Origin of the sequence: Dietzia sp. MNB45, assembly GCF_051994785.1 — a bacterium.
Classification (GTDB): Bacteria; Actinomycetota; Actinomycetes; order Mycobacteriales; family Mycobacteriaceae; genus Dietzia; species Dietzia kunjamensis.
Map to the genome: position 1 here is coordinate 1,607,501 of NZ_CP163397.1, position 57,671 is coordinate 1,665,171.

General features: G+C 70.0%; 54 protein-coding genes, 1 tRNA gene, 2 rRNA genes and 1 riboswitch (2 of these 58 running past the window's edge). Of the genes, 42 read left to right on the top strand and 15 right to left on the bottom strand.

The genetic code is table 11. The annotated features are described in order from the left end of the window. The 36 genes from AB5G72_RS07740 to AB5G72_RS07915 all read left to right on the top strand — a co-directional run. Positions 1–2,292, top strand: a 23S ribosomal RNA gene (locus tag AB5G72_RS07740); it begins 804 nt to the left of the window's first position. 88 nt (positions 2,293–2,380) lie between these two features. After that, positions 2,381–2,497, top strand: a 5S ribosomal RNA gene (gene rrf, locus AB5G72_RS07745). A 108-nt stretch (positions 2,498–2,605) separates the two neighbouring features. Next, complete coding sequence (locus AB5G72_RS07750; protein ID WP_440221363.1) at positions 2,606–3,691, top strand: hypothetical protein; 1,086 nt, start codon at positions 2,606–2,608, stop codon at positions 3,689–3,691. Positions 3,692–3,696: 5 nt separating this feature from the next. Continuing rightward, the gene (locus AB5G72_RS07755) at positions 3,697–4,695 is read left to right on the top strand and encodes an HAD-IIA family hydrolase (protein WP_185950577.1); all 999 of its coding nucleotides are present in this window, start codon (positions 3,697–3,699) and stop codon (positions 4,693–4,695) included. A 10-nt stretch (positions 4,696–4,705) separates the two neighbouring features. Then, positions 4,706–4,918, top strand: coding sequence for a hypothetical protein (locus tag AB5G72_RS07760; RefSeq protein WP_119191625.1), 213 nt, complete (start codon positions 4,706–4,708; stop codon positions 4,916–4,918). After that, complete coding sequence (locus tag AB5G72_RS07765; protein ID WP_067715729.1) at positions 4,918–5,739, top strand: TlyA family RNA methyltransferase; 822 nt, start codon at positions 4,918–4,920, stop codon at positions 5,737–5,739. Before AB5G72_RS07760 ends, AB5G72_RS07765 begins: the two co-directional genes overlap by 1 nt. Then, positions 5,736–6,665 carry an NAD kinase gene (locus AB5G72_RS07770; protein WP_185950576.1) on the top strand — a complete coding sequence of 310 codons (930 nt, stop codon included), beginning with the start codon at positions 5,736–5,738 and terminating at the stop codon, positions 6,663–6,665. Before AB5G72_RS07765 ends, AB5G72_RS07770 begins: the two co-directional genes overlap by 4 nt. A 9-nt stretch (positions 6,666–6,674) precedes the next feature. Continuing rightward, positions 6,675–8,420, top strand: coding sequence for a DNA repair protein RecN (recN, locus tag AB5G72_RS07775; RefSeq protein WP_440221364.1), 1,746 nt, complete (start codon positions 6,675–6,677; stop codon positions 8,418–8,420). 58 nt (positions 8,421–8,478) lie between these two features. Then, a complete protein-coding gene (steA, locus tag AB5G72_RS07780; RefSeq protein ID WP_440221365.1) occupies positions 8,479–9,651 on the top strand; it encodes a putative cytokinetic ring protein SteA in 1,173 nt (390 codons plus the stop codon). Then, on the top strand, positions 9,648–10,580 hold the full coding sequence (locus AB5G72_RS07785) for a copper transporter (protein ID WP_440221366.1): 933 nt from the start codon (positions 9,648–9,650) through the stop codon (positions 10,578–10,580). Before steA ends, AB5G72_RS07785 begins: the two co-directional genes overlap by 4 nt. 58 nt (positions 10,581–10,638) lie before the next feature. Next, positions 10,639–12,468, top strand: coding sequence for a CTP synthase (locus tag AB5G72_RS07790; protein WP_120283077.1), 1,830 nt, complete (start codon positions 10,639–10,641; stop codon positions 12,466–12,468). Positions 12,469–12,473: 5 nt separating this feature from the next. Next, positions 12,474–13,043 (top strand): NUDIX domain-containing protein, encoded by a 570-nt coding sequence (locus AB5G72_RS07795; protein ID WP_120283079.1) that lies wholly within the window; start codon positions 12,474–12,476, stop codon positions 13,041–13,043. 16 nt (positions 13,044–13,059) lie between these two features. Next, positions 13,060–14,010: a site-specific tyrosine recombinase XerD gene (locus AB5G72_RS07800; RefSeq protein ID WP_253003551.1), complete on the top strand. Its 951-nt coding sequence runs from the start codon at positions 13,060–13,062 to the stop codon at positions 14,008–14,010. 102 nt (positions 14,011–14,112) lie between these two features. Beyond that, positions 14,113–14,988 carry a ParA family protein gene (locus AB5G72_RS07805; protein ID WP_185950627.1) on the top strand — a complete coding sequence of 292 codons (876 nt, stop codon included), beginning with the start codon at positions 14,113–14,115 and terminating at the stop codon, positions 14,986–14,988. Between the two features lie 7 nt (positions 14,989–14,995). Further along, positions 14,996–15,841, top strand: a complete 846-nt coding sequence (locus tag AB5G72_RS07810; RefSeq protein ID WP_067715751.1) for a segregation and condensation protein A — start codon at positions 14,996–14,998, stop codon at positions 15,839–15,841. After that, positions 15,832–16,545: an SMC-Scp complex subunit ScpB gene (scpB, locus tag AB5G72_RS07815; RefSeq protein ID WP_440221367.1), complete on the top strand. Its 714-nt coding sequence runs from the start codon at positions 15,832–15,834 to the stop codon at positions 16,543–16,545. Before AB5G72_RS07810 ends, scpB begins: the two co-directional genes overlap by 10 nt. Then, positions 16,469–17,311: a pseudouridine synthase gene (locus AB5G72_RS07820; protein ID WP_244294358.1), complete on the top strand. Its 843-nt coding sequence runs from the start codon at positions 16,469–16,471 to the stop codon at positions 17,309–17,311. Before scpB ends, AB5G72_RS07820 begins: the two co-directional genes overlap by 77 nt. Next, complete coding sequence (gene cmk / locus AB5G72_RS07825) at positions 17,308–18,033, top strand: (d)CMP kinase (RefSeq protein ID WP_440221368.1); 726 nt, start codon at positions 17,308–17,310, stop codon at positions 18,031–18,033. Before AB5G72_RS07820 ends, cmk begins: the two co-directional genes overlap by 4 nt. Continuing rightward, the gene (gene der / locus AB5G72_RS07830; protein ID WP_407336090.1) at positions 18,033–19,499 is read left to right on the top strand and encodes a ribosome biogenesis GTPase Der; all 1,467 of its coding nucleotides are present in this window, start codon (positions 18,033–18,035) and stop codon (positions 19,497–19,499) included. Before cmk ends, der begins: the two co-directional genes overlap by 1 nt. Before the next feature lie 71 nt (positions 19,500–19,570). Next, positions 19,571–19,644 (top strand) — tRNA-Pro (locus tag AB5G72_RS07835). Between the two features lie 185 nt (positions 19,645–19,829). Then, on the top strand, positions 19,830–20,456 hold the full coding sequence (locus AB5G72_RS07840) for a DUF4178 domain-containing protein (RefSeq protein WP_407335949.1): 627 nt from the start codon (positions 19,830–19,832) through the stop codon (positions 20,454–20,456). Continuing rightward, on the top strand, positions 20,453–21,043 hold the full coding sequence (locus AB5G72_RS07845) for a DUF2617 family protein (protein ID WP_440221369.1): 591 nt from the start codon (positions 20,453–20,455) through the stop codon (positions 21,041–21,043). Before AB5G72_RS07840 ends, AB5G72_RS07845 begins: the two co-directional genes overlap by 4 nt. Next, positions 21,040–21,459, top strand: a complete 420-nt coding sequence (locus AB5G72_RS07850; RefSeq protein WP_185950568.1) for a DUF4247 domain-containing protein — start codon at positions 21,040–21,042, stop codon at positions 21,457–21,459. The genes AB5G72_RS07845 and AB5G72_RS07850 overlap by 4 nt, the downstream gene beginning before the upstream one ends. Before the next feature lie 43 nt (positions 21,460–21,502). Then, positions 21,503–21,955, top strand: a complete 453-nt coding sequence (locus AB5G72_RS07855) for a DUF350 domain-containing protein (protein WP_271800054.1) — start codon at positions 21,503–21,505, stop codon at positions 21,953–21,955. Between the two features lie 22 nt (positions 21,956–21,977). Beyond that, a complete protein-coding gene (locus AB5G72_RS07860) occupies positions 21,978–23,579 on the top strand; it encodes a polyamine aminopropyltransferase (RefSeq protein ID WP_440221370.1) in 1,602 nt (533 codons plus the stop codon). A 115-nt stretch (positions 23,580–23,694) separates the two neighbouring features. Beyond that, positions 23,695–24,834 carry a hypothetical protein gene (locus AB5G72_RS07865; RefSeq protein ID WP_440221371.1) on the top strand — a complete coding sequence of 380 codons (1,140 nt, stop codon included), beginning with the start codon at positions 23,695–23,697 and terminating at the stop codon, positions 24,832–24,834. Between the two features lie 87 nt (positions 24,835–24,921). Further along, positions 24,922–27,219 carry an accessory Sec system translocase SecA2 gene (secA2, locus tag AB5G72_RS07870; protein WP_120283091.1) on the top strand — a complete coding sequence of 766 codons (2,298 nt, stop codon included), beginning with the start codon at positions 24,922–24,924 and terminating at the stop codon, positions 27,217–27,219. Next, a complete protein-coding gene (locus AB5G72_RS07875) occupies positions 27,216–27,980 on the top strand; it encodes a CDP-alcohol phosphatidyltransferase family protein (protein WP_440221372.1) in 765 nt (254 codons plus the stop codon). Before secA2 ends, AB5G72_RS07875 begins: the two co-directional genes overlap by 4 nt. Before the next feature lie 47 nt (positions 27,981–28,027). After that, complete coding sequence (gene gcvH, locus AB5G72_RS07880; protein WP_067715784.1) at positions 28,028–28,432, top strand: glycine cleavage system protein GcvH; 405 nt, start codon at positions 28,028–28,030, stop codon at positions 28,430–28,432. Positions 28,433–28,553: 121 nt separating this feature from the next. Further along, the gene (gene odhI, locus AB5G72_RS07885) at positions 28,554–28,973 is read left to right on the top strand and encodes an oxoglutarate dehydrogenase inhibitor Odhl (protein ID WP_182645982.1); all 420 of its coding nucleotides are present in this window, start codon (positions 28,554–28,556) and stop codon (positions 28,971–28,973) included. Beyond that, a complete protein-coding gene (gene ftsR, locus AB5G72_RS07890; protein WP_096905539.1) occupies positions 28,970–29,704 on the top strand; it encodes a transcriptional regulator FtsR in 735 nt (244 codons plus the stop codon). The genes odhI and ftsR overlap by 4 nt, the downstream gene beginning before the upstream one ends. A gap of 80 nt (positions 29,705–29,784) precedes the next feature. Next, the gene (locus AB5G72_RS07895; protein WP_096907250.1) at positions 29,785–30,285 is read left to right on the top strand and encodes a bifunctional nuclease family protein; all 501 of its coding nucleotides are present in this window, start codon (positions 29,785–29,787) and stop codon (positions 30,283–30,285) included. Between the two features lie 248 nt (positions 30,286–30,533). Next, a complete protein-coding gene (locus AB5G72_RS07900; RefSeq protein ID WP_069390214.1) occupies positions 30,534–31,175 on the top strand; it encodes a MerR family transcriptional regulator in 642 nt (213 codons plus the stop codon). A gap of 34 nt (positions 31,176–31,209) precedes the next feature. Beyond that, a riboswitch (glycine riboswitch) is annotated at positions 31,210–31,309 on the top strand. Positions 31,310–31,486: 177 nt separating this feature from the next. Beyond that, entirely contained in the window at positions 31,487–34,366 is a 2,880-nt protein-coding gene (gene gcvP / locus AB5G72_RS07905; protein WP_440221373.1) for an aminomethyl-transferring glycine dehydrogenase, read from the top strand. 50 nt (positions 34,367–34,416) lie between these two features. Further along, complete coding sequence (locus tag AB5G72_RS07910) at positions 34,417–35,244, top strand: 8-oxoguanine DNA glycosylase OGG fold protein (protein ID WP_120283099.1); 828 nt, start codon at positions 34,417–34,419, stop codon at positions 35,242–35,244. Positions 35,245–35,270: 26 nt separating this feature from the next. Then, complete coding sequence (locus AB5G72_RS07915) at positions 35,271–36,119, top strand: alpha/beta fold hydrolase (RefSeq protein ID WP_167457801.1); 849 nt, start codon at positions 35,271–35,273, stop codon at positions 36,117–36,119. 15 nt (positions 36,120–36,134) lie between these two features. Here the strand turns inward: AB5G72_RS07915 and AB5G72_RS07920 are convergent, their stop codons facing one another. Both AB5G72_RS07920 and AB5G72_RS07925 read right to left on the bottom strand, forming a co-directional pair. After that, complete coding sequence (locus AB5G72_RS07920; protein ID WP_120283103.1) at positions 36,135–37,691, bottom strand: fatty acyl-CoA synthetase; 1,557 nt, start codon at positions 37,689–37,691, stop codon at positions 36,135–36,137. Between the two features lie 42 nt (positions 37,692–37,733). Further along, entirely contained in the window at positions 37,734–37,982 is a 249-nt protein-coding gene (locus tag AB5G72_RS07925; RefSeq protein WP_206471979.1) for a hypothetical protein, read from the bottom strand. Positions 37,983–38,122: 140 nt separating this feature from the next. On the opposite strand from AB5G72_RS07925, the gene AB5G72_RS07930 reads away from it, so the two are divergent. Continuing rightward, positions 38,123–38,506 (top strand): YchJ family protein, encoded by a 384-nt coding sequence (locus tag AB5G72_RS07930; RefSeq protein WP_440221374.1) that lies wholly within the window; start codon positions 38,123–38,125, stop codon positions 38,504–38,506. On the opposite strand, the gene AB5G72_RS07935 is transcribed toward AB5G72_RS07930, so the two are convergent. The 7 genes from AB5G72_RS07935 to AB5G72_RS07965 form a co-directional block, all read right to left on the bottom strand. Next, complete coding sequence (locus AB5G72_RS07935; RefSeq protein WP_132063274.1) at positions 38,503–39,042, bottom strand: hypothetical protein; 540 nt, start codon at positions 39,040–39,042, stop codon at positions 38,503–38,505. The genes AB5G72_RS07930 and AB5G72_RS07935 overlap by 4 nt on opposite strands. 55 nt (positions 39,043–39,097) lie before the next feature. Then, positions 39,098–40,087, bottom strand: coding sequence for a TY-Chap domain-containing protein (locus tag AB5G72_RS07940; RefSeq protein WP_440221375.1), 990 nt, complete (start codon positions 40,085–40,087; stop codon positions 39,098–39,100). Positions 40,088–40,166: 79 nt separating this feature from the next. Then, complete coding sequence (locus tag AB5G72_RS07945; RefSeq protein ID WP_067715878.1) at positions 40,167–40,982, bottom strand: NUDIX hydrolase; 816 nt, start codon at positions 40,980–40,982, stop codon at positions 40,167–40,169. A 52-nt stretch (positions 40,983–41,034) separates the two neighbouring features. Next, positions 41,035–41,655, bottom strand: a complete 621-nt coding sequence (locus AB5G72_RS07950; RefSeq protein WP_067715815.1) for a TetR/AcrR family transcriptional regulator — start codon at positions 41,653–41,655, stop codon at positions 41,035–41,037. Further along, positions 41,652–42,110 (bottom strand): DUF3817 domain-containing protein, encoded by a 459-nt coding sequence (locus AB5G72_RS07955; RefSeq protein WP_096905531.1) that lies wholly within the window; start codon positions 42,108–42,110, stop codon positions 41,652–41,654. Before AB5G72_RS07955 ends, AB5G72_RS07950 begins: the two co-directional genes overlap by 4 nt. Positions 42,111–42,195: 85 nt before the next feature. After that, a complete protein-coding gene (locus tag AB5G72_RS07960; protein ID WP_120283113.1) occupies positions 42,196–44,742 on the bottom strand; it encodes a DEAD/DEAH box helicase in 2,547 nt (848 codons plus the stop codon). A gap of 27 nt (positions 44,743–44,769) precedes the next feature. After that, entirely contained in the window at positions 44,770–45,720 is a 951-nt protein-coding gene (locus AB5G72_RS07965) for a proteasome assembly chaperone family protein (RefSeq protein WP_069390205.1), read from the bottom strand. A 286-nt stretch (positions 45,721–46,006) separates the two neighbouring features. Between AB5G72_RS07965 and AB5G72_RS07970 the strand changes: the two genes are divergently transcribed. After that, positions 46,007–47,164, top strand: coding sequence for a DUF4192 family protein (locus tag AB5G72_RS07970; protein WP_440221376.1), 1,158 nt, complete (start codon positions 46,007–46,009; stop codon positions 47,162–47,164). An 11-nt stretch (positions 47,165–47,175) separates the two neighbouring features. Here AB5G72_RS07970 and galE read toward each other — a convergent pair whose 3' ends face one another. After that, complete coding sequence (galE, locus tag AB5G72_RS07975) at positions 47,176–48,156, bottom strand: UDP-glucose 4-epimerase GalE (protein ID WP_440221377.1); 981 nt, start codon at positions 48,154–48,156, stop codon at positions 47,176–47,178. Then, positions 48,153–48,842, bottom strand: coding sequence for a metal-dependent transcriptional regulator (locus tag AB5G72_RS07980; protein ID WP_069390229.1), 690 nt, complete (start codon positions 48,840–48,842; stop codon positions 48,153–48,155). The genes galE and AB5G72_RS07980 overlap by 4 nt, the downstream gene beginning before the upstream one ends. 229 nt (positions 48,843–49,071) lie before the next feature. Between AB5G72_RS07980 and AB5G72_RS07985 the strand changes: the two genes are divergently transcribed. Both AB5G72_RS07985 and AB5G72_RS07990 read left to right on the top strand, forming a co-directional pair. Beyond that, complete coding sequence (locus AB5G72_RS07985; protein ID WP_096905527.1) at positions 49,072–50,304, top strand: acetoin utilization protein AcuC; 1,233 nt, start codon at positions 49,072–49,074, stop codon at positions 50,302–50,304. Positions 50,305–50,361: 57 nt separating this feature from the next. Then, complete coding sequence (locus AB5G72_RS07990; protein WP_440221378.1) at positions 50,362–53,112, top strand: bifunctional acetate--CoA ligase family protein/GNAT family N-acetyltransferase; 2,751 nt, start codon at positions 50,362–50,364, stop codon at positions 53,110–53,112. 178 nt (positions 53,113–53,290) lie between these two features. Here the strand turns inward: AB5G72_RS07990 and AB5G72_RS07995 are convergent, their stop codons facing one another. The 4 genes from AB5G72_RS07995 to AB5G72_RS08010 all read right to left on the bottom strand — a co-directional run bounded on the left by AB5G72_RS07995 (position 53,291) and on the right by AB5G72_RS08010 (position 56,888). Continuing rightward, on the bottom strand, positions 53,291–54,259 hold the full coding sequence (locus AB5G72_RS07995; protein WP_096905525.1) for a sigma-70 family RNA polymerase sigma factor: 969 nt from the start codon (positions 54,257–54,259) through the stop codon (positions 53,291–53,293). A gap of 162 nt (positions 54,260–54,421) precedes the next feature. Beyond that, positions 54,422–54,859 (bottom strand): D-aminoacyl-tRNA deacylase, encoded by a 438-nt coding sequence (gene dtd / locus AB5G72_RS08000; protein ID WP_067715834.1) that lies wholly within the window; start codon positions 54,857–54,859, stop codon positions 54,422–54,424. After that, positions 54,856–56,451, bottom strand: a complete 1,596-nt coding sequence (locus AB5G72_RS08005; protein WP_440221379.1) for a DUF7782 domain-containing protein — start codon at positions 56,449–56,451, stop codon at positions 54,856–54,858. The genes dtd and AB5G72_RS08005 overlap by 4 nt, the downstream gene beginning before the upstream one ends. Continuing rightward, entirely contained in the window at positions 56,448–56,888 is a 441-nt protein-coding gene (locus tag AB5G72_RS08010) for a DUF3099 domain-containing protein (protein WP_119191647.1), read from the bottom strand. The genes AB5G72_RS08005 and AB5G72_RS08010 overlap by 4 nt, the downstream gene beginning before the upstream one ends. 58 nt (positions 56,889–56,946) lie before the next feature. On the opposite strand from AB5G72_RS08010, the gene AB5G72_RS08015 reads away from it, so the two are divergent. Beyond that, the gene (locus tag AB5G72_RS08015) at positions 56,947–57,192 is read left to right on the top strand and encodes a DUF3039 domain-containing protein (RefSeq protein ID WP_017837712.1); all 246 of its coding nucleotides are present in this window, start codon (positions 56,947–56,949) and stop codon (positions 57,190–57,192) included. Beyond that, positions 57,185–57,671, top strand: the 5' portion of a protein-coding gene (locus AB5G72_RS08020) for a DEAD/DEAH box helicase (protein WP_067715840.1). 1,352 nt of this gene lie beyond the right edge of the window; only the first 487 of its 1,839 coding nucleotides appear in the window; the start codon lies at positions 57,185–57,187; its stop codon lies beyond the right edge, outside the window. The genes AB5G72_RS08015 and AB5G72_RS08020 overlap by 8 nt, the downstream gene beginning before the upstream one ends.

The window sequence follows — 57,671 nt, forward strand, 5'->3', positions numbered from 1 at the left end:
GTGGAGGCGCGAACCCACTTAGGTTGAAAACTGAGGGGATGAGTTGTGGGTAGGGGTGAAAGGCCAATCAAACTCCGTGATAGCTGGTTCTCCCCGAAATGCATTTAGGTGCAGCGTCGCATGTTTCACCTCGGAGGTAGAGCTACTGGATGGCCGATGGGCCCTACAAGGTTACTGACGTCAGCCAAACTCCGAATGCCGAGGTGTGAGAGTGCGGCAGTGAGACTGTGGGGGATAAGCTTCATAGTCGAGAGGGAAACAGCCCAGATCGCCGGCTAAGGCCCCTAAGCGTGTACTAAGTGGAAAAGGATGTGGGATCGCTGAGACAGCCAGGAGGTTGGCTTAGAAGCAGCCACCCTTGAAAGAGTGCGTAATAGCTCACTGGTCAAGTGGTCCTGCGCCGACAATTTAGCGGGGCTCAAGTACACCGCCGAAGCCGCGGCATTCATACAATAACCTCCTCCGGGCAGGTGTATGGATGGGTAGGGGAGCGTCGTGTGGCCATAGAAGCGCCGGAGTGATCCAGGCGTGGAGGCCACACGAGTGAGAATGCAGGCATGAGTAGCGAATGACGAGTGAGAAACTCGTCCGCCGAATGATCAAGGGTTCCTGGGTCAAGCTAATCTGCCCAGGGTGAGTCGGGACCTAAGGCGAGGCCGACAGGCGTAGTCGATGGACAACGGGTTGATATTCCCGTACCCGTGTATGCGCGCCCATGGTGAATCAGTGATACTAACCGCCCTGAACGTCCTAGAGCATCCTTCGGGATGACGTGGACCGGATGCGCGGGACCTGAACTGGTAGTAGCCAAGCGATGGGGTGACGCAGGAAGGTAGCTGGGCCAGTCAGTGGTTGTACTGGTGTAAGAGTGTAGGCCGTGACATAGGCAAATCCGTGTCACATCAAGGCTGAGACTTGATGCATACCCGTTGTGGGGAATTCAGTGATCCTATGCTGCCGAGAAAAGCCTCTAGTGAGTTCATACACGGCCCGTACCCCAAACCGACACAGGTGATCAGGTAGAGAATACCAAGGCGATCGAGAGAACTGTGGTTAAGGAACTCGGCAAAATGCCCCCGTAACTTCGGGAGAAGGGGGACCACGCCCGGTGACGATCCTTGCGATCTGAGCTGGGGGTGGTCGCAGAGACCAGAGAGAAGCGACTGTTTACTAAAAACACAGGTCCGTGCGAAGACGTAAGTCGATGTATACGGACTGACGCCTGCCCGGTGCTGGAAGGTTAAGAGGACCGGTTAGCCGCAAGGCGAAGCTGAGAATTTAAGCCCCAGTAAACGGCGGTGGTAACTATAACCATCCTAAGGTAGCGAAATTCCTTGTCGGGTAAGTTCCGACCTGCACGAATGGCGTAACGACTTCTCTGCTGTCTCGACCACAGACTCGGCGAAATTGCACTACGAGTAAAGATGCTCGTTACGCGCGGCAGGACGAAAAGACCCCGGGACCTTTACTATAGCTTGGTATTGGCGTTCGATTCGGTTTGTGTAGGATAGGTGGGAGACTGTGAAGCATGCACGCCAGTGTGTGTGGAGTCGTTGTTGAAATACCACTCTGATCGTATTGGACGTCTAACCTCGGCCCATGATCTGGGTTAGGGACAGTGCCTGGTGGGTAGTTTAACTGGGGCGGTTGCCTCCTAAAGAGTAACGGAGGCGCCCAAAGGTTCCCTCAGCCTGGATGGCAATCAGGTGTTGAGTGCAAGTGCACAAGGGAGCTTGACTGTGAGACTGACACGTCGAGCAGGGACGAAAGTCGGGACTAGTGATCCGGCACCGGCAAGTGGAAGCGGTGTCGCTCAACGGATAAAAGGTACCCCGGGGATAACAGGCTGATCTTCCCCAAGAGTCCATATCGACGGGATGGTTTGGCACCTCGATGTCGGCTCGTCGCATCCTGGGGCTGGAGTAGGTCCCAAGGGTTGGGCTGTTCGCCCATTAAAGCGGCACGCGAGCTGGGTTTAGAACGTCGTGAGACAGTTCGGTCTCTATCCGCCGCGCGCGTAAGAAACTTGAGGAAGGCTGTCCCTAGTACGAGAGGACCGGGACGGACGAACCTCTGGTGTGCCAGTTGTTCCACCAGGAGCATCGCTGGTTAGCTACGTTCGGAAGGGATAACCGCTGAAAGCATCTAAGCGGGAAGCCTGTTCCAAGATGAGGTTTCTCACCACCTTCGCGTGGTTAAGGCCCCCCACAGACCATGGGGTTGATAGGCCGGAACTGGAAGCGCAGCAATGCGTGCAGGTGACCGGTACTAATCGGCCGAGGGCTTACACACAAACAGCCCAAAAAGTTTGAACGCGTCCACTGTGCAGTATCTGAAACAACACACCCACGCCCAAAGCGTGGGCCTTGTTTCACAGAGTTACGGCGGCCATAGCGGCAGGGAAACGCCCGGTCCCATTCCGAACCCGGAAGCTAAGCCTGCCAGCGCCGATGGTACTGCACTCGTGAGGGTGTGGGAGAGTAGGTCACCGCCGAACACAACTTAAAGACCAGCGGGAGGGACTATATGTTCCTCCCGCTGGTCGCATTTGTACCCTTCTACCCACTCCAGTGCCGGTCCGTCCGGTGCACGTAAGGTGAACGACGTGAACGAACCTCGGCCCGAGAACACCGACCGCTCGCCCCGACGCGGCGACCGCGACGTACCCCGCCGGGGAGATCGGGCTCCACAGGAGCGTCGTAGAGACAACAGCTCGTACGGCGAGCGCCGCGGAAAGCGCTACGACGGCTCGGAGACAGGCCGGTCGGACGGTGCGAAGCAGGCCGATCGACAGGATGCACGTCCGCGTTCCGCCGGCGACGGCACCGCACGTCGCGGTGCCGGCTCCGACGGCGGAGGCGGTCCGCGACGGGCCCCCGTCGGCGGTCGCGGCGGCGGAAACCGACGCGACAGCGGAGACCGACGCGGATCCGGCGCCCCGGGCGGGGCCCGGCGAGGTGGCCGGCCCGGCGACGACCGTAGATCGGAGGGGCGTCCCGGTCAGGAGGCACGCCAAGCGGCCAGGGCCGACGAGCCGCAGCTGCCCGATGACATCGAGGCAGGCGACCTCGACCCAGAGATCCGCCGCGACCTGCGCAGTCTGGACAAGTCCAACGCCGAGTCCGTCGCCAAGCACATGGTGGCGGCCATGTACCTGGTCGACGAGGATCCGCAGCTCGCGCTCGCCCACGGTCGCGCGGCCAAGAACAGGGCCGGGCGCATCGGTGTCGTTCGGGAGACTCTCGGCGTGCTGGCGTACCGCGCCGGCGAATGGTCGGAAGCGCTGAGCGAACTCCGGGCGGCCCGCCGGATCTCCGGCGGGCCGGGCCTGCTGGCGATGATGGCCGATTGCGAACGAGGCCTGGAGAGGCCCCAACGTGCCATCGAACTGGCCCGTGGGGAGGAATCGAGGATGCTCGAGGGGGACGAGCTCATCGAACTCCGCATCGTGGAGGCCGGTGCCCGGGTGGACATGGGCCAGTTGGACGCTGCCCTGGTGACCCTCCAGGACGCCGGCCTCGACAAGGACGCCCGCGGTGAGTCCGCGGCGCGTCTCGACTACGCCTACGCCGAGGTGCTGCTCGTCGCCGATCGCAAGAAGGAGGCGGCCGACTGGTTCGGTCACGCCGTCACCGCGGACCCCGAGCAGACCACCGACGCGGAGGCTCGTCTCGCGGAGCTCGAGGCGTAGGTCAGTTGAGCTCCCTTTCGCTGGCCGCACGGCACGACGCCCTACTCGTCGATCTCGACGGCACTCTCATCCGCGGTAGCCAGCCGATCCCGGGGGCCGCGGAGGCGCTCGCGAACGCGGGGCTCCCCGTGGTCTACGTGACGAACAACGCGAGCCGCTCGCCCAGGGACACCGCCGACCATCTTCGGTCGCTCGGCTTCTCCGCCGGTGCCGACGACGTCATGACCAGCGCGCAGGCCGCGGTGGTGATGGCTGCGGACCATGTCGATCCCGGTGCCAGGGTCCTGGTGGTGGGACACGACAGTTTCCGCGACCTCGCCCGGCAGGCCGGGTACGAGGTCGTCCTGTCCGCCGACGACGATCCGGAGGTCGTCCTGCAGGGACTGTCCCGGGAACTGACCTGGTCGGATCTGGCCGAGGGATGTCTGGCGATCCGTCGGGGTGTGCCCTGGGTCGCGTCCAACGTGGACGCCACGTTGCCCACCGAACGAGGCCTGCTCCCCGGGAACGGGTCCCTGGTCGCCGCCCTCCGTGCGGCGACCGATCGCGAGCCCCTGGTCGCGGGCAAACCGGCCGCCGGCGTGTTGACCGCCGCCGCGGATCTGGTCGGTTCCACCCGCCCGCTGGTTATCGGTGACCGCCTCGATACGGACATCCAGGGTGCGGTCGCCGCCGGGATGCCGTCGCTCATGGTGCTGACCGGCGTCCACGGCGTCGACGATCTCCTGGTCGCGGATCCCGACAGCCGGGCCACCTACCTGGCGGACGATCTCTCCGCACTGTCTGCCTCGGCGGAGGCCAGCCGGATAGACGCCGCAGTGGAGTTGGACGGAACGGTCGAGAACGGTGCCCTGCACCTGACCAGCGCGCCGGAGGCGCTCGATCGGCTCGATCTCGCCCGTGCGGTGGTCAGACTGGCGTGGCGTCACGAGTCGAAGGCATTCCGGGCGGCCGACGAGGGTCTGCGATCCCGGCTGGCGGGTGCAGGCCTCGGCGTCGGCTAGCGTGTAGGCCGTGACGACCCCCGGACCACAGCCACGCCCCGGGCCCGCGGGCCCCGACACCGACGAACTCCGCTCGACGTTCGACGATCTGCTCGCCGATTCCGTCGGGGGCCAGGGCGCTGGACCGGACGGCTCATCTGTCCGGGACGACCAGGTGGCCGCCCTCGACGCCGCCCACGAGCTCCTCGCGCAGGCGCTGACGGCGCTGGACAGTCGGCGCTGATGGTCGCGAAGCGGATGCGGCTGGACGCTGAACTGGTTCGCCGCAAGATCTGTGACAGTCGGGAACGCGCCCGTGATCTCATCGATTCCGGGCGCGTGATCGTCAACGGGGTGGCAGCCACCAAGCCCGCGACCCAGGTCGAGCCGACCACATCGATCGCGCTCACCGCCTCCGATGAACCGGACTGGGCATCCCGCGGAGCCCACAAACTGGTCGGAGCCCTCGAGGCGTTCTCCGACGTGCCGGTCTCCGGAGCTCGGTGTCTCGACGCAGGCGCGTCGACCGGCGGGTTCACCGATGTCCTGCTCTCGCGTGGCGCCACCCGCGTCGAGGCGGTGGACGTGGGGTACGGACAGTTGGTGTGGCGCCTGCGCAGCGACGAGCGCGTGGGCGTGCACGACAAGACCAACGTCCGCTCCCTGACCCCGGACGACATCGGTGGCCCGGTGGACCTCGTGGTCTCCGACCTGTCGTTCATCTCGCTCGCACTCGTCCTGCCCGCGCTCGCAGCGTGCGTGCGCCCGGGAGGCGACCTGTTGCCGATGGTCAAGCCCCAGTTCGAGGTGGGCCGCGAGCGTGTCGGCCAGGGCGGTGTGGTGCGCGACCCGGCACTGCGGATCGAGGCGGTCACCGGTGTCGCCCGGGCTGCCGCGGCACTCGGACTGGAGCCGCTGGGATGCGTCGCCAGCCCGCTCCCCGGCCCGTCCGGGAACGTCGAGTACTTCCTCCACCTCCGTAAGGTCGGCGCGGGAGAGCGACTCGAGATGAGCGCCGAGGCGCAGCAGGCCATACGGACGGCAGTAGAGGAGGGCCCGCAATGAACGGCACGCCCGGACCGGTGCACTCGCGCAGGATCCTGCTCGTCCCCAACGTCGCCCGGCAGGACATCGTCGCCACCGTCGCCCAGGTGGTCGACGCGTGCGCGACCAGGGGCATCGCGGTACGGATGGTGGAGGGCACCAGCGAGAGCGTCGCCACGGGGGCGGGCGTGGAGACGGTCCCTGACATCCCCGAGGCCGCCGAAGGGTGTGAACTCGTCCTGGTCCTCGGTGGTGACGGCACGTTCCTGCGCGCCTGCCAGTACGCCAACGCCGCGGACGTGCCGATCCTGGGGGTCAATCTCGGACACATCGGCTTCCTCGCCGAGTCGGAGGTCTCCTCGCTCAGTGGCGTCGTCGAGCAGATCGCGGCGAAGGACTACAGGGTGGTCGAACGGATGACGGTGGAGGCCACCGTCATCCACGGGGACACCGTCCTGGCCCGGGACTGGGCACTCAACGAAGTCAGCATCGAGAAGGTCTCCCGGCAGGGCGTCCTCGAGGCGTCCGTGGAGATCGACGGCCGACCGGTCAGTGACTACGGCTGTGACGGCATGTTGGTCTCCACGCCGACCGGGTCGACCGCCTACGCGTTCTCGGCCGGCGGGCCGATCGTCTGGCCCGAACTCGACGCCATCCTCGTGGTCCCCAACAACGCCCACGCGCTGTTCGCCCGTCCGATGGTCGTGGCACCCTCCTCCAGGGTCGCGGTGGAGACCGGGGTGCATTCCGGCCCGGCAGTGGTGGTGGTGGACGGACGACGCCTCGTCGACGTCCCGCCGGGCAGCCGGGTCGAGGTGGTGCGGGGCGCGCGCCCGGTCAAGTGGGTCCGACTGGACGACTCGCCGTTCACCGACAGACTGGTCACGAAGTTCGAACTGCCCGTCACCGGGTGGCGTGGGCGGTCCGCTGTCCGGCCCCTCACCTAGGGTGGGTGCGTGCTCACGGAACTTCGGATCAGCGGCCTCGGCGTCATCGACGAGGCCGTGGCCGATTTCTCGCCCGGGCTGTCGGTGCTCACCGGCGAGACCGGCGCGGGCAAGACGATGGTGGTCACGGGACTGAGGCTCCTGGCCGGAGGGCGCGCGGACCCCGGGCGTGTCCGGCGCGGTGCGGAGAAGGCACTCGTCGAAGGGCGCTTCGACCTGGCCGCGACGGCCACCATGGACGCCGCCGACCGACGCGACCTCGACGAGTTGCTCGAGGACACCGACGTCGAACTCGACGAGGACGGCAGTGTCATCGCCGCACGCCGGGTGGGTGCGGACGGCCGTTCGCGTGCCCGGCTCGGGGGGAGGTCTGTCCCCGCCGGGACCCTCGCCCGCTTCTGCGCGCCGGTGCTGGCCGTGCACGGCCAGAACGATCAGCTGCGTCTGCTCCGTCCGGACAGGCAGCGAGACGCCGTCGACGCCCACGGTGGGGACGAGGCGCGGGCGGCCCTCGACGCCTACCGCGACACCTATCGGCTGTGGCGGGACGCCGAGCGTTCACTGGCGGAGCGCACCGGTCGGGCTCGTGAGCTGGCCCGGGAAGCCGACCTGCTGCGGATGGGACTCGAGGAGATCGATGCCCTGGGGCCCGAGCCCGGGGAGGAGGCCGAACTCGACGCCCGCATCCGCCGACTCACCGATTCCGAGGAACTGCGAGAGGTCGCGGGGCAGGCCCACGACGTCCTCGCCGGTGACGGCGAGACCAGCGAGCCGGTGGTGGGCGTCCTCGACCAGTTGAGGCACCGTCTGGCCGCTGCCGGTGACCCCGCGCTCGACCCGATCGCAACCAGCATCGGCCAGGCCGTCGCGGCGCTCGGAGATGCCGCGACCGAGCTCGGCCTGTACCTGGCCGAGCTGCCGGTCGACGCGGCGGACCTCGACTCGGCAATGGAACGACGCCACGATCTCAGGGCGTTGACCCGGAAGTACGGCACCGATGTCGACGACGTGCTCGCGTGGGCGGACAGGGCCCGTACGCGGCTCGGTGAGGTCGACACCTCCGACTCCGCCGTCGCCGAACTCCGTTCCACCGTGGAGCGCCTCGCTGCCGAACTCGACGAGCGCGGAGCCACACTGACGCGCATCCGACGCGCCGCCGGGGACGATCTCGCGGAGAGGGTGTCCGCCGAGCTGGCAGAGCTGTCGATGGGCGGGGCCCGGCTCGTGGTCCGGGTCACCCGATCAGGCGAAGGCCTCGACGGCGCCTCGGAGTCGGGTCTCGACGACGTCGAGCTGGCGCTCGACGGGCCGTCGGGCATCGTCCCGCTCGGCCGAGGCGCGTCGGGAGGCGAGCTGTCGAGGGTGATGCTCGCGCTCGAGGTGGTGCTGGCCGAGAGATCCGGGGGAGGGACCCTGGTGTTCGACGAGGTCGACGCGGGAGTGGGCGGCCGGGCGGCGTTGAGCATCGGTAAGCGGCTGGCCAGACTGGCCAGAACCCACCAGGTCATCGCGGTGACCCACCTCGCCCAGGTCGCGGCGTACGCCGACACGCACCTGGTCGTGCACAAGGACACCGGCGCCGGGGGATCGGACGGGGTCGTCTCCGGGGTCACGGCGGTCGCCGACTCCGATCGGGTGACCGAACTCGCCCGGATGCTCGCCGGTATGGAGGACACCGACACAGGTCTGGCACATGCGCGGGAGTTGCTGGAGAAGGCACAACGGGAAAAGTCTCAAGCTCAAGTCGACCGTTAATCCGACACGCCGGGCAGACCTCCCTGGTCACGTGAATCACACGCGTGATACTCGGCGCATGAAGATGTCGGGTCTGCTCAGCCGTCGTTCCACTGACCTCGCCGGTGTCGTGGGCACCGTCCGCCAGATCGGGGTGGGGTCACAGGTCCCCAGGAAGCTCGGCGCCAAGGACGTCGCCGTGCTCGATCTCAACCGCGCGCCCGCCGACACCGCCCGCGCTCTCGTCGACGCCGGGGTGGCGGCAGTGGTGCACGTGCCCCGTCAGGGGGAGGAGATGCTCCCCCGCGCCGCGTTCCGGATCCTCGCCGCGTCGACGATCCCGGTCATCGAGGACGCGGACCTGTCCGGGGTCGCCGACGGGACCCGGGTGCGGATCGACGACGGTGTCGTCTACTCGGTCAAGTCGGAGGACGAGATCACGAGCGGCCGCGAGGTGGACTCGGCCACGCTCCTCGCCGAGGTGGACACCGCGGAGAGCGGGTACGTCGAGTCGGCGCTGGCGCACCTGGCCAACGCCACCGAGTTCCTCAGCCTCGAGCACCCGCTGCTGCTGGACGGCGAGGGCCTCCCGTCGATCGACGTCGACTTCACCGACCGTCACGTCGTGGTGGTCACCGGTGACGCGGCCGCGCGCGGCCAGCTCGCCGAGCTCAAGCCGTTCATCCGGGAGTACCGACCGCTGTTGGTCGGCGTGGGTGCCGGCGCGGAGTTCCTGCGCTCCGCTCGGCTGATGGCCGACGTCGTCGTCGCGACCCCCACGGACGTGTCCGACGAGGTCCTCACCGACGGCGCCGTCCTGGTGGTGCCCGCCGACCGCGACGGGCGCGCGGAGGGCCTCGAGAGGATCACAGAGCTCGGACTGGGGGCCACGACATTCCCCGCCGCCGCGACCGCGAGGGACATGGCGCTGCTGCTGGCCTACCACGGGGGCGCCGAGATGATCGTGGTGACCGGCGACGACAGGGGGCTCGAGAACGCGTTCCGCGACTCGTCCGCGCCCTCGTCCACGATGGTCGACACGACCGTCTCCTCCCGCCTGGTCCACGCCGATGCCTGTGCGACCCTGTACCGGTCGCGGGGCGCCGGGATCGGGCTCGCCCTGGTCGTACTCGCCGCCCTGATCGCGGTGGCCGCGGTCGTGGTGGCCCGCGACGCCGCCGCGGACATGCTCATCTGGGCCGTCGAGACCTGGAACTCCTTCGCGCTCTGGGTCCAGGGGCTCTTCCGTTGATCTCCCTGCGTCGCCACGTCCTGACGCTGGTGGCCGTGTTCCTCGCTCTCGCGGTGGGGGTCGTCCTCGGGTCGACGTCCGTGGCGACGTCCATCAGGGACGCGGTGGTCGAGCGTGAGGAGACGACAGCGGCGCGGCTCGAGGCGTCGCAGGAGGATCTGGCCGCGGAGCGGATCGCCGTCGACCGACTCGACTCGCTGGCGGGAGACCTCACCCCGGTCGTCGTGGACGGTCGGCTCGACGGGAGGCCGGTCCTGACGATCGTGGCACCCGGAGCCTCCGACGAGGACGTCTCCGCGGCGCGCGAGGTGATCGACGCGGCAGGCGGGATCGACGCGGGCCGCGTCACCCTGACGGACAAGGCCGTCGACCCGGAGGCGGACGCGGAGCTCCAGGCGCTCGTCGCGAACCTGCCCATCGGGACCGCCCCGTCCGCTGACGCGGACTTCGGTACGCAGCTGGGCACGGCGCTCGGTCGCGCGGGGCTGCTGCGCGCCGAGGACGCGGAACCGCACCTCGAGGACGACGACCGGGAAACGGTCCTCACCACCCTCGCGGATGCGGGGATCATCGGCTACGAACCCGGGACCCTTCGGCCCGGACAGCTCGTGTTGGTCGTGACCGGGCCCCGGGACGAGGAATCGACCGGGGTCCGTGTCGCCGCCCTGGCCCGCACCCTCGACGGTGAGGGCGCCGGCGCGGTGGTCGCGGTGCGGACGGGCGACTCCGGGGGACGCGACGCGGTCAGCATCCTGCGGTCCTCGGCGGAGGAGGACGTCTCGACCATCGATGACGCCGGTACCGAGGCGGGACGTCTGGCGACGACGCTGGCGCTGGCGGAGCAGCTCGACGGCGGGCAGGGTCACTACGGGCTGAGGCCGGACGCGACCGCCGCGGCGCCGTCGCTCCCCCCGACGCCGGAGCGGTGATAGCCTGAAGCCCCGTGGGGTGCACCGGAGCCACACCAGCATTCATCCATTCCGGCGTATGGACACGGGAGTCCCCTTGGCACTGAACCGAACCGCATCGCGGTCCGAGACCAAGCACATCTTCGTCACCGGCGGCGTGGCGTCGTCCCTGGGCAAGGGGCTCACCGCCTCGAGTCTCGGGCAGTTGCTCACCGCCCGCGGTCTCCGCGTGACCATGCAGAAGCTGGACCCGTACATCAACGTGGACCCCGGCACGATGAACCCCTTCCAGCACGGCGAGGTGTTCGTCACGGAGGACGGCGCCGAGGCCGACCTGGATCTCGGTCACTACGAGCGCTTCCTCGACCGCGACCTGGACGCGAAGGCCAACGTCACCACCGGGCAGGTGTACTCCGCGGTCATCGCCAAGGAGCGCCGCGGCGAATACCTCGGTGACACCGTGCAGGTGATCCCGCACATCACCGACGCGATCAAGGACCGCATCATCGCGATGGGCGACCCCGACGACCAGGGGCGTCGCCCCGACGTGGTCATCACCGAGGTCGGCGGGACAGTGGGCGACATCGAGTCCCAGCCCTTCCTCGAGGCGTGCCGGCAGGTCCGGCACGAGGTGGGCCGCGAGAACATCTTCTTCCTCCACGTGTCCCTGGTCCCGTACCTCGCGCCGTCGGGTGAGCTCAAGACCAAGCCCACCCAGCACTCGGTGGCGGCGCTGCGCTCGATCGGCATCGTCCCCGACGGGTTGATCCTGCGCTCGGACCGGGACGTCACCGACGGGCTCAAGGCCAAGATCGCGCTGATGTGCGACGTGGACCTCGAGGGCGTCGTGTCCACCCCGGACGCCCCGAGCATCTACGACATCCCCAAGGTGCTGTTCAACGAACACCTCGACACGCACGTCATCAGGCGTCTCAACCTGCCGTTCCGGGACGTGGACTGGACCGTGTGGGGCGACCTGCTCCAGCGCGTCCACGAGCCGCGCGAGGAGGTCGAGATCGCCCTCGTGGGCAAGTACATCGACCTGCCCGACGCCTACCTCTCCGTCACCGAGGCACTGCGCGCCGGCGGCTTCGCGCACCACGCCCGGGTGAACATCCGGTGGGTCGAATCCGATGCCTGCACCACCGAGGCCGGCGCACGCGAGGCGCTCCGGGGCGTGGACGGCATGCTCATCCCCGGAGGGTTCGGGATCCGCGGCATCGAAGGCAAGCTCGGCGCCATCTCCTGGTCCCGCAAGAACCGCATCCCGCTGCTCGGGCTGTGCCTCGGTCTCCAGTGCTCGGTGATCGAGGCTGCCCGCTCGGTCGGGCTCGAGGGCGCCTCCTCCACCGAGTTCGACCCCGATGCCGAGCACCCGGTCATCTCGACCATGGCCGATCAGGTGGACGCGGTCGCCGGCAACGCCGACCTCGGCGGCACCATGCGTCTGGGCTCCTACCCGGCCACGCTCACCAAGGGCTCGGTCGTGGCCGAGGCGTACGGGTCCACCGAGATCACCGAACGTCACCGCCACCGCTACGAGGTCAACAACGCCTACCGCGACAGGATCGCCGAGTCCGGCCTGATGTTCTCGGGGACCTCCCCGGACGGGCACCTGGTCGAGTTCGTCGAGTACCCGCGCGAGCAGCACCCGTTCTTCGTCGCCACCCAGGCGCACCCGGAGTACAAGTCGCGTCCGACCCGCCCCCACCCGTTGTTCGTCGCGTTCATCAAGGCCGCGCTGGACTACGAGAACGAGATGCGACTGCCCGTCGAACCGTGGCGCACCGGTCAGAGCGGGGACTCCGGCCCGGAGACCGTGGACGCACCGGACGCCAAGACGTCCAGCGTGCGTGCCGACGAGGTGGACACCGAGGCGGCCTCCGACACCCGCGCGGACGGGAGCTGACCGGCGTGTCCGAGCGCGGTGCCCCCGGGACTCACGACTACCGGACCGTCGCGAGCCGTGAGATCTTCGACGGTCGCGTCGTGCGGCTGCGTGTGGACACCCTGACCATGCCGGGCGGGGGCACCGCCGACCGGGAGATCTGCGGTCACGACGACGCCGTCGCGGTGATCGCCCTCGACGACGACGACCGGATCACCCTCGTCCGGCAGTACCGGCACGCCGTGGGGGAGCGACTCTGGGAACTGCCCGCGGGTCTGTGCGATGTCGACGGCGAGGAGCCCCTGGCGACCGCGCGCCGTGAGCTCGTCGAGGAGACCGGTCTCGAGGCCGAGCACTGGCGCCCGGTGATCGAGATGGTCCCGTCCCCGGGGTTCTGCACGGAGCGCGTCCACGTGTACCTGGCCACCGGTCTCCGCGAGGTCGAGCGCCCGGAGGCGGAGCACGAGGAGGCGGACATGGAGGTCGCGCGCATGCCGTTCGCCGAGGCCGTCGACGCCGTGCTGGACGGCCGGATCGTCAACGGTATCGCCGTGGCCGGCATCCTCGCGGCCCGCACGGTGATCGACCGGTCCTGACGGAATCGGACCCCCGGTGACCTCGGAGGGCGGCGCCACCGTGCAGATCCGCGGGTATCTGGACCACCTCGCCGTCGAGAAGGGGGCCTCGGCCCACACCCTGGCCGCGTACCGCCGCGACCTGGAGAAGTACCACCGCTATCTCGCGGCTGCGGGCGTCGACGACCTGACGTCCGTGACCGAGGCGCACGTGGAGGAGTTCCGCACCCGGTTGGCCACCGCCGACCCGGACGAGGGACGGAAGGCCCTGGCCCCCAGCTCGATCGCGCGGACCATGGCGGCGGTCCGCGGTCTCCACCGGTTCGCCACCCGTGACGGGGTGACCGCCCTCGACGCGGCCGCCGCCGTCACCCCGCCCCGTCCGCCGCGGCGGCTCCCCAAGGCACTGCCGGTCGACCGGATGATCGCGGTGATCGAGGCGGCCGGCGCCACCGAGACGGACACCGACCCCGCACGCCTGCGCGATCGCGCGATGCTCGAGTTGCTCTACGCCTCCGGTGCCCGGGCCGCCGAACTCGTCGGGCTCGACGTCGACGACCTCGACGGTCTCGACCACCCGGACGGTGGAGCGGTGATCCTGCGGGGCAAGGGCGGCAAGGAGCGGGTCGTCCCGGTCGGGCGTCCGGCGTGCGAGGCGGTGGGGGCCTATCTGGTGCGTGCCCGACCCGCGCTCGCCACCCGAGGGGGCCCGGCCCTGTTCCTCAACGCCCGCGGTGGGCGCGTCACCAGGCAGACCCTGTGGAACGTGGTGTCGGTCGCGGCACGACGCGCCGGTGTGCAGCAGGACGTCTCACCACACTCGTTCCGGCACTCGTTCGCCACCCATCTCCTCGACGGCGGGGCGGACATCCGTGTGGTCCAGGAGCTGCTGGGACACTCCTCGGTCACCACCACGCAGGTGTACACCCTCGTCACCGTGGACACGCTCCGAGAGGTCTGGGCCGAGTGTCACCCCCGGGCACGGTAACGTGACCGTGGATACGGCCCGGCGCGCTCGACACGGCACGGTCGAGACGGCACGGGTGAGACGGCGAGGAGAGGAGACGCGGTGGCGCTGAACACTGGGGCGATGGACCCCGCGTTGTTCTCCCGCGCCGAGCTCCTGGGCGCCGACGACCCGGCGGCCGGCGAGGGGTTCTCCGCGATCCCCGAACCGGAACCACTGTCCTCGCACGGGCCCGCCGTGGTGTTGTCGATGTGCAACCAGAAGGGCGGCGTCGGCAAGACCACCAGCACGATCAACCTCGCGGCGGCACTGGCGGAGTACGGCCGCAGGGTGCTCGTGGTGGATCTCGATCCCCAGGGGGCGCTGTCCGCGGGCCTGGGCATCCCGCACCACCAGCTCGATCTCACCGTCTACAACCTGCTCGTGGACAACTCCGTGTCGACGGAGGAGGTCCTGGTCCGGACCCGTGTCGAGGGCGTGGACCTCATCCCCGCCAACATCGACCTGTCGGCCGCGGAGATCCAGCTCGTCAACGAGGTCGGTCGCGAGCAGGCGCTCGGCCGCGCCCTGTACCCGGTCCTGGACCGCTACGACTTCGTCCTGGTGGACTGCCAGCCGTCGCTGGGCCTGCTCACCGTTAACGCGCTGGCGTGCTCGGACGGCGTGCTCATCCCCATGGAGTGCGAGTACTTCTCGCTGCGCGGGTTGGCGCTGCTGACGGACACGATCGACAAGGTGCGCGACCGCATCAACCCCCGACTGCACCTCACAGGCATCCTCATCACGATGTTCGACCGTCGGACGGTCCACGCCCGCGACGTGCTCAGCCGGGTCGTGGAGGTGTTCGGAGACAAGGTGTTCGACACACTCGTCACCCGCACCGTCCGGTTCCCGGAGACCACCGTCGCCGGCGAGCCGATCACCACGTGGGCTCCGAAGTCCGCGGGTGCGCAGGCCTACCGCGCCCTGGCGCGCGAGGTCATCCAGCGCGGCAGGTGACCGGGCGGTGACCGGCGTCGGGCCCCCGTCGGGTCAGGACCCGGTCGGGTCGGCGACGGAGGTCGGGGACCCGCGGGCGTTCACCGTCCACCTGACCAACTTCACCGGTCCGTTCGACCTGCTGCTGGGGCTCATCGACTCCAAGCGCCTCGACGTCACGGAGGTGGCCCTCCACGCCGTCACCGACGAGTTCATCGCGCACACCCGCCGCCTGGGCACGGAGGCCGGGCTCGAGGAGGTCACCGAGTTCCTGGTCGTCGCGGCGACACTGCTCGACCTCAAGACGGCCCGACTCGTCCCGTCCGGCGAGGTCCAGGATCCCGAGGACCTGGCCCTGCTGCAGGCCCGGGACATGCTCTTCGCCCGCCTGCTGCAGTTCCGGGCGTTCCGTCAGGTCGCGGAGCTGTTCGGTGAGCTCGACCGCACCGCGCGCCACGCGTACCCGAGGACGGCCGGGCCCGACGAGGAGTTCCTGGGACTGCTCCCCGAGGTGGAGCTCGGGGTGGATCCCGACCAGTTCGCCACCATCGCCGCGGTCGCGTTCCGGCCGCGGCCGGTCGACGAGGTGGGGGTGGGGCACATCCACGCCCCCGTCGTCTCGGTCCCCGAGCAGGCGGGCCGCGTCCTCGAGCTGTTGAAGTTCCACGGCGAGGGTCGGTGGGTGGACTTCCGCGACCTGATCACGGGGTGCGACGACTCCCTCGTCGTCGTCGCCAGGTTCCTCGCCCTGTTGGAGTTGTACCGGGCGCGCGCGGTCGCGCTCGCCCAGGACGAGGCACTGGGGGACCTGTTGGTGAGGTGGACGGGCGTGGACGCCGACGAGGTGACGAAGGGAAGGGACGAATGGACGTGAGCGACGTGTCGGGGCCCGGCGACCCCGAGCCGGTGGCGATCGGGGACGACGACGAGCCCGGTGTGCCGGGGCCGGAGGGGCCGCCGCTCCGTGCCCGGCTCGAGGCTCTGGTGCTGGTGGTGGACCAGCCGACACCGGAGGGCCTGCTGGCCGCGGCCGCCGGGGCGACGGTCGCCGAGGTTGACGCGGAGTTGCGGGCGTGGAGGGACGAGCTCACCGCCGCGGGGAGCGGGATGGACCTGCGGCGCACCGGGGACGGGTGGCGTCTCTACACCCGTCGTGAGCTCGCGCCGTACGTCGAGCGACTCCTCACGGACGGCACGAGGTCCACCCTGACCCGGGCCGCGCTGGAGACGCTCGCCGTGATCGCCTACCGGCAGCCGGTCACCCGTTCGCGGGTCGCGGCGGTCCGCGGGGTGAACGTCGACGGCGTGATGAGGACACTTGTGGCGCGCGGGCTGGCGGTGGAATGCGGCACAGATGCGGACACCGGGGGCATCCTGTATAGGACCACAGAGCTATTTCTGGAAAGATTGGGACTCACGTCGCTCGACGAGCTGCCGGACATCGCCCCGTTGCTGCCGGATGTCGACCTGGTCGACGAGATGAGCGACGACCCCGCGGACGATCCGCGGATCCCACTGGGGCGGCGCCGAACCGCGGCGCCCGACCCCACACCCCGAGACGACGACGAAGAGATGTGACGTTTTCATGACTGAATCCGCTGGCCGAGACGGCGCACCGGTCCGCCTCCAGAAGATCCTGGCCCAGGCCGGGGTCGCCTCCCGCCGGGCCTCCGAAGAGCTCATCGCCCGGGGGCGGGTGGAGGTCGACGGCAAGAAGGTGCGCGAGATGGGCGTCAAAGTCGACCCCGCCACGGCGGTCATCCGCGTGGACGGCACCCGCATCGTCCTGGACGACACCCTGGTCTACCTCGCGCTGAACAAGCCTCGTGGTTACCACACGACCATGTCCGACGAGAAGGGTCGGCCCTGCGTCGGCGACCTCGTCGCGGACCGCGTGGACGCCGGACAGCGACTGTTCCACGTCGGGCGTCTCGACGCCGAGACCGAGGGCCTGCTCCTGGTGACCAACGACGGCGAGCTGGCGCACCGCCTCATGCACCCGTCCTACGAGGTCTCCAAGACCTACATGGCGACCGTCACCGGCGTCGTGGGCAAGGGCGTCAACAAGCAGCTCCGCGCCGGGGTGACGCTGGAGGACGGACCCGCCAAGGTCGACCAGTTCTCGATCCTCGACGTCCACGACGGGCGCTCGCTGGTCAAGGTCGTGCTCCACGAGGGTCGCAAGCACATCGTCCGGCGGCTGCTCGCCGAGGTCGGGCACCCGGTCGAGGCGCTCGTCCGGACCCGGTTCGGGGCCATCGCGCTCGGTGACCAGCGCGCGGGCACCTTCCGCAAGCTGGGCCGAAAAGAGGTCTCCGACCTGTACGAGGCGGTCGGCCTGTGAGCGTCCCGAGCGCCCCGGCCGCGCGTCGACGTATCGCGATCGACGGCCCCGCCGGCACCGGGAAGTCCACCCTGGCCCGCACGCTGGCCCGGCGGATCGGCGGCGCCTATCTCGACACCGGCGCGATGTACCGGGTGGCGACCCTGCAGGTCCTGCGCGCCGGGATCGACCCGGAGGACGCGGCCGCCGTGATCGCCGCGACCGCCGACCTCCCGCTGGAGATCGGCACCGACGCCGGAGCCGAGCGCGTCCTGCTGGCCGGTGAGGACGTCAGCGACGAGATCCGCACCGCCCGCGTCACGGCCGAGGTCTCGGCAGTCTCCGCCGTACCCGAGGTCCGCGAGAACCTGGTCCTCCTGCAGCGGCGGCTGGCCTCCAGCGGGGGCACCGTCGTCCTCGAGGGGCGCGACATCGGCACCGTGGTGCTGCCGGACGCCGAGGTGAAGGTCTACCTCACCGCCAGCCCCGAGGTGCGCGCCCGGCGCCGCACCGACCAGGACCTCGCCGCCGGCCGCGAGGCCGACTACGACGAGGTGCTGGCCGCCGTCATCGAACGCGACCGCAAGGATTCCACTCGCGCCGCGAGCCCGCTGCGGCCCGCCGACGACGCCGTCGTCATCGACACCTCAGACCTCACCCTCGACGAGGTGCTCGACCGCCTGGTCGCGCTCGCCGAGGGAATCCACGCGTCGCACGGCGCCACCGCAGAAGGGAACGCATGATGCCGACCAACGAGGATAACCCCGAGTTCGACCTGCCCGCCGGTCCCGGTGAGGAGACCATCGAGGACGGCTGGAATGACGACACCGACTGGGAGGCGGTCGCCGCGGAGTTCGCCGACGAGATCGGGGCGGTCACCGAGGGCGTGGAGATCCTTCCCACCGTCGCGATCGTCGGCCGACCCAACGTCGGGAAGTCCACCCTGGTGAACCGCATCATCGGCCGCCGGGAGGCCGTCGTCGAGGACGTCCCGGGCGTCACGCGCGACCGGGTCTCCTACGAGGCGCTGTGGAACGGCCGCACCTTCATGGTGCAGGACACCGGTGGCTGGGAGCAGGACGCCAAGGGCATGCACCGCTCCATCGCGCAGCAGGCCGAGATCGCCATGGGCACGGCCGACCTCATCGTGCTGGTGTGTGACGGCACGGTGGGCATCACCGCCGCCGACGCCACGGTGGCCAAGAGCCTGCGTCGGTCCGACACCCCGGTCATCCTCGCCGTCAACAAGGTCGACAGTGAGAAGGCCGAACTGGAGGCGGCCGAGTTCTGGTCCCTCGGCCTGGACGAGCCCCACGCCATCTCCGCCGCCCACGGTCGCGGCACGGCGGATCTCCTCGACGAGATCCTCCGGCAGCTGCCGTCCAAGGCGAGGATGCGTGAGGCCACCAACGTGCCGCGCCGTGTCGCGCTGGTCGGCAAGCCCAACGTCGGTAAGTCGAGTCTGCTCAACAAGCTCACCGGCGAGGAGCGCTCGGTGGTCGACAACGTCGCCGGTACCACCGTCGACCCCGTCGACTCACTCGTGGAGCTCGGCGGACGCACCTGGCGGTTCGTGGACACCGCCGGCCTGCGCCGCAAGGTCAACCAGGCCTACGGTCACGAGTACTACGCCTCACTGCGCACCCGTGGAGCGATCGAGGCGGCCGAGGTGGTCGTCCTCCTGCTCGACGCCTCGGAGCCCATCACGGAGCAGGACCTCCGGGTGATCTCCATGGTCGCCGACGCCGGCCGTGCGCTGGTGATCGCGTTCAACAAGTGGGACCTGGTCGACGAGGACCGACGGTACGACCTCGACAAGGAGATCGACCGCGAACTGTCGCGGGTGCTCTCCTGGGCGCACCGTGTCAACATCTCCGCCAAGACGGGCCGCGCCCTGGCGAAGCTGGTGCCGGCGATGGAGACCGCGCTCGACTCGTGGGACAAGCGGATCCCCACCGGGCCGCTCAACACATGGATGAACGAGGTCGTCGCTGCGACCCCGCCACCCATGCGCGGCGGACGCCTGCCCCGCATCCGGTTCTGCACCCAGGCCACCACCCGGCCGCCGACGTTCGTGTTCTTCTCCACGGGCTTCCTCGAGGCCGGGTACCGCCGCTTCCTCGAGCGCCGCCTGCGTGAGACGTTTGGTTTCGACGGCTCCCCGGTCAGGGTGAACGTCCGGGTCAAGGAGCGCCGCCAACGCAAGTGACCAGGCGATTTCGGCCCGGGCGAGGGGGTGCGCTAGTCTGAGCGAGTCGCCGCGTGAGCCGCGGTGGCGGACGGGCTGTGGCGCAGCTTGGTAGCGCACTTGACTGGGGGTCAAGGGGTCGCAGGTTCAAATCCTGTCAGCCCGACACAGAGTGGACGAGATCAGGGCCGGTTTCCCGAGAAGGGAGCCGGCCCTGAGCCCATTTCGGGGAGATGGACTCGCCTCGCGTGAACCGGGAGCCTCCCACGGAGCCTGGTGGGTTAGCCTTTCCTGGTCAGGAAGCGGCGGCCCGGGTCGACCGTCGATCATCGATCCAGGAGTGGATGCGCGGTGGGAGAGCTACTCGTCATAGTGGGGTTGGTGGTCGCGGTGGTCGCGATCATCGGGATCATCGTCAAGGCCCGGGGCGGGAAGAGGCCTGCCACGGCCGCGGCCCGCCGCGACCCGCTGGCCGCCGACCAGCCGATCCACGGATTCGGACCGCGTGAGCTCGGCCCCGGCGCGATCGTCGCCTACGGCGGTGTCGACTACGTGGTGCGTGGATCGATCACCCTGCGCCAGGGCCCGTACGTCTGGTGGGAGCACCTCCTGGAAGGCGGGGACGGTGCGCAGTGGCTCGGTGTCGAGGAGGATGAGGGGACCCTCGAGCTGACCTGGTGGACCACCCGGAAGGGCCTCGGCGTCAGTCCCGGGTCCGAGGTGATCGTCGACGATCGTGTCCATCGTCTCGAGGAGTCGGGCGAGGCGGACTACTCGTGCGAGGGGACCACCGGCCTGCCCGAGCGCGGTCGGATGCGCTACCAGGACATGCGGACCGGGGACGGTAGTTCGCTGCTGTCGTTCGAGAACTGGGACGGGGCGGGCTGGGAGGTCTCGACCGGCCGTCCGATGTCGCGGGGCGAGCTGACCGTCTACCCGGCGCCCCCTGCGGCCGGCGACCCGGACTACAGGCGGTGACCGTGCACGACCTCGTCGCGGAACCGAGCGACGTCGCGGCCGCCGCGCTCGGGTACCGGGTCAGCGTGGAGCCCGAGCGGGACGCCCTCGTCTCGACCGTCCTCGAACACCCGGTGCACCACATCGCTCTACGCCTGTCGATCCTCGGTGCGTCACACGCCGTGACGCTCGTGATCGACGGACGCGATGCGATGACCGAGGAGGTGTCCTGCCGCGCGACGACCGCCGGGGGCGCGCCGTTGCCGGCCGAGGTGTCCTGCCCCGGCCCATGGGGTGTGCACCACCTGCGCGGGGCCACCGAGACGCTCTCCGCCGACGCATTCGGGGAACTGGTGGATCGCCTGACCGCGCTCGCGGCAGCCGATCCGACCGTGCTCGCGGGACGGTTCCCGGGCTCTGAAGGGGCGCTCACGGTGGTGGCCACGACGCCGGACGACACGGGCTGGTCGTGGGATACCTGGCACCTCTACCCGGCTGGAGACGACTCCGGCGAGAGTGGTGGCGACGTCGTCGCCACCACGTCCCGGGTGCACGTCGCCGGGATGAACGGCGCCGGGGTGGACGGTGCAGAGGGGGTGGCCTCGTGAAGCCCTACCGCGGGTGGATCATCGCGCTCGTCGCCGGACTGTGCGCGGTCCTGCTGGGCCTCGTCCTGGTGGGGTCCGGCACGAATGCCGTGCGTTATGTCCGTGAGAACTACACCCCGGTGGCCGGCGCGTCCCAGACCTACGAGTGCCGGGGCGACCGGGACTCCACGGCGAGGGACATCAGCAACCACGAGCGGCCGGACGCCGACCAGCTGAACGAGGACACCCGGTACCTGAGGTACGGGGACGACATGATCGTCGTCGGCCGCTCCGGCGATCTCGCCTGTCGCGTCCAGCTCGACGAGAACTCGCGCACGCTCCGTTCCGGAGGCTTCATCTTCCTCGGCGGGGCCTTCGGCCCGGGCAGCCCGGCCCGGTCCGCCGGGGGCAGCTCCGGCGGGGTCGGCGTGAAGTGACCCACGAGACGCCCACAGACCACCCGAACCCCGAGGAGACACGGTGACCATCGCCGCCGGAACCGCCGACCACGTACCCGAACTCCTGGACGGGATCGGGGTGTCGCTGGCGTACTTCGGCGTCGGCGCCCTGGTCCTCGCGCTCGGGTTCGTCATGCTCGACCTGCTGACGCCGGGCAGCCTGCGCCACCACGTGTTCGTCGACCACCGTCCCAACGCCGCGGCGCTGTTCGTGTCCTCGGCGTTCTCCCTCGCGATCATCGTCGTTACCGTGATGACCAACGCCTCGGACTCCCTGGTGTTGGGCCTGATCGACGTCGCCGCGTACGGCCTGCTCGGCGTGATCTTCCAGGCCGTCACCCTGGTGATCCTGGAACTGCTGGTCCCCGGCAGGTTCCGCGACCTCGTCGGCGCGCCACGGTTCAGCACCGCCGCACTCGCCGTCGCGGCCACACTCCTCGCCGTCTCCGCCGTGAACGCGGCCGCCATTGCCTGACGAGGTCGGCACGGCGGTTCCCGTGCCGACGGAGGCAGACCCCGCCGGACAATCCCGGCCGCGCGCCGGCCGCTGGTGGCGTCCTGTCGTGCTGGCCTCCGTCGCCGCGTGCGCCGCCTGCGGGCTCATCTACGAGCTCGCCCTCCTCACACTCGCGACAACGGTCCAGGGCGGAGGGATCGTCGCCACGAGTCTCGTGGTGGCCGGGTACGTCGCGGCCCTCGGCCTCGGCGCATTGCTGGCCAAGCCGTTCGTCGACCGCCCGGCGTCGAGCTTCATCGCCGTCGAGGCGACGCTGGGGCTCGTCGGTGGGGCGTCTGCCACGGCGCTCTATGTGACCTTCACGACCCTGGGGTCGGACTCGGCGTCGTTGGTGACGCTGGTGGTGGCCACCGCCGCGATCGGCGTGCTGGTGGGCGCAGAGGTGCCACTGCTCATGTCCCTGCTGCAGACCGGCCGCCGGACCGGGTCGGCCGAGGCCGGCCGGGTACTGGCCGATCTCAACGCCGCCGACTACCTGGGGGCGCTCGTCGGGGGACTGCTGTGGCCGTTCCTGCTCCTGCCGTCGTTCGGGATGCAGCAGGCCGCCGCCATCACGGGGGTGGTCAACGTGGCCGCCGCCGCCGTGCTGCTCGCGCTCGCGTTGCGGGGTCTGCTGACCCGGACACAGACTGCCGTAGCGGCGTTGTCGCTCGCACTGGTCGCGGCTCTGCTGGGCACGCTGCTCGCCGCGCTCGACGACGTCACCGAGTGGTCGCGGTCCAAGCTGTACCCGGACCCGGTGCTCTCCCACACCCAGTCCGCCTACCAGGAGATCGTCGTCACGAGGGCGAGGTACAACGGCCGCACCGACCGCCGTCTGTACCTCGACGGCACGCTTCAGTACTCGAGTCTCGACGAGTACCGGTACACCGAGGCTCTGGTCCAGCCCGCGATGGCCGAGCGGCCCCGCGACGTGTTGGTACTCGGCGGCGGCGACGGTCTGGCGGCCAGAGACCTCCTGGCCGTGCCGGGCGTTCGGCGAGTGGTCCAGGTGGAGCTCGACCCGGCCGTGTTGGAGATCGCCCGCACCGAGCTGCGTGCGGACAACCGGGGTTCCCTCGACAACCCGCGCGTTGAGGTGGTGGTCGACGACGCCTTCGCGTGGCTGCGCCGCCGCGGCGACGGCGCCGTGCCGCCGGGCGGCTTCGGGGCGGTGCTCGTGGATCTGCCGGACCCGCGCAACGCCGCGCTGTCCCGCCTGTATTCCGAGGAGTTCTACGGCCTCGTGCGCGGGGTCGCCGGCGATGACGGTCTCATGGTCGTCCAATCCGGGAGCCCGTTCTCCACGCCCCGGCAGTTCTGGCGGACGGTGTCGACAGTGGATTCCGCGGGATGGGGCACGACCCCGTACCACGTTCACGTCCCGACGTTCGGGGACTGGGGTTTCGTCCTGGCCTCGGCCGACGGTGACGCCCCGGATCTCCGACTGCGGCCCGACGTCACCGGCCTGCGATACCTCGACCAGGGGACCCTTGAGGCAGCCGGCCGGTTCGGTCGCGACGTGGCTCAGATGCGACTCGAGCCCTCCACCCTCGACCGGCCCCGGATCCTCGATGACGCCCGACGTGGCTATGAACGCTGACCGGTGTGGAGCCGGCCTGCCACCCGCCGGGGAACACCGGGCCGGGGCCTACCGTTGTAACCGATAGGAATCCCGTGAGAGGAGCCGCGCGCCGGACGCGCGGGCGAGGAGGGGCATGGCCGACGAGCGCACGCCACAGACGGCACGGGACCGGATCGTGTCCGACGTCGACCGGATGTGCCGGGGGGAGGGGCAGGCCCCGGTGGCGGAATTGTCCGACAGGGCCTCGTTGCTAGTGGCCTGCGGGCTGGTCGAGCCCCGCATCGGCGACGTCGTCCTGGCCCGGTTGCACCGCAATCTCCCGTTCCCGACGGTCAACGGGTTCCACCAGGTTCGGATTATCGAGGAACAACGCCACGACCTCCGGCGAATCCTCGGCACCCCGGTGCCGTCCATGTTGCGGATGGCGTTGCGTACCCGGTTGGCGGATCTCGACCGGAGGTATCTCGTCCTGCGGACCGGGTTCACACGGGGTACCGGCGTCTGGGCGTTCCGGGTGAAGGACATCCGCGCCGACCGTCGGCGCGGTGTGCACCTGGACACCGATGACCGCGGCCGGTTGTTCGACGCACTGGCGTCGACGCCGACGATGGCCGCCGTTCCGCTCGTGCCCCGGACCCTCGCAGAACTCGGGACCGTCGCCGCGGCCAGGGGTCAGCGTGAGATGGGCAGGGTGGTGCTGCCACAGCGGGTGCAGTCGGTTGTCCAGTCGCTGCCCTCGCTCCCGCACATCCGGGCGGACCGGCGCCGGATCCCGGAGATGTACACGGCCACGCTCATGGAGGTCGGTGGTCTGTACGACCGGTTGTATCGCGCCTACGCGCGGGGCGGACGGTCGGTCGAGGAGATCCGGTTGCAGTTCGACGCCGAGTCGGAGGTGGTCGGACTCGCCGGGGACCTGTGTCGACTGCGCGAAGCGGCGGCGACGGCCGGGGTGCCGCCTGTCAGCGACGGATTCACCACCCTGACCGGCATGGGCTCGTCGATCGACGGGGTGTGGGTAGAGGTCGTCGACCGGGCGGTCGCGTTCCGTGAGCTCGTCGAGTCGGTGGAGTCACGGGCGGATGCCGCGGTGGCGGAGGCGGAACGCCTCGCCGGGATCGCGCGCGACAACGGTATGGCATCGCCCGCGACGCCCTACCGCCCCTCACCGGCGGACGTGGTGGCGGAGAATCTCGCGGCCCGGGCGGGGGATCGCATGCTCTCGACGGAGGCCATGCGGCGGTTGCGGGGCCAGATCGACCCGGAGCGCTAGACGCCGTGACCGGCGGGGCACGTCCCCGCCCGCGTCCCGCCTGCGTACGGTGGACGCATCTGTTCGTGACCGGGAAGGACTCCACGCGTGGGATTGGCCAACCGCTTCTGGAAGCTCATGGGCTCCACCCAGGGACGCGACACCTCGCGCGCGCAGAGCGCGGTCGAGGCCTCGCACGAGTACGACGGGTGGGCGGCGGGACTGGACGACGGCGAGTTCGCGGACACGGCGCACGACCTGCAGCTCTTCGGGGATCCTCCCGAGGACCTCGCCCGCTTCCTCGCACTGGCCAGGGAGGCCGCCGACCGGACGGTGGGGCTGAGGCCGTTCGACGTCCAACTCCAGGGCGCGTTGCGCATGTTCTCCGGCGATGTCGTGGAGATGGCGACGGGCGAAGGCAAGACCCTCTCCGGGGCGGTGGCGGCGGCGGGGTACGCCCTCCAGGGACACACCGTCCACGTCGTCTCCGTCAACGACTACCTCGCCGCCCGGGACGCCCGCTGGATGGGCCCGATGTTCGAGCTGCTGGGACTGTCGGTCGGCCACGTCACCGAATCCTCGACACGCGATGAACGGCGTGACGCCTACGGCTGCGATGTCACCTACGGCTCGGTCTCGGAGATCGGTTTCGACGTCCTCCGCGAGCAATTGGTGACCAACCCGTCGGACCTCATCTCCCCGACGACGGACGTGGCCCTCGTGGACGAGGCCGACTCGGTGTTGGTGGACGAGGCTCTCGTGCCGTTGGTGCTGGCGGGGTCCACGTCCGGGGAGGCGCCGACAGGGGAGGTCCTGGCCGCGGTGCGCAAGCTGCGCCCGGGGCGGCACTACGAGACCGATTCCGAGCGGCGCAACATCTTCCTCACCGAGGACGGTGCCGAGGCCATCGAGACCGAACTCGGCATCGCCGACCTGTACGACGCCGACCACGTCGGTACCACCCTCGTGCAGGTCAACGTGGCCCTCCACGCGTGCTTCCTCCTGCGCAGGGACGTGGACTACATCGTCCGCGACGGACGGGTGCAATTGGTCAACGCCTCGCGCGGGCGCGTGGCCGAGCTCCAGCGGTGGCCGGACGGACTCCAGGCCGCCGTGGAGGCCAAGGAAGGCGTCCCGGTGTCCGAAGCGGGCCAGATCCTGGACAGTCTCACGGTCCAGGCCTTCATCGGGCGGTACGACAAGGTGTGCGGCATGACCGGTACCGCGCTCGCCGCCGGTGCCCAGCTGCGCGAGTTCTACTCCCTGGGCGTGTCCCAGATTGACTCCAATGCGCCGAATATCCGTTTCGACGAGGCCGATCGGACCTACATCGACACCGACAGCAAGACTCGCGCCGTGGTCGAGCACATCGTGAGCGTCCACGCCACCGGCCAGCCGGTCCTGGTGGGCACACACGACGTGGCCGAGTCCGAGGAACTGGCCGCGCGGCTCGCCGAGAAGGGTGTCGACTGCGCGGTCCTCAACGCCAAGAACGACGAGGAGGAGGCGGCGATCATCGCCGAGGCGGGCGACGTGGGGAACGTCACCGTCTCCACCCAGATGGCCGGCCGCGGGACGGACATCCGGCTCGGTGGTTCCGACGAATCGCGGCGCGACGAGGTCGTGGAGCTCGGCGGACTGCACGTGGTGGGTACCGGTCGACACCGGACGGAGCGACTCGACAACCAGCTCAGAGGACGGGCGGGGCGTCAGGGCGACCCGGGTAGCTCGGTGTTCTTCGCGTCCATGGACGACCCCGTGGTGACCTCGGCGCTCGAACCCGAGAAGATCCCGACCGCCCACGACCGGATCACCGGGTTGCTCAAGGGCAATCGCGGTCGTGACGCCGTCGATCACGCGCAGCGGGTGACCGAGGGACAGATGCTGGAGATCCACGCCAACACCTGGCGCTACAGTCGTCTCCTCGCCGAGCAGCGCGACATCCTCGCCGAGCGACGTGCCGCGCTGCTCCGCACGGACAAGGCGTTCGAGGAACTCACGGCACATGATCCCGAACGGAGTGCCCGACTGGTGGAGGCGCACGGCCGCGACGCCGTGGTGCAGGGATGCCGCGAGATCATGCTGTGGCATCTCGACCGTGGTTGGGCGCGACATCTCGAGACGATGAACGACGTCCGCGAATCGATCCACCTCCGCGCGCTCGGACGCGAGAACCCCCTCGACGAGTTCCACCGGATCGCGATCGACCACTTCCGCGATCTCGCCTCCGACGCGGTCCGCAAGTCCGAGGCCACGTTCGCCGAGATCGAGTTCACCGCCTCCGGGGTGGACCTCGAGGCCAATTCCATGGCACGGCCCACCTCGACCTGGACCTACATGGTCCACGACAACCCGATGGCGGCCGGCGGGAACGTCTTCTCCGGGATGATGTCGACGTTCCGATGAGCGCGGCGCGTGACGGTCGACGGGAGACCGACCTCCGGGAATGGCGGACCGGCGAGGGCAAGGTCCTCGGGGCCAGGATCCCCCCGCCGCGGGACGGCCACCTGTCCGCGGCGGTCCCGCCCGGCCTGGGGCCCGATACGCCCGCGAGGGTTCCGGAGGTCAGCGACCGGTTCTGGACGTTGCCCAACGCGATCTCCCTGGGGCGCATCGCCCTGATCCCGGTCCTCGTGCTGAGCATCCTGGCGTGGGATGACCCACCCCTGGCGTTGTGGCTCCTCGGGGTGCTGGTGGTGTCGGATTGGCTCGACGGCAAGATCGCCCGCCTGTGGAACATGCGCTCCACCTGGGGCGAGCGTCTGGACCCGATCGCCGACAGGATCCTCGTCGCCGCCGTCCCCGTCTCCTTCGCCGTGGCGGGATACATCCCGGTGTGGATCGTGGTGGTGCTGATCGCGCGTGATCTCCTACTGACGGCCACGCTCCCGGTCTATCGCCGGCGCGGGCTGGACCCCGAGGTCACCTATCTGGGCAAGGCGGCGACCTTCGCCCTGTTCTGGTCGCTCCCACTGCTGCTGACCGGCCACGCCGGTGTGCCGGGTGGACAGGCCTTCGAACTCGTGGGGGAGGCGTGCCTGTACTGGGGTGTCGGCCTGTACGCCTGGAGTGGGGGCATCTACGTCTGGCAGGCGTCGAGGATAGCGCGGGCGGTTCCCCCGCGCGGGGCCCGATCGGCTGATGTGGGGGCGCCCGACGGTGTGTAATGTCGCCAGATGGAATTCGAAGTGAGCCACTCGAGAAGGGCGCGTCAGTGAGCGATCAGAACATCCCCGACCAGCTCAGGTACACCGATGAGCACGAGTGGGTGGAGCGGGTGTCGGACACCCGCGTGCGCATCGGAATCACCGAGTACGCGCAGTCCAAGTTGGGTGACATCGTGTTCGTCCAACTCCCGGACGTCGGTGGGGAGACCGAGTCGGGTGAGCCCTTCGGTGAGGTCGAGTCGCCGAAGAGCGTGTCCGACCTCTACGCGCCACTGAGCGGCAAGGTCGTCGAGGTCAACACCGCCCTCGAGACGTCTCCCGAACTGGTCAACTCGGATCCGTACGGTGAGGGGTGGATCGTCGTCCTCGAGATCGCCGATGTGGACGACCTGGAGTCCCAGCTCGAGCAGACCCTCGATTCGGACGGGTACGCCAAGATCACCGAGGGCTGAGCGGGTAGTCGCCGCCCCCGGGCCCCGCGACCGGGGACTCCGACATAGAATCAACAGCACCGCACGGTGAGCCCCCGCTGGGCTCGGACGAGGAGATACGAACGTGACCGAGAACAAGAACATGCCCGAGGCGACCGCCGAGACCACCTCGGTGTTCCGTGCCGAGCTCCTCACCGAATCCGACCAGCAGGCGGCCCAGTCCGACTCCGCCGTCACCGGTGTCGAGGGGCTCCCCGAGGGGCAGGCGCTGCTCGTGGTCAAGCGTGGCCCCAACGCGGGGTCGAGGTTCCTGCTCGACCAGGCCACCACGTCCGCGGGACGGCACCCGGACAGCGACATCTTCCTCGACGACGTGACGGTGAGCCGGCGGCACGCCGAGTTCCGGAGCGAGAGCGAGACCTTCACCGTCGTCGACGTGGGGTCGCTGAACGGTACCTACGTCAATCGTGAGCCCGTGGACTCGGCGTCGCTGTCGAACGGCGACGAGGTCCAGATCGGCAAGTTCCGTCTCGTCTTCCTGACGGGTACGCCCGGGCAGTGACCGCCGCCGGGCAGGGCGCCCCGAGGGAGGAGTACCTCTCCATCGGGGGCGTCATCGCACTTCTGAGTCCGGAGTTCCCGGACCTGACGGTGTCGAAGGTCCGGTTCCTCGAGAACGAGGGGCTGGTCACCCCTGAACGCACCGCGAGCGGGTACCGGCGCTTCAGCGTCGAGGACCGCGAGCGGCTGCGGTACGTCCTGACCGCCCAGCGCGATCGGTATCTGCCCCTCAAGGTGATCCGGCAGGAGCTCGACGCGCTGGACGCCGGCATCGCCGACGGGTCGACCACCGCGCTGCGGCCGCGGCCCGGCGAGGACGGCGTCCCCGGGTCGACCCCGGACGACTTCCGAAGCGACACCCTGAAGAGGCTCACCCGCGAGAACGTGGTCGAGCAGTCCGGGGTGGACGCCGCTCTGGTCGACGCGCTGATCGACGCGGGCCTGATCGCCGCGGGCCCCGGCGGGTTCTTCGACCCGGAGGCGGTGCTCGTGGCGCGGACCGCGCACGACCTGGCCGCGCACGGGGTGGATGTGCGTCACCTCAGGGGGTTCCGCACGGCGGCGGATCGGCAGACCGGGTTGATCACCCAGATCGCCGGCCCGGTGGCTCGCCAGGGCGATGCCGATGCCCGTGACCGGGCCGCGGAGTTGGCGCGGGAGATCGCGGCACTGTCGGTGTCGCTCCATTCGACCCTGGTGACCGTCGCCGTGAGGCACGCCCTCGAGTCCTGACGGGAACAGCGCCCGCTCGCGGTGAACCGGATCGGGGCTACGCTTGAGACGTGGGAGAGGCGGAGAACATGGGAAAGAACATGCGCGAGGTCGACATCGTCGGCGTCCGTTTCGAGGAGCCGGAGTACGCACCCGTACTGATCCTGCACGAGAAGGACGGTGGCCGGTACGTACCGATCTGGATCGGGGCGGCCGAAGCCGCGGCGATCAGCCTCCAACAGCAGGGGGTGCGACCGAGCAGGCCGCTGACCCACGACCTCGTGGCCGCGCTACTGGACACCTTCTCGCATCCGCTGGAGCAGGTGGAGATCATCGGAGTGTCCGAGGGGACGTTCTTCGCGGAGTTGGTCTTCGGCGACACGAGGGTGTCCGCGCGCCCGTCCGACGCGGTGGCGGTCGCACTGCGGACCTCCTCGCCGGTACTCGTGAGCCGGGAGGTGCTCGACGAGGTGGGGATCTCCCTCGTGGAGCAGGGCGAGGAAGAGGTCGAAGCCTTCCGGGAGTTCCTCGATCAGGTGAACCCTGACGATTTTCTCGGCGGACCGGAGGCGCCCAGAGAACCGGGCGGGTCATCGTCCTGACGCCTGCGACCTGCGAGTTTGGCATTCACAGTGGCCACACCGATACCAGTTCGCAGGTCAGGACAGACTCTAAACTTCAACTTGAGGTTGAGGTTTACCGCGTGTCCTATTGATCAGGGCCCCCGACGGGCATAGCGTTGCCCTCAGTGAACTACAACGATGGTGTTCACGCGTCCAGGATCCGGGCCTCGTCGCCCGGTACCGTGTCGTCACGATCGTGGCGACACCCGCAGCTTGAGGGAGCAATCGTGGCCGACCACACCCGGGTCTCGGAGCCGTCCGTCGCCGATACGAACACGGAGAGTCTCTTCGGGGACCGAGGAGAGGGCACCCAGGCTTCCTTCGACGAGGTGCAGCCCGGGTTGTTCCCCGATGACGGGATCCCGGACGGCACGAGCGGGTACCGGGTCCCGATCGCTTGCCAGATCGCCGGGATCACCTACCGGCAGCTCGATTACTGGGCACGCACCGACCTCGTGGTGCCGTCGATCCGCAATGCGGCCGGCTCGGGTAGTCAGCGCCTGTACTCGTTCAAGGACATCCTCGTCCTGAAGATCGTCAAGCAGCTGCTCGACACCGGTATCTCGCTCCAGAACATCCGGAAGGCCGTGGATCAGATCCGGTCACGGGGCGTGGAGGACCTGGCTACCATCACCCTGTTCTCGGATGGCCGCACCGTGTTCGAGTGCACCTCCAAGGAGGAGGTGTTCGACCTGCTCCAGGGCGGGCAGGGCGTGTTCGGCATCGGTATCGGGGGCGCGATGCGTGAACTCGCAGGGTCGATCGCCGAGTTCCCCGCGGAGACGGTCTCCGAGGACGACATCCTCGCACCGGTGGAGGACGAGCTGGCGGCCCGTCGGCGCGCTCGCGCCTCACGCCGCACGGGCTGATCGGCGCCGGTGGTCTAGACTCGGCCATGCGTTCACGCGACTCACGGGAGAGCTCCGCGGCCTTGTCGGTCGCGGGCGCCGAAGGAGCAACTCCTCTCCGAGAATCTCTCAGGCACCCGGACCGTGTAGTCGCCTAACGCCTCTGGAGAGCGGTGGAACAGACCACCCGCCCACGGGGAAAGCCGGGGCCGCACACGCGGCCCGGTGAATCTCTCAGGCGCCGGCACCCGTCCGGCAGGGGACAGAGCGGAGAGGGTAGCACCGGCCCGCAGGCCGCCTGTCCGGGCGGCCCCGCCACCTGAGGAGCACCTGTGACGACGACCCCTGACACCGCCCGGACCGGAGGCGAGTTCGTCGCCCGCCATCTGGGTCCCGACGCCCACGGCCTGGAACGCATCCTCGACACCATCGGCGTGGGTTCGCTGGATGAACTCGCCGAGCGGGCCGTGCCCTCGGTCATCCTCGACGAGGTGGGACCGGACGGGCGCGCGGAGGGGATCGACGCCCTACCGGAGCCGCTGTCGGAAGCGGACACCCTCGCGGCGCTGCGCGAACTCGCCAACCGCAACACCGTCGCCGTGTCGATGATCGGACAGGGCTACTACGACACGCTCACTCCGCCGGTACTGATCCGGAACATCATCGAGAGCCCGGCGTGGTACACGGGCTACACCCCCTACCAGCCGGAGATCAGCCAGGGCCGTCTCGAGGCGCTCCTGAACTTCCAGACGATGGTCTCCGACCTGACCGGCATGGACATGGCAGGCGCCTCCATGCTGGACGAGGGCACGGCCGCGGCCGAGGCCATGACGATGCTGCGACGGGCCAACCGCTCCTCCAAGAGCCCCCGCTTCGCCGTCGACACCGACATCTTCCCCCAGACCGCGGCGATTCTCGCCACCCGCGCGGAGCCCCTGGGCATCGAACTCGTCACGGCGAACCTGGTGGACGACGGCCTGCCCGAGGGCGAGTTCTTCGGGGCGCTCGTGCAGACCCCCGGCGCGTCCGGTCGTGTCGCCGACGTGTCCCGGCTCATCGAGCAGTGCCACGAACGGGGCGCCATGGTCGCCGCGGGTGTCGACCTGCTGGCGGCGACGGTCCTGACCCCCGCGGGAGAGAAGGGCGCGGACGCGTGCTTCGGCACCACCCAGCGCTTCGGGGTCCCGATGGGCTTCGGCGGGCCGCACGCCGGTTTCCTCGCGTGCCGCAGCGCGCACGCCCGCAACCTGCCGGGTCGACTGGTCGGGGTGTCGACAGACGCCGACGGACAGGTCGCGTACCGGCTCGCCCTCCAGACCCGTGAGCAGCACATCCGCCGCGAGAAGGCGACATCCAACATCTGCACCGCCCAGGTCCTCCTGGCGGTCCTGGCCGCGATGTACGCGTCCTATCACGGCGCCGACGGTCTCTCGGCGATCGCCCGCCGGGTGCACGCCCACGCCGACGCTCTCGCCCGGGGGCTGCGCTCGGCCGGGGTCGAAGTGGTCCACGACGAGTTCTTCGACACAGTCCTGACCCGTGTACCGGGACGCGCTGATGAGGTACTGGCCGCCGCCGCCGCGCGCGGGGTGAACCTGTGGAAGGTCGACGACGACTCCGTGTCGATCGCGTGTGACGAGGCCACCACCGCCGAGCACGTCGGGATCGTGCTCGAGGCATTCGGCGCAGGTGCCGTCGGGGCCGTCGAGATCCCGGTGGATCCGGGACACGGGGATCGCACGAGCGAGTTCCTCCAGCACGAGGCGTTCGTGCGGTACCGCACCGAGACCGCGATGCTGAGGTACCTGCGGGCGCTCTCGGACAAGGACATGGCGCTGGACCGGACCATGATCCCGCTGGGCTCGTGCACGATGAAGCTCAACGCCACCACCGAGATGGAGCCCATCACGTGGCCGGAGTTCAACCGACTCCACCCGTTCGCCCCGGCGGACCAGAGCGCCGGACTCCGCGAACTCGTCGCGGATGTCGAGCAGTGGCTCGTCGACATCACCGGGTACGCGGCGGTCAGTCTGCAGCCCAATGCCGGTAGCCAGGGCGAATATGCCGGACTCCTCGCGATCCGCGGTTATCACCGATCGCGCGGGGAGGAGGACCGGACGGTCTGCCTCATCCCGTCGTCCGCCCACGGCACCAATGCCGCCTCCGCGGTCATGGCCGGAATGAAGGTCGTCGTGGTGGCGTGCCGTGAGAACGGCGATGTCGACGTCGACGACCTGCGCGCGAAGGTGGACAAGTACGGCGCCGAACTGTCGGCGATCATGATCACCTACCCGTCCACACACGGCGTCTACGAGCACGACATCGAGGAGATCTGCGCGATCGTCCACGATGCCGGGGGTCAGGTCTACATCGACGGGGCCAACCTCAACGCGCTGGTCGGGGTCGCACGTCCGGGCCGGTTCGGGGGCGACGTGAGCCACCTCAACCTGCACAAGACCTTCTGTATCCCCCACGGTGGCGGTGGGCCGGGTGTCGGCCCCGTCGCGGTGGCCGAGCACCTGCGCGATTTCCTGCCCGGGCATCCCCACGAGGACGGCCTGGGCGCGGGTGGCGTGGTCTCCTCGGCCGCGTTCGGCTCCGCGTCGATCCTGCCCATCACGTGGGCGTACGTGCGGATGATGGGGGCCGACGGACTGCGCCGGGCCACGCTCACCGCCATCGCCAGCGCTAACTATCTGGCCCGGCGTATCGGGGAGCACTTCCCGGTGCTGTACTCCGGTGACGGCGGGTGGGTCGCCCACGAGTGCGTCCTCGACCTGCGCCCGCTCATCGACTCGGTCGGCATCTCGATCGACGACGTCGCGAAGCGTCTCGCCGACTACGGCTTCCACGCGCCCACCATGAGCTTCCCGGTCCCCAACACGCTCATGGTCGAGCCGACCGAGAGCGAGGACCTGTCCGAACTGGACGCGTTCTGTGATGCGATGGCGGCCATTCGCTCCGAGATCGACCGCGTCTCCGACGGTGAGTGGACGGTGGACGACAACCCGCTGCGGGGCGCGCCCCACACGGCCCAGAGCGTGTCCGCCGACGAGTGGGCGCACGCCTACCCGCGCAGCGTCGCGGGGTACCCCCTGGGGTCGACCTGGCGCCCGAAGGTGTGGCCGGCCGTCCGCCGGATCGACGGGGCCTACGGCGACCGCAACCTGGTCTGCTCGTGCCCGCCGTTGGACGCGTTCGCACAGGACTAAACCGGCGCCGGGGTCCGGTGTTGTCGTACCCGCATGACACGGTACGGGGCATGACGACGACCGGGCCCCACCCGATCCCCGCACTCCCCGCGGCCTGCCGCGAGTGGTGCCGCGCGCAGCCTCCCGCGCTGCTGGTCGCCGACGAGTACGTCGGGATCGATCTGGACCTGTGGAACCTGCGCCTCGCAGAGAAGGGCGTCGACCTCCGCCTGGTCGCCGGTGGCCTCGACGGCGGGCGGGTCGAGTCCGGGTCCGGGTACCTCCGCAGGAGCGACCTGTGGGCGGCGGGTCGGCGCGCCCGGGGCAGTCTCGAGGAATCCGTGGTGGCGCTCTACATGTGCGCCGCCTGGCTGTCCGGCCACCCGTCGCGATCGGGGGTGCGGCGCGGGCTGCCGGACTTCCGGGTGGCCGAGCGGGACCGGCACGGTCGGGTATCGGTCTCCTCCCACGGATACCCACTCGTGCTGCACGAGGTGGTGGACTGGCTCGACGCGCCGGTTGAGGCGATGAACCTCCTGCGGCACGGAGCTCCCGCCGGCAGAGCGGGGCGCGGCGTTCCGGACCTGGGTTATCCCCTGGCATCGCTGTACCTGTCGTCGTTGGGCATGGCCTGGTCGGCGCCGCATATCGTGCCGGTCGATCCGGCGGGGATCGGCACCCTGATCCACGCCGGCTGGACCGAGATCGACTCGGCCTCCCGGCTGACCCCGCGGCGCTACCAGCGTTACCTGGACGTGGTCGCCGCGTGGGCTCGCGAGGCGGCCGTCGACCCGCTGGTGATCGAGATGTGGCTCGTCCGGGAGTGGCACGACCGGCGGGCGCCGGCCGACTGCTCGGGCGCGTCCGACCGGACGCATCGGGAAACCCGCCCGCGCTGACCCGGTGGCGCGCTAGGGTCCGCTCCATGGAACCTCGGAGAACGACCGTGGACGTCCCGGCAGGCACCCTTGACGTCCTGGTGTGGGAGCCGGACGGCCACGCGGCCGACACTGCACCGGTGCGGACTGTGTTGGCCCTGCACGGCTTCCCCGAGTCGGCGTGGGAATGGGAACGCGTCGCCGCGGACCTGGTGACTCAGGGTGTCCGGGTGGTGGCCCCCATGCAGCGTGGATACTCGCCCGGAGCGCGTCCGCACGATGTGGCGGACTATGCCATCGAGCACCTGTCGGCTGACGCCCTCGCCGTGGCGGACGGTCTGGGGCTCGAGCGTGTCCACGTGGTCGGTCATGACTGGGGGGCGTCCGTGGCATGGTGGCTGGCCGCCCACCACGCCGATCGGGTCGCGAGTCTCACGGCCATCTCGATCCCGCATCTCGCGGCGTTCTCCGATGCGATCAGGGCGGATCCCGATCAACAGGCCCGGTCGGCGTACTTCGGATTGTTCCGACAGGAGGGCAAGGCCGAGGACGTGCTCCTCGAGGGGGATGCTCACCGATTGCGTGCCATGTTCGGCGGGCAGGTACCGCCGGATCTGGTGGACAGGCATCTCGAGGTGCTCGGGGAGCGCTCGGCCCTGACCGCGGCCCTGCACTGGTACCGCGCGATGCGGAGGTACGACCTCCCCGACGTCACCGTCCCCACCACCTTCCTGTGGGGCGGGCAGGATCCCGCGGTCGCGCGCAGCGGGGCCGACGCGACGGCGGAGCGGGTGACGGCCGAGTACCGTTTCGTCCCGCTCGATGACCTCGGTCACTGGATACCGGAACAGGCCCCCGCGTTGGTGGCACGCGAGGTCCTGGCCCGGATCGCCTGACCGCCCCGAGGCGTGTCAGTCCTGCCGCAACTCCCGCTTGAGGAGCTTTCCGGACTGGTTGCGGGGCAGTTCATCGACGAACACCACCCGCTTGGGCACCTTGAACGGGGCGAGGTGCTCGCGCGTGCTCGCGACGATCTCGTCCTCCGTGGCGTGAACTCCGTCCTTGAGGACGACGACCGCGGTCACCGCCTCGATCCACTTGGGATCCGGGGTGCCGATCACGGCGACCTCGGCGACCCGCTCGTCCCGGTACACGGCGTCCTCCACCTCGCGGGAGGCCACCAGGACACCGCCGGTGTTGATGACGTCCTTGATCCGGTCGACCACCTCGACGAACCCCTCCGGGTCACGCACCACGAGGTCCCCGGAGTGGAACCACCCGTCGCGGAACGCCTCCTGCGTGGCCTCGGGCTTGTTCCAGTACCCCTGGCACAGTTGCGGGGAGCGGTAGACGATCTCACCCTGCTCGCCGGCCGCGACCTCCGCGCCGCTCTCGTCGACGACGCGCGCCTCGACGAAGAAGACGGGACGGCCGGCACTGGCCGGGCGTGCATCGTGCTCCTCGGGACGCAGGACGCACGCCAGCGGCCCGATCTCGGACTGCCCGAAGCAGTTGTAGAAACCGAGCTCGGGGTACTTGTCGCGCAGGCGCTGCAGCACGGTGACCGGCATGATCGACGCGCCGTACTGGGCCTTGCGCAGGCTCGACAGGTCACGCGTGTCGAGGTCGGGGTGGGAGGCCAGCGGAACCCAGACCGTCGGTGCGAGGAACAGCGACCCGATCCCGTCCTCCTCGACGCGCCGGAGGATCTCCGGGATGTCGGGCGCGGCCATCAGGTGCACCGTCGCCCCCAGCGAGAGGTAGGGCATCGCGAACACGTGCATGGCCGCGGAGTGGTACAGCGGCATCGTCACCAGTGGTGCGTCATCCGCTGCGAGGTCGAGGGAGAGGATGCAGCTGACGTACTCGTGCGCCAGTGCCGCGTGCGTCATCATCGCGCCCTTGGGCCGCGAGGTGGTGCCCGAGGTGTACAGAAGCTGCGCGAGGTCGCTCCCGGATGCGGGGGAGTCGACGGGCCGGGCCTCGCCCCGATCCACTGCCGCGCCCAGCAGCGTGCCGTCGGCGGGGTCCCCGGCGGCGGGTTGCAGCGCGAGCGTCTGCAGCGACGGCAGGGTCTGGACGACGGTCTCGAGGGTCGGCGCCTGTGCGGGGTCGACCAGCACGAGTGAGGCGCCGGAATCCGTCAGGAGGTACTCGAGCTCTCCGCCCGTCAGGGCGTAGTTCACCGGGACGTGGGTGTACCCCGCCCGTGAGGTCGCGAGAAAGCCGATGAGGTAGGCGTCCGAGTTGACCCCGTAGGCGGCGATCCGCGCACCGTCGTCGAGCCCCCGAGCGGCGAGCAGGGAGGCGACCCGGTCGACGGCGGTGTCGAGTTCGGCGTAGGTCCAGCGACGGTCGGCGAAGGTCAGGGCGACCCGGTCGGGGAACCGGCGGGCGGACCGTCGCAGGATCGCGTCGACGGTCCCGGCGCCGGCGGACGAGAGGGGGGACAGAGGGGTCGTGGTCATGGTCCGACTCTATAGCGGACGGTGACGTCGTACCCCGGGTGGTCAGTCGCCGGACCGGAGGAGGTCCAGGACGGCCCGGGGGATCTCCCCGGTGGCCTCGCGCGGGGTCCACGGTTCACTCGGGACCCACTGGGATCCGCATCCGCGGCACGCGAACAGCGGCTCTCCCCGACGCTCGACCGGGGTCTCGTTCCAATTGCACAGGTCGCGGCAGGAGCGCACGCGCAGGGGTGCGAGGTCGGGGTCCGGGCGGCGTCGCGCGAGCGAGCGGAGGGAAGCGAAACCAGTCATGTCACCAGCGAGGATAGACCGTCGGGAAGGCCGGGGGTGGACGCGCGGCGTCCGGTGGCGGTACGGGGCGGGTCGGTGGCCGCCCGGTGCGACGGCGGTATCCTGATCGGATCGGATCGCAGGGTGAACGGAGTGGACCGATGAGCGCATGCCCGTGCGGCAGTGGGGACGGGTTCGGGACGTGCTGCGGTCCGATCGTCGAGGACGGCCTTCCGGCGCACACCGCCGAGCGGTTGATGCGGTCGCGGTACACGGCGTTCGTGCTGGGGCACACGGACCATCTCTGGCGCACGTGGCATCCCCGGACCAGACCGCCGACGGTCGAGGCATCCGACGTGGAGTGGACCGGGCTCACCGTCGTGGAGGTGGTCGCCGGAGATGAGGGCGACGACGACGGGGTGGTCGAGTTCGAAGCGCGGTACACCGGCCCGGAGGGCCCGACCGTGATGCGGGAACGGTCGCTGTTCGAGCGCAGGGGCGGGCGCTGGACGTACCTGACGGGGTCGGATCCCGCGGGCGACTAGGACCGGGCGGGGTCGTCCGGCTGGCGGGTCACGATGAACGAACCGATCGTGCCGGGGGTGGTCACATCGATCCGGCCGATCCTGACACCGCGGGGCACCGTCCAGGCCACCATTCCCCGGATCTCCTCGCCGGGGGTGGCCAGGACCGAGGGGACCAGCGGGTCGTCGACGATTCCCGCGGGGTTCTGGATCCGCTCGAAGGGTCGTCCCGAGGGGTCGAAGGCGGAGAAGTCGGCCGGACCCAACTCGGGCTGCCCGGACGACTGCACGGCACGGACATCCACCACCAGCACGGCGTCCGAGTACGCGGAGGACGGCTCGATCCGCAGGTTCGACACGGTGACGGTGGCGTCCCACAGATCGCCCGAGACGGGGAACGGGCGGTCGAACTGCTGGGATGAGGGCAGCGGGCCGCTGGGCTCCGCGGTGGGGGCGGGCACGGCGCGTTCGTCGTCGTCGCCGAGGAGCGACGGAGAGCAGGCACTGGTCAACACGGTCGCCACCGTGACCACGGCGGCGAGGGCGGCGCGACGCATAGGGGCGCTCCTGTGGCGGGATCGTGCGCCGGGCCGGTCCCGGCAGTCCCTGATCCTACGGCCCGTCGGGGTCGGGGTCATCGGAGGCTCGCAGGTCCCGCGAGTGTTTGCCCGCGACCCGGCGTACGAGGTCCGGGTAGACGTCATCGAGCTCCGCGGAGATCTCGGCCAGCTGGATCTTGAAGTTGACCGGCACGAACACCCGGTCGACGAACTCCGACTCGGCGGTGATCGCCTCGCCGTCGAAGACGTACCGGCACCACAAGGAGTCGCGGTTGAGGATCGCGACCTCGGTCTCCGCGGCGGCCGCGTCCTCCACCGCCGACACCAGCGGACTGCGGAACACGATGAGCGGCAGGGAACGGTGCGCGCGCACGAAGAGCAGGACGCACCCGGCGGGGACGGTGAAGACATCGTGCTCGTCGGCCCGGACGCGCCGCCGGTAGACCTCGGTGAGGGCCGCTTCCACAGCCCGGGTCGCCTGGTCCGGATCGGTGATCGGCTGCGGGCGGAAGTCATTCTCGCCGCCCGGGGGGCTCCCGGCGTCGGACGGGTCCCCGTCCGACGCCCCGGGCTCGACCGGACGCGCGCCGACGAGGTCATCCGGATCGGAGTCGGTGACATCGTGCAGGAACACCGGGTGTCGGATCCCGAACACCTGTTCCAGGGTCCCGGCGACGAGGTGGGACAGCTCGCGGGCCCGGTCCGTCGTCAGGCTGACACGTGGGCCGGCGGCGGGATCCGGTTCACGACCCGTGCCGGCGGCCTGCCATCCGAGGGCCGAGAGCTGCGCCAGTTGCGCGGGGCGCAGGGGGGTGGGGGTGTCCTCAGAACCGCCGCCGGAGACCTCGGCGTCGACCCGCCCGGAGGCGACGGCGGTGAACCGGATGTACGGCGTGTGCGCGGAGGGCGCACCGAGGACGGGTACCGCCAGGTCGAAGATCGCGCCGGGGACCAGGTCGCGCAGGAGATCGGCCAGGTGGGAGGCGAAACGGTCCCACCCGGCCGCGATCGACGCGTCCACGTCGAACTCGAATGCCGGCATGCAAGGCAGTCAACCACCGAGCCACCGTCTCCGTGAGCGGTTCGACAGGGTCCGGCGCACGGGTCCCGGCGCGCGCCGATCAGTTCCCGGTCGGCGGATGCCCTGCCTGATAGTCCGACCAGTACTCGTCGGAGCCGTCGAACCCGACCCTGATGCCGCCGCGGTGCTCGATGATCTCCGGTTGGATCGGCGCGATGGTCCGGGACGCGGCCAGTGCGGAGTCGACGTCAGCGAACTCGGCGAGGTGGCGTAGCTGGGTCCAGGTGGGCGGCAGCAGCATCGAGTGGCCCGTACGGAAGTCCGCCAGCAGGTCCACGGGGCGGGCCCACATGGTCAGGTCCACCTCGGTGGTCAGGTCGTCCGGCTCCTGCCCGCCTGGCAGTGCGGCGAGGAAGAACCGGGTGTCGTACCGGCGCTTCTCGACCTCGGGAGTGATCCAGTGGTCGAACGGACGGAGACGGCCGGCGGCCAGCGAGAGCTCCTCCCGCTCCAGGAAGCCGCTGAACGACAATTCGTGGGCTTCGAGCTCGGCCCGGGCCGAGTGGTACCTGCCGGCATCCGAGACCGCGGCTCCGTCGAGGTGATCCGCCAACAGGACACCGCACTCCTCGAACGTCTCCCGGGCGGCGGCGCAGACCAGCCGGCGGGCCCGCGGCTCGTCGCACCCGAGGCGCTCGGCCCACCAGGTGGGGGCCGGGCCCGTCCACGCGAGGTCGGGGTCGTCGTCGGCGGCGTCCACCCCTCCACCCGGGAAGACGGTCATCCCACCGGCGAACGCCATACCCTTGACGCGGCGGGCGACGAACACCTCCGGGCCGGCGGTGGAATCGCGGATCACCATCACGGTGGAGGCGTCCTTGACGGGGCGGGCGGTGCTCTGGTCAACCTCGGTCATGCTGACAGTCTCGCCCGACGCGGTGGCGCGCCCCACACCGGGGTGGGTGTGGTCAGTCGGAACCCGTGGCGGCCGGAGGCAGGACGCCGTAGAGCACGTGGCGGACCTGCTCGGTGACAGTCCCGCGGCTGTCGCTGACGGGGGAGCGCTCCACCCCGCACCGCACGATGGTCATGTAGAGCACGTCGAACACGGTCTGGGCCGGACCGGCGAGGTCGTCCGCGGTCGCGGAAGTGCCCGAGTGACCTGCGAGGACGCCGGCGATGAGGTCGCGAAGCTCTCCGAGGATGCGTTGCGCCTCCGCGCGGTGCGGCCCGGGCTCCCCGAACAGCGTCTCGCGGTGGTACGCCGCGATGTTCTCCGGCTGCCTGTCGAGCGCCACCAGGAGAGGTTCGCACAGGGTGACGAGATCGTTCACCGGGTCGCCGGTGGCCGGGACGGTCTCGACCATCGCGCGGAACTCGTCGTTGGCGACCATGCACAACAGTTCGCCCTTGGACTGCGCGTACCGGAACAGCGTCCCCGTCCCGACCTCGGCCAGATCGGCGACCTCCTGGGTGGTCACCGAGGAGTAGCCGCGACGGGTGAACAGGTCGCGGGCGGCCGCGTGGATGCGCCGCTGCTTGTCGGCCTTGTTCAACTCCCGGCGGCCGGGTTCGCGGGTGGGGGTCACGAGAACCACTCGGTCGGCGGGCCGGCCATCAGCAACAGCGAGAACACGATCGCCACCACGACGAGCGTCGCCACCAACGCGAGGGCGGGCGACCGCACCGCGAAGGCCAGCACGCGCTCCGGGAGCGTACGCGGGGCGTCGCCCTCCGGGCCGACCCGCCACGGGCCGTCGAGCAGTCCACGACGCTCCACCGACCGCTCGAACGGGACGGTCGCATAGGGGATCACGGCGGAGGCCAGACCGAGGACACCGGTCCCTGCGGTCCACCGCTTGTCGGTCCAGACCGCGACGGTGGCCACCGCGTAGCAGAGGAACACGAACCCGTGGACGCTGCCGCCGACCATGGTCGCCCAGTCGAATCCCAAGCCGTACTTGCCGATCATGCCCAGGATCAGGAGCGTCCAGGTGACCACCTCCGCGAGCGCGAGTCTCTTGTACAGGATGCGGGGGGTCACAACTGTCCTCCATCGATCGGGTCGGGGTTCGTCGCACATGCTACGGACCCGGGCCGCGCGGGTAGGTTCCAGGTCGGGGGCGGGTTCACCCGTGGAGGGCGAGTGAGGCGAAACGCACCTCGCCCGCCTCGTCGCAGGCCGCCAGGTCCACCACACCCTCGATCGCCCAACCGTGGTCGCCCTCCGGGTCGTCGAGCACCTGCCGGACCCGCCACGTATTGGTCTCCACGCCGGGGCCCGACTCGGTGACCGTGAACAGTGCGGGGCCACGGGCCGCCGGACCGGTTCCGATGGCGTCGTACTCGTCCCAGTAGGCGTCGATCTCCGAGTCCCAGTCGGGGTGGTCGGGAACGTCGGCGTCAAGTTCCGCCAACCGCTCGATGTCGTCGCGCGAGAGCAGTTCGACGCGGCGGAACATCGCGTTGCGCACCATCACGCGGAACGCGCGCCTGTTCGCGGTGACGGGCCTGGTGTTCCCGGCGGACTCACCGAACGCGAGCTCCGCGACCTGGGCGGACGACAGATCCGGGTCGGTGAGGAGCTCCCACTCGTCCAGCAGGCTCGAGTCCACCTGTCGGACCAGTTCGCCCAGCCACTCGACCAGGTCCTCGAACTCCTCGGAGCGTCGGTCGGCGGGGACGGTCTGGCGCAGTGCCCGGTAGGCGTCGGTGAGGTAGCGCAGGACGGCTCCCTCGGAGCGGCCGAGCCCGTAGGCCGAGACGAGGTCCGAGAACGTCATGCCCCGTTCGACCATCTCCCGGATGACCGATTTCGGTGACGGTTCGATCCCGGCGACCCACGGATGCCCTGCGCGGTAGGCGTCGTAGGCGTCGGCGATGAGGTCCCCGAGCGGCTTGGGCCACGAGATGTCCTCGACCAACTCCATGCGCTCGGAGTACTCGACCCCGTCGGCCTTGAGCGCCCCGATCGCCTCCCCACGGGCCTGGCGCTGCTGGGCGTACAGGATCGGCCGGGGATCGTCGAGCACGGCCTCGATCACCGAGACCAGGTCCAGCTCGGGGGTGGGGGACTCCGGGTCGAGCACCTCCATCGCAGCGATCGCGAACGGCGCCAGCGGCTGGTTCAGCGCGAAATCCCGTTGGAGGTCCACCGTCAGCCGGACGTGCCGCCCGTCGCCGTCGGGCTCCGGGAGCCGTTCCACGATCCCGGCGGCCTCCAGTCCGCGGAACAGCTCGATCGCGCGGAGCACGTGCCGACGTACCCGCGCGCGGGTCTCGTGCGAGGACAACAGCAGGTGCCGCATGTGGTCGTAGCAACTGCCGGGTCGGGAGATGATGTTGAGCAGCATCGAGTTGCTCACCTCGAAGCGACTGGTCAGTTGCTCCGGCTGCGCGCCGACGAGCTTGTCGAAGGTCGACCGGGACCAGTTGACGAACCCCTCGGGGGGCTTCTTCTTGCCCGCCTTGGCCTTCTTCTTGGGGTTGGCGGCGGCCTTCGCGGCGGCCTTGGCGTTCTCGATCTCGTGCTCGGGGGCGAGCACCACCACGAACCCCTCGGTGTCGAACCCGGCCCGACCGGCACGGCCCGCGATCTGGTGGAACTCGCGGGCCTTGAGGACCCGCTGACGACGGCCGTCGAACTTGGTCAGGCCGGTGAACAGCACGGTCCGGATGGGCACGTTGATCCCGACGCCGAGGGTGTCCGTACCGCAGATGACGGTGAGCAGGCCGTCCTGCGCCAGCCGCTCCACCAGCCGCCGGTATTTGGGGAGCATGCCCGCGTGGTGGACGCCGATCCCGTGGAGCAGGAGTTTGCGCAGGGTGCGGCCGAACGCGGTGCTGAACCGGAACCCGCCGATCTCCTCGGAGACCGCGGCCTTGCGCTCCTTGGTCGCCACCGAGAGCGAGGTCAACGCCTGGGCCTGTTCGAGTGCGGCGGCCTGGGTGAAGTGGACGATGTAGACGGGGGCCTTGCCGTCACGGAGGAGCAGTTCCACCGTCTCGTGGACGCCGCTGAGCTCGTACTCGAACGACAGGGGGACGGGGCGTTCGGTGCCGCCGATGTGCACGCACTCCCGACCCGTGCGCCGACGCAGGTCCTCCCGCAACCAGTCGACGTCCCCGAGGGTCGCGGACATGAGCAGAAACTGCGTGTCGGGCAGTTCGATGAGCGGCACCTGCCAGGCCCACCCGCGGTCCGGCTCGGAGTAGTAGTGGAACTCGTCCATCACCACCTGGCCGATGTCGGCGGCCGACCCCTCTCGCAGGGCGATGTTGGCGACGATCTCGGCGGTGGCGCAGACGATGGGGGCGTCGGCGTTGACCGAGGCGTCGCCGGTGAGCATGCCCACGTTCTCGGCGCCGAAGACCTCGCACAGGGCGAAGAACTTCTCGCTGACGAGCGCCTTGATGGGGGCGGTGTAGTAGCTGCGGACACCTCGTGCCATCGCCGAGAAGTGGGCCCCCAGGGCCACGAGGGACTTGCCGGAGCCTGTGGGGGTGGCCAGGATCACGTGGCTGCCGGCGGCGATCTCGAGGACGGCTTCCTCCTGCGCCGGGTACGGCGTCAGCCCCCGGTCGGCGGCCCACGCCACGAACGCGTCGAACACCGCCTCGTCGTGCAGGTCGGCGGGGACGTCGTCGAGGTCGGCGAGGAGGTGGGGCAGATGCACCGGTCCGAGCCTAGTCGCCGGGGTCGGTCAGCCGTTCATCTCCGGGCCCCGGCCCGACCCGTCGTCCTCGGCCTGCTGGGCCAGGAACCGCTCGAACTCGGCACCGATCTCGTCGCCGGAGGGCAACGGCTTGCCGCCGGGGTTGAGTGAATCGGAGCCCAGCCGCGTCTCCATGAACTGGTCGTACTGCTTCTCCATGAGCTCGACGGCGGTGAGGACCTCGTGGTTGTTCTCGATCTGCGCGTTGACCTGCGCGGTGAACTCCTCGGCGGCCTTCTCCAGTCCGGTGGTCGGCAGCTCGAGGTCCGCGAGCCGCGAGACGTTGTCGACGAGGTTGAGCACCGCCGCGGGGTACGCGGTCTGGGACAGGTACTGGGGGACGTGCACGGTGAAGCCCGCGGACGGGATCCCGTGCTCGGCCATCCGCAGCTCGAGCAGTGAGGTCACGTTGCCGGGCACGGAGAACTCGCCGGGCCAGGCGGTGAACCCCTGGATGAGGTCCACATCACTGGCGTGGGCGCTGGAGTTGGTCGGCCGGGTGTGCGGCACGCCCAGCGGCATGGCCCCGAGTCCGATCGACATGCGGACGCCGAAGGTGGCGGCCAGATCGATCACGGAGTTGGTGAAACCGTCCCACTTCAGGTCGGGTTCGAGGCCCGAGAGCAACAGGAACGACGTGCCGTCGGTGGCCTTGACGGCGTGCAGTTGGATCGTCGGCTGGTCGTACTCGGAGAACCGATCGAACGAGTATTTCAGGTGGGGGCGGCGGGACCGGTAGTCCACCAGCTCGTCGACGTCGAACTCGACGATCAGCTGCGAGTCCAGGGTTTCGCGGAGGTGTTCGGCCACGCCCTGGATCGCCTGGCCGGCATCCGAGAACCCCTCGAGTCCGTGCACGAGGACCGGCCCGCGGCCGTCCTCAGAACGCAGGTCGGGAACGGGTTCGATCATTCGGTACAGATCGCTGTGCCTGGCCATGTCGACTCCTCTCGTCACCACACCCCGTCCGTCGGGAGTACGGGGTCGCCCGGTCGTCCATCCGGGACGGGGTTCACAACTGTGACAACGACACCGCGCCCGGGTTGATTCCCCGGTGGCGGTGCCCCTGCCGTTCCCCACAGGTCGTCCCCCTCTCCACAGGCGGGGCGCGACAGGACGCCCGCAGGCCTCCGGTGGCCGACCACGTGCCCGATGGTGAGACCGGTGCACGGCACCTGCGGGCCGGGACCCGGGCGGGGCCCAGGACGCGCGAGACAGGAGACGGATGAGGACGATGACGACCGGCGAGATGATCGACGATGACGGGGCGGACGGACGGGCGACGGTGGTGATCTCCTCGCCGGAGGAGTTGATCGCCTCCATACCGGCGATGCTCGGGTTCCCACCGGGCCGGGGGTCGGTGGTGGTGCTGTGCGGCGAGACGGCCGACGGCGGGCAGGGGCCGGTGGTCCGTATGGATGTCGACGGGTTGCTGGGGGCGGGACGGGGCGACCCCGATGACGACGAGTTGCTCGACGGTGACGACGACGTGGACGGTTATCACGACGACGGTCCCGACGACGCTTCCGTGGGGCGCTCGAACCCGGCTGTCGATCCCGGTCCCGCGCGCGGGTTGGCGCAGTTCTGCGCGCGGGAGGGGATCGGGTCGGTGCATCTGGTCGTGGTGCACGAGGACTGCGTGGAGGACTACCACGCGGGCTTGCGGGCGGAGGACGCCGCATCGGCGTTCGAGTACTGGCTGGGTGTCGCGGGCACAGAGGTCGCGGCGGCCTACGGCGTCGGCGAGTTCGCCGAGGGCGCACCGTGGGTGGACCTGTTCGGGATGGTCCGTGGGGTCCAACTCGATCCCGACTCGACGCAGATCGCCGCGGTCCACGCGTACGGTGGCCGGGTCCGGGCCGGCTCGCGGGACGAGATAGACCGGATGTACCTCGTGCGGGACGCGGACGCCTGCGACGAGGATCCCCACGAGTCGGGGCCGCCGCGGGTGGACGGGGCCCGTCGGGTGGCGGAGGCGGTGGTGGCCGAGGCGGTCGAGCGTCACGACGACGCCGCACGTCGACTGGAGGTGGGGGAGAGTGTCGACGACGACGAGCTCGCCGGAATCGGCCGGGACCTGCTCGTCATCGCGGTTCGGGACGAGATCTACCGGCGGCTGGCCCAGCGGGGTCTGGGCGACGGCGACGGCCGACGTCTCGTGTGGTGGGCGGTCGCGCGCCGGAGGCCGGGGCGCGAACGCTCGGTGGCGCTCCTGCTACTCGGCGCCGCGGCCTACTTCGACGGTAGCGGGGTGCATGCCTGGTCGGCCCTGTCGGCGGCCCTGGACGCCGACGCCGGCAACTCCCTCGCCCGGCTCCTGATCGACAGCCTGCACGCGGGCCTGTCTCCGGAACGGCTCAGGCAGGTGGCCGCGGCCGCCTGAGCCGCTCCGGGTCAGCGCGGAGCCGAGTGCGCGCGGTCGCCGAGCGCCTCGGTGAACGCCCAGGCGTCCTCGACGACCGTACGCAGGTCGGTGCGGGAGGGGTTCCACCCGAGTTCGGCGATCGCCCGGGCGCTGGAGGCCACGAGCACCGCCGGGTCGCCGGCGCGACGTGGGGCGACGACGTCGGGGATGGGATGTCCGGTGACCTCCCGGCACACGTCGATGACCTCACGGACGGAAAACCCCTCACCGCTGCCCAGGTTGAGCACCCGGTGGGTGCCGGGAGTGTTGGTCTCCAGCGCCAGCAGATGGGCGTCGGCGAGGTCGGCGACGTGGATGTAGTCGCGGATGCACGTGCCATCGGGGGTGGGCCAGTCGTCACCGAAGACCTTGATATCGGCGCGATGGCCGAGCGCGACCTGCAGCACGAGGGGGATGAGGTGGGTCTCCACGACCCGGTTCTCGCCCGCACCGTGATAGGCCCCGGCGACGTTGAAGTAGCGCAGGCTGGTCGCGGCGAGACCGTACGCGGTGGCGTACGACGTGATGGCGTGATCGATCGCGAGTTTGGTGGCCCCGTAGGTGTTGGTCGGACGCGTGGGCATGTCCTCGGTGATGGGGACCTGCTCGGGCTCGCCGTAGGTGGCGGCGGTGGAGGAGAACACCAGGTTGCCCACCCCGGACTCACGCATCGCGTCGAGGAGGGCCAGGGACGTGACGACGTTGCCCTGCCAGTACTTCCCGGGCTTCTCGACGGACTCGCCGACGAGGGAACGCGCGGCGAAGTGCAGGACACCGTCGAACGAGGAGTCGAGAACCTCCGGCGCGCGTACGGCCACGTCCCCCTCGACGAACGTCGCCCCCTCGGGAACCCCGTCCCGGTTACCCGTGGACAGGTCGTCGAGCACCACCACCTCGTGACCGCGCTCGATCAGGACCGTCGCGCAGACCCCGCCGACATACCCGGCGCCGCCGGTGACGAGCAGCTTCACGAGACGATCTCGACCTGGATCGCGTGGGCGTGGTCGCCGTCGAGTTCCACCGTGCGCCCCTCACCGGAGTCGAGCTCGACGAGGTGCCCGCGGCGGGTGGCGGTGACGGTTCTGAGCGGTTCGACGCCCGCGGCCCGGAGCTCGGAGATCAGTTCCGTGTCGATCTGCACGTTCTCACCGATCGCCCGGATCCGGACCCGGTGGGCCACGTCGCTCTCCAGCGCCGAGAGCCTGATCTGGTTGGGGTCGTCGAGGGCGGAGGCGGGGTACCCGATCCGCTCCAGCCCGGGGATCGGGTTGCCGTAGGGAGAGGTCCGGGGGTCATCGAGGACCTCGATGAGCCGCCGCTCGACGTCGTCGCTCATCACGTGCTCCCAGCGGCACGCCTCGGCGTGGACCTTCTCGAGCTCCAGTCCGATCACATCGACCAGGAGACGCTCGGCGAGGCGGTGCTTACGCATCACACCCACCGCGAGTTCCCTGCCCGTAGCGGTGAGCTGGAGATGCCGGTCGGGGGCCACGAGGACCAACCCGTCGCGCTCCATCCGCGCGACGGTCTGGCTCACGGTCGGCCCGCTCTGCTCGAGGCGCTCCGCGATCCTCGCCCGCAGCGGGATCACGCCTTCCTCCTCGAGTTCGTAAATGGTGCGGAGGTACATCTCGGTGGTGTCCACCAGGTCCTTCACGCTGCAGTCCTCCACGGTCGGATCGTCGATAGGTGTGCGACTCCCCGCAGGCGCGGGCGCCGTCAGGGTTCTGCCTCCGAGACTACCGTCGGGCCACCGACCGGGGTGGAGAGCGGACAATCGGGGGCCGGGCCCGGTGCCACACGCGTAGATTCACGGGTGACGTGCCCCACTGCTCGCTCGGGGTGCTCGGGCCGGGAACTACCCGGCCCACGGGAGGACGGTGGCTATGGCCGGGATCGGGGACGGCGTCGCGGCGAAGGTCGTGTGGAGTCCGTCATTGCTGGAGTACCGGCATTCCGCTGACCACCCGATGAGTCCACGGCGGCTCGATCTGACCATGTCCCTCGCGACCGAGCTCGGCGTCCTGCAGGGTGTCGAGATGCTGGACCCCGGGTCGGCCAGCGAGGACGAGCTACTGAGGGTCCACACCTCCCGCTACATCGACGCCGTCAAGGCCGCCGGCGACCTGCCGCCCGGTGAGCATGTCGGGATGAGCCACGGGCTCGGGACGGCCGACAACCCGACGTTCCCGGCGATGCACGAGGCCAGCGCGGCGGTCGCGGGCGGCACGCTGACGGCCGCCCGGGCCATCGCCAGCGGGGCCGCGACGCGTGCGGTCTCCGTCGCCGGGGGGATGCACCACGCCATGCCCGCTGCCGCCGCCGGGTTCTGCGTCTACAACGACGCGGCGGTGGCGATCAGCTGGTTGCTCGACAACGGGTACGACCGCGTCGCCTACGTCGACATCGACGTCCACCACGGGGACGGCGTCCAGACCGCGTTCTACGAGGACCCGCGGGTCCTGACGGTGTCCCTGCACCAGCACCCAGCCACCCTGTGGCCGTCCACCGGCTGGGCGTCGGAGACCGGTGTCGGCCGCGCGGAGGGCACCGCCGTCAACCTGGCGTACCTCCCCGCGGTCACCGATGATCTCTGGCTGCGGGGCTTCCACGCCGTGGTCCCCGGAGTGCTGCGGACGTTCGAACCCCAGATCATCGTCATGCAGGCCGGGTGCGACTCGCACCGTGAAGACCCGCTCGCCGACCTCTCGTTGACCGTCGACGGTCACCGGCAGTCGTATCTGGAGGTCGTGGCGCTGGCTGACGAACTCTGCGAAGGGAGACTCATCGCGATCGGCGGGGGCGGCTACGAACTGGTGCGGGTGGTCCCGCGGTCGTGGACCCACCTCATCGCTGCCGTGCTGGGGGTCCCGCTCGACCCGGCGACCGCGATCCCGGACCAGTGGCGGGCCGCGGCCGGCAGGTTCACCGTCCCCGACCGCGTCCCGCAGACGATGGGGGACGGGGAGACCCCCGGCTACACCCCGTGGGAGCCCGCGGGATCCGATCGGGGGGTGGAGATGGATCGTTCGCTCGCCCGACTCGACCAGTCGATCCTCGACACCCGCCGCTCGGTTTACCCCCTGCTCGGACTCGACCCGGACGATCCCCGCGACTGACCGGCGGCGCTGCAACAGACTCATCGACCCCCTACCCCTCAGTCCCTGGAGGACCCCATGGCGCACCCCGGCGACCGCGAGACCGTTGACACGGTGACCGAGAACCCGACCGACGCCACCCCGGCGGTGGACCCACCCGAGCACGCGTCGACCGACACCTCCGTCGACGAGTACCCGGAGGGCTATCCCCACGAGTGGGCTGCGGACGTACTCGGATCCGACGGGCGGGCCGTGCGCGTGCGGCCGATCCTGCCCAACGACGCCGAGAAGATCTCCCGGTTCCACACCAGCCTGTCCGAGCGCACCCGCTACCTGCGTTACTTCGGATCGCACGATGTGCTGTCCGACCGTGAACTCGCCCGGATGACCAACATCGACTACCGCGACCGGATGGCGTTCGTCGCCGAGTTGGGCGCGGAGGTCATCGGCATGGCGATCTACGAGCGACTGCCGAACTCGACCTTCGCCGAGGTCGCGTTCACCATCTCCGACCAGCATCAGGGGCGTGGGCTGGGGTCGATCTTCCTCGAGCACCTGGCCGGCGCCGCGGCCGAATGCGGGATCGACCACTTCGAGGCCGAGGTGCTCTCCGAGAACCGGTCGATGATCCAGGTGTTCCGGCGGGCCGGGTACGAGATCTCCCGTTCGTTCGATGGGTCCACTCTCCACCTGGAGTTCGCGATCGACCCATCCGAGGCCTTGACCAATGTCCGGAACTCGCGGGAGGCGGCGGCGGAGGCACGGAGTCTGGCGCGTGTGCTCAACCCCAGTTCCGTCGCCGTGATCGGCGCCTCGGACCAGGTGGGCAAGATCGGGCACACGGTACTGCGCAACCTCATCGGCAACGGGTTCTCCGGTCCCGTGTACCCCGTCAATTCCGATGCCACGTCGGTGCAGTCCGTGCGCGCCTATCCGAGCGTCAGGGACATCCCGGATCCCGTCGACCTCGCGGTAGTGGCAGTACCGGCGGCGTCCATGTCGGAAGTCCTCGACGACTGCCTGTCGAAGGGCGTGTCGACCCTCGTCGTCATCTCCGCCGGGTTCTCGGACGTCGGCAGCGCCGGCGTCGTCTCCGAACGGCGTCTGGTCAGCGAGGCCCGCGCCCACGGGATGCGCGTGGTCGGCCCCAACGCGCTCGGGGTGATCAACACCTCACCCGACGTGCAGCTCAACGCGACCCTCGCAGAAGTCGTTCCGGGACCCGGCCGCACGGGGTTCTTCTGCCAGTCGGGTGCGCTCGGGATCGCCATCCTCGCCGCCGCGGCCCGACGTAGGCTCGGGCTGTCCACGTTCGTCTCCGCCGGTAACCGCGCCGACGTCTCCGGCAACGACCTGCTGCAGTACTGGGACACCGACACCGCCACCGAGGTGGTGCTGCTCTACCTGGAGAGCTTCGGTAACGCCCGCAAGTTCTCCCGGATCGCCCGGCGCGTGGCGCGCAACAAGCCGGTGGTGGTGGTCCGCCGAGCGGCCGACGATCTGGAGTCGGGCGTCGAGGGGCTGACGGCGAACGCCATCGGTGGACTGTTCCGCGACTCCGGCCTCATCCAGGTGGATTCCATCACGGACATGTTCGACACCGCCACGCTCCTGGCCTACCAACCGCTGCCCACGGGAGGTCGCCTCGGCATCGTCGGCAACTCCTCCGCGGTCGGACGCCTCGGCGGGGACTCCGCGCGTCAACAGGGCTTCACCGTGGCGCATTCGGTCGATCTGGGTGCCGGCGCGTCCCCGGAGGAGTTCCGCGAGGCGATCGCGGACGTCCTCGCACGTGACGAGGTCGACTCGGTCCTGACGGTGTTCGTCCCTCCGGTCGCGACGGAACCCGACGCCTATGCCGAGGCGATCCGTACCGCCGCGGGCGAGAGCAGCAAGCCCGTGGTGAGTACCTTCCTCGCGGGGGAAGGGCTGCCGGAGGGACTGACGGTGACCGACGAGTCCGGGGTGGCGGCGCGGGGCTCGATACCCTCCTACCCGTATCCCGAACGAGCGGTGTCCGCACTGGTGCGCGCCCGCCGGTACGCCGAGTGGCTCGACAAGCCGGCCGAGGAGCCCGCCGAGTACGAGGACATCGACCGCGCACGCGCGCGGGAGCTCGTGGACTCGCTCTGCCAGCTCCACGCCGGAACCGAGTCGTTCGAGCTCACGCAGGGCCAGGTCCGGGCCCTGTTGGAGTGCTACGGGATCGACATCGTCGACTACCGCGTCGTGACGGATGTCGACCAGGCCGTGATGGCCGCCGACGAGTTGGGCTACCCGGTGGCGGTCAAGGCGATGAGTGACCGGTGGCGGACCCGCAGCGATCAGTCCGGGGTGCGACTCGACCTCGTCGACTCTGCCGCGGTGCGGCATGCCTTCGCGTTCCTCCAGTCCACGACGGGCTCACGTTCCCTGCACGTGCAGAAGATGGCGACCAAGGGGGTCGCCGTGACCATCCGGGTCGCCGATCACCCGATCTTCGGCACCCTCATCTCGTTCGGACTGTCCGGGATGTTGTCGGATCTGCTGGCCGACCGGGCGTTCAGCACGCTGCCGATCTCACCCCGCGAGGCGGCCGCCCTGCTCGACCGGCCCCGGGCCGCAGCGCTCCTCGACGGGTATGCCGGGGACGCGCCTGTGGACCGTGACGCGTTGGTGGAGCTCATGGGGCGGGTTTCATGCCTGGTAGAGGACGTGCCGGAGATGCGGCGCATGTCGGTGGACCCGGCGCTCGCCGGACCCGACGGTCTCGCGGTGCTCTACGCAACGGTCCGGCTGGGGCCGCCCCCCAGGTTCAGCGCCGACGAGGGGCCCCGCCGGCTGCGCTAGGTGCTGTGGTCGGCCCTGGACGGCACCGCGAAGGCCCCGCCCCTCCCGATCGGGGGAGGCGGGGCCCTGGGATTGCGACCTCACGGTGTGAAGGGCTCCGGGGAACCCGGCTCGCGCCTGATCGGGCGGCGTCCGATCGGGCAGCGTCTGATCGTGCGGCGTGCGATCCGGCGTCCGGTCAGACGGCGTAGGAGCGGAGCTTGTCCGCGCGACGACCCTCGCGGAGCTTGGCCATGACCTCGCGCTCGATCTGACGGACCCGCTCGCGCGACAGTCCGAAACGCTTGCCGATCTGGTCGAGGGTGCGGGGCTGGCCGTCGTCGAGACCGAAACGCAGCGTGATGACCTGCTGCTCGCGCTCCTCGAGGGTGGCCAGGACCGCGCGCACGTCGGAGTGCATCACATTGGTCACCACCGTGTTCTCGGCACTGGTGGCCTCGGCGTCCTCGATGAAGTCACCGAGCGGCGCCTCCTCGTCCGCGCCGACCGGCATGTCGAGGCTCACCGGGTCACGCGAATGGTCCAGCAGCTCCTCGATCTTGTGCGCGGGGATGCCCGACTCCTCGGCGAGTTCCTCGAGGGAGGCCTCACGGCCGAGCTGCTGGTGGAGTTCACGCTTGATCCGGGCGAGCTTGTTGACCTGCTCGACCAGGTGGACCGGCAGACGGATGGTGCGGGATTGATCGGCCATTCCGCGGGTGATCGCCTGACGGATCCACCAGGTGGCATAGGTGGAGAACTTGAAGCCCTTCGCGTAGTCGAACTTCTCCATCGCACGGATCAGGCCCAGGTTGCCCTCCTGGATGAGGTCCAGCAACGGCATGCCGCGGCCCGTGTAGCGCTTGGCCAGCGACACCACCAGGCGCAGGTTGGCCTCCAGCAGATGGGCGCGGGCGGCCTCACCTTCCGCGACGATCGCCTTGAGGTCGGCCTTGCGGACCGGACCCAGACGCTTCTTGGTCTCCAGCACGTGCTTGGCGTAGAGACCGGCCTCGATCCGCTTGGAGAGCTCGACCTCGTCCTCAGCGTTGAGCAGTGCCGTCTTGCCGATCCCGTTCAGGTAGACACGGACGAGGTCAGCGCTCGGGCTCTGGCCGTCCGGCCCCGCCTCCGTCCGACGGTCCGATCGGGTGGTGGCTGACGTCATTTCTCCTCCTCCTGCCTGGCCATGTGACGAGGCCGGCGTTCGGTTGCTGGTGGACGGATCAGGCGCGTGGCCGGGTCACGGTCACGTACCTCTACAACGACGGGGGTACCGGGAATGTTCCCGCGCCGATGATGTCGGTCACGATCCGTCGAGGAAACCCGCTCAGCCCGAGCCGGGGGTCTCCACCAGCAGCGTGAACGGGCCGTCGTTGACCGAATGGACCTGCATCATCGCGCCGAAGACTCCCGTGGCCACCTCGAGGCCGCGTTCGCGCAGACCGTGGACCACGGCGTCCACCACGGGTTCGGCCACCTCGCCCCGAGCCGCTCTCGACCACGACGGCCGCCTGCCCTTCGCGGTCGACCCCATGAGCGTGAACTGGCTGACGACCAGGACGGGGGCGCCCACCTCCGCGGCGCTGCGTTCCTCCCGCAGGATCCGCAGGTCCGAGATCTTGCGGACCATCGTGGCGACGTCGGTCTCGTCGTCGTCGTCCGACACCCCCAACAGGACCAGCAGTCCGGGCCGTGACAGGGCCCCGACGACCTCACCGTCCACCGTCACCGACGCCTCGGTGACCCGGGAGACGACGGCCCTCATCCCGCCGCCCCTGCGGCCACGGCCGCGGCGACCCCCGGGGGCAGGAGGCCTGGCATCCCCGCCGGGACGACGAACCCGTGGAGGAACAGGTCGGCGACCACCCGGCGGACGGGGCCGGCGAGGGCGTCGGGATCCTCCCCGGCACCGACCGCGGCGAGCACCACCAGGTCCTCCAACTGCAGCGCGCCCGTCCGCGCCCCACGCAGGACGCTCGCGGTGAGCGGATCGATCTCGTGGCGCCACCGGGCGCCGGTGACCCGCTCCACCACGACGGTGGACGGACCGGGGGAGCCGACCTCGTCCGGCCCGGCGGGGGCGAGGGATTCGGAGAGGTGGAGGTGGACGTCCGGCGACACTGTGAAGACCGTGGCATCGAGGGCGCGCTCCTGTCCGCCGTGTTGCTCCGCGGCCTCCCGCAGCCACGCCGTGCGCGCGAAGTAGGCCTCCGCCTCGTCACCGAGGCCGTCGCCGAACGGGTGCGTGAGGTCCTCGCACAGGACGGACGACGGCCCGTCGATCCGCCGGAGGTAGACGTAGCCGAACCCGATCCCGGCCACACCCTCCTCGGCGAAGTGGTCCAACCAGGCGTCCGCGGCCCTCGTGGTGGCCTCGTCGCGTGGGTCCATGCCCTCGTCGGTGAGCCAGGTCCACACGTAGAGGCCGGGGTCGGAGACGTCCCGCCGCACGATCCATGCGTCGACGCCCTCGGCCGGCACCCACGACGACACGTGGGCCCGCCAGTCCGAGTCCTCCCGCTCCACCCAGGACGCCAGCAAAACCGCGGTGCCACCGTCGGCCAGATGCTGCGGCGCGCCCGACACGACCGTCCGACTGGCACCGTCGAGCTTCAGGCCGGACTCGCGGTAGGAGTGCCCGGTCTCGGGCGGGCCCACCACGAACGGGGGATTGGCGACGATACGGTCGAACCGGCGCCCCGCCACGGGCTCGAACCACGGACCGTGCAGGAGCTCCGCACGCTGGCCGTTGATCGCCAGGGTGGCGGCCGCCAACTCGAGGCACCGAGGGGTGATATCGGTCCCGGTGACGGTTCGGGCGGACCCCGACGCGTGGACCATCTGGATCCCACACCCGGTGCCGAGATCCAGGACCGACCCGGTGGTGGACGAGGGCGTGACACGCAGCAGCGAGAGCGTCGCCTGCCCGACCCCCAGGACGTGGTCCGGCCGGGTCGTGGTGTGGACCATCGACCCGTCGACGTCCGCGAACACCCAGCGGGTCCCGTGCCCGGTGTCGACCGGACGCAGGTCGATCTCCGCACGCAGGGAGGCACCGTCGTCGATCGCGGTCCACAATCCGGCAGCGACGCCGTCCCGCACGTCGACCCCGGGCAGGGTCGCGGCGACCTCGGAGCGGGGGAGCGGATCGCTTAGGACGAACAGCCGCACCAGGGTCCCGACCCCCCTCGCGTCACGCGCGTGACGGCGGACCGTCGCGCCATCCGATCTGTCCAGGGCCGAGACCGCCTCGGGCCCGAGCTCCCGCTCCAGTCCCTCCACCGTGTAGTCGTGCCGCCGGAATGCCTCGGCCAGCGCGGGCGCGAGTTCGGCGAGGGTCGGGTTCGGGCTGCTCACGTGTCGAGGTCGCTCTCGTCGGCGGACGGGGTGGGATCGGGTGCGGCGTCGGGGGCGCTCGTGTCCCGGGGCGGTGAGTCCGTCCCGGTGAGCCCGGGTGGCAGCGCATACGGGATGTTCGACGACAGGCGACCCGCCGTGTAAGCGCGGGCCTGTCCCTTGGGCAGGGGAGGCCGGTCATTGGCCCCGATGACGGCGATCCACGGGATCGGGATGGACCCCGCCACGATCGCCAGGGCGATCCACGGGTTGTTCCAGAGGGCCAGCGACCCCGCCGCCAGGAAGAGCGCGGGGATCCGGATACTCATCAGCAGGAAGTAGCGCTTCTTCCGGGCCGCCAGCTCGTCGTGGTACGACTCGCGCGCGCCCGTGATGAGAACGGGCCTCGAGGTGTCGTCCCGTTCCCCGGATCGCTGACGGCGGAAGTCGGGTGCCATGGGGCCCAAGGTACTCCGGCGTTGGCGCCGCGACGCCCGGGTGCGGCATCATGAGGGGGTGAGTACCACCCGGACGAAGACACTCGAGCGTCCCGAGGTCACGACGACCGAGGAGACGCAGGACGACGCACCCAAGTTCTTCCACTATGTGGACAAGAGCAAGATCGCCGAGAGCGCGGTCATGGGTTCCTACGTGATCGCCCTGTGCGGTGAGGTCTTCCCGGTCACCCGATCCGCGAAGCCCGGATCGCCGGTGTGCCCGGAGTGCAAGCGCGTCTACGAGACCCTGAAGCCTGGTGAGTGATCCCGGCGCGGTCCCGGGCCCAGACGAACAGACCGCAGAACACTCCACCCCGCCGGCCGGGGGTGCGTCGCTGCGCGCCTGGCAGCGCACCGCGCTGCGCAAGTACCTCATGGCGCGGCCGAAGGACTTCCTCGCCGTGGCGACCCCGGGCGCCGGCAAGACGACGTTCGGCCTGAGAGTCGCCTCCGAACTGCTCGCCGACCGCACGGTCGACGCGATCACCGTGGTGGCCCCCACCGAACACCTCAAGTACCAGTGGGCCGCCTCGGCCGCGCGCGCCGGCATCGCTCTCGACCCCGAGTACTCCAACACCTCGGGCGCGCTCGCCCCGGAATACCACGGCGTGGTGGTGACATACGCCCAGGTGGCCGCGCACCCGTTCAAGCACCGGGAACGCACCGCGTCCCGGCGCACCCTGGTGATCCTCGACGAGATCCACCACGGGGGTGACGCCAAGAGCTGGGGCGACGCGATCCGCG

Bases quoted from the DNA above. Each gene is read 5' to 3' on its own strand.
- AB5G72_RS07765 (WP_067715729.1), top strand. From the start codon at position 4,918: ATGGTCGCGAAGCGGATGCGGCTGGACGCTGAACTGGTTCGCCGCAAG.
- AB5G72_RS07770 (WP_185950576.1), top strand. From the start codon at position 5,736: ATGAACGGCACGCCCGGACCGGTGCACTCGCGCAGGATCCTGCTCGTC.
- steA (WP_440221365.1), top strand. From the start codon at position 8,479: ATGAAGATGTCGGGTCTGCTCAGCCGTCGTTCCACTGACCTCGCCGGT.
- AB5G72_RS07790 (WP_120283077.1), top strand. From the start codon at position 10,639: ATGGACACGGGAGTCCCCTTGGCACTGAACCGAACCGCATCGCGGTCC.
- AB5G72_RS07805 (WP_185950627.1), top strand. From the start codon at position 14,113: ATGGACCCCGCGTTGTTCTCCCGCGCCGAGCTCCTGGGCGCCGACGAC.
- scpB (WP_440221367.1), top strand. From the start codon at position 15,832: ATGGACGTGAGCGACGTGTCGGGGCCCGGCGACCCCGAGCCGGTGGCG.
- der (WP_407336090.1), top strand. From the start codon at position 18,033: ATGCCGACCAACGAGGATAACCCCGAGTTCGACCTGCCCGCCGGTCCC.
- AB5G72_RS07865 (WP_440221371.1), top strand. From the start codon at position 23,695: ATGGCCGACGAGCGCACGCCACAGACGGCACGGGACCGGATCGTGTCC.
- AB5G72_RS07875 (WP_440221372.1), top strand. From the start codon at position 27,216: ATGAGCGCGGCGCGTGACGGTCGACGGGAGACCGACCTCCGGGAATGG.
- odhI (WP_182645982.1), top strand. From the start codon at position 28,554: ATGCCCGAGGCGACCGCCGAGACCACCTCGGTGTTCCGTGCCGAGCTC.
- AB5G72_RS07895 (WP_096907250.1), top strand. From the start codon at position 29,785: ATGCGCGAGGTCGACATCGTCGGCGTCCGTTTCGAGGAGCCGGAGTAC.
- AB5G72_RS07910 (WP_120283099.1), top strand. From the start codon at position 34,417: ATGACGACGACCGGGCCCCACCCGATCCCCGCACTCCCCGCGGCCTGC.
- AB5G72_RS07915 (WP_167457801.1), top strand. From the start codon at position 35,271: ATGGAACCTCGGAGAACGACCGTGGACGTCCCGGCAGGCACCCTTGAC.
- AB5G72_RS07920 (WP_120283103.1), bottom strand. From the start codon at position 37,691: ATGACCACGACCCCTCTGTCCCCCCTCTCGTCCGCCGGCGCCGGGACC.
- AB5G72_RS07925 (WP_206471979.1), bottom strand. From the start codon at position 37,982: ATGACTGGTTTCGCTTCCCTCCGCTCGCTCGCGCGACGCCGCCCGGAC.
- AB5G72_RS07930 (WP_440221374.1), top strand. From the start codon at position 38,123: ATGAGCGCATGCCCGTGCGGCAGTGGGGACGGGTTCGGGACGTGCTGC.
- AB5G72_RS07935 (WP_132063274.1), bottom strand. From the start codon at position 39,042: ATGCGTCGCGCCGCCCTCGCCGCCGTGGTCACGGTGGCGACCGTGTTG.
- AB5G72_RS07940 (WP_440221375.1), bottom strand. From the start codon at position 40,087: ATGCCGGCATTCGAGTTCGACGTGGACGCGTCGATCGCGGCCGGGTGG.
- AB5G72_RS07945 (WP_067715878.1), bottom strand. From the start codon at position 40,982: ATGACCGAGGTTGACCAGAGCACCGCCCGCCCCGTCAAGGACGCCTCC.
- AB5G72_RS07965 (WP_069390205.1), bottom strand. From the start codon at position 45,720: ATGGCCAGGCACAGCGATCTGTACCGAATGATCGAACCCGTTCCCGAC.
- AB5G72_RS07970 (WP_440221376.1), top strand. From the start codon at position 46,007: ATGAGGACGATGACGACCGGCGAGATGATCGACGATGACGGGGCGGAC.
- AB5G72_RS07985 (WP_096905527.1), top strand. From the start codon at position 49,072: ATGGCCGGGATCGGGGACGGCGTCGCGGCGAAGGTCGTGTGGAGTCCG.
- AB5G72_RS07990 (WP_440221378.1), top strand. From the start codon at position 50,362: ATGGCGCACCCCGGCGACCGCGAGACCGTTGACACGGTGACCGAGAAC.
- AB5G72_RS07995 (WP_096905525.1), bottom strand. From the start codon at position 54,259: ATGACGTCAGCCACCACCCGATCGGACCGTCGGACGGAGGCGGGGCCG.
- dtd (WP_067715834.1), bottom strand. From the start codon at position 54,859: ATGAGGGCCGTCGTCTCCCGGGTCACCGAGGCGTCGGTGACGGTGGAC.
- AB5G72_RS08010 (WP_119191647.1), bottom strand. From the start codon at position 56,888: ATGGCACCCGACTTCCGCCGTCAGCGATCCGGGGAACGGGACGACACC.